Source organism: Streptomyces sp. TOM-9 (assembly GCF_056858595.1).
The window spans coordinates 2,245,036-2,299,878 of record NZ_JBXEQB010000001.1 but is presented as its reverse complement, the minus strand read 5'-3'; the positions used below and the strand labels follow the sequence as shown (position 1 = coordinate 2,299,878).

Genomic DNA, 54,843 nt, shown 5'->3' with positions numbered 1-54,843 from the left:
CCTCATCGAGGAGGGCCTGGACTCCGGGCCGGTGTACGGCGTCGTCACCGAGGACGTCCGGCCCCGCGACACCAGCGGCGACCTGCTCACTCGGCTCTCGCACAGCGGTGCGAAACTGCTCTCCGCCACCATGGACGGCATCGAGGACGGCGCGCTGGTCGCCCGGCCGCAGCCCGCCGAGGGCGTCAGCCTGGCGCCCAAGATCACCGTCGAGGACGCCCAGGTCGACTGGAACGCCCCGGCGCTGCGGGTGGACCGGCTGGTCCGGGGCTGCACGCCGGCGCCCGGTGCCTGGACCCTGTTCGGTGGCGAGCGCCTCAAGATCGGCCCCGTCACCCTGCTGCCCGAGCGCACCGACCTGGCGCCCGGCGAGCTGGAGGTCACCAAGCGCGCCGTGTACGTGGGCACCGGCAGCCACGCCGTGGAGCTCGGCGAGGTGCGTCCGCAGGGCAAGAAGCCGATGCCCGCCGCCGACTGGGCGCGCGGCGTCCGCGTCCCCTCCGGCGACCGGCTCGGCGCCTGACCGCGTCTGCCACGTACGCTCGAAGCGGGGCGCACCGCGTCCCGCCGTACCACCGACACTTCCGGAGCACCTTCCACGTGAGCGAACCGTCACGCCGCCGACCGCAGCCCGCCGCCCGTCAGGGCCGCACCCAGGGCAGGCCCCCGCAAGGCGGCCGGCCCTACCGCAAGCCCCAGCGCGACCCCGTGCGCATCCTGGCGTTCGAGGCGCTGAGGGCGGTCGACGAGCGCGACGCCTACGCCAACCTCGTCCTGCCCTCGCTGCTGCGCGAGGCCGAGGCCGAGGCGGCACGCAAGGGCCGGGAGTTCGACCGGCGCGACGCGGCCCTCGCCACCGAGCTGGTCTACGGCACCCTGCGCCGTCGGGGCACGTACGACGCCGTGATCGCGGCCTGCGTCGACCGGCCGCTGCGCGAGGTCGACCCGCCCGTGCTGGACGTGCTGTCGCTCGGCGCCCACCAGCTCCTGGGCACCCGCATCCCCAGCCACGCCGCCGTCTCCGCCACCGTCGAGCTGGCCCGCGTGGTCCTCGGCGACGGGCGCGCGAAGTTCGTCAACGCGGTGCTGCGCCGGATCGCCGCACAGGAGCTCGACGCCTGGCTGGACGAGGTGGCGCCGCCCTACGACGAGGACCCCGAGGACCACCTCGCCGTCGTCCACTCGCACCCGCGCTGGATCGTCTCGGCCCTGTGGGACGCCCTCGGTGGCGGCCGCGCGGGCATGGAGGAGCTGCTCGCGGCCGACAACGAGCGCCCCGAGGTCACCCTCGTCGCGCGCCCCGGCCGCGCCACCCCGCAGGAGCTCGCCGACGCGCTTCCCGAGGACGCCACCCTCCCCGGCCGCTGGTCCCCGTGGGCGGTCCGGCTCGCCGAGGGCGGCGACCCCGCGACCATCGAGGCGGTGCGCGAGGGCCGCGCCGGCGTCCAGGACGAGGGCAGCCAGCTCGTCGCCGCCGCCCTGGCCGCGGCCCCGCTCGGCGAGGGCCCCGACCGGCTCTGGCTGGACGGCTGCGCCGGCCCCGGCGGCAAGGCGGCCCTGCTCGGCGCGCTCGCCGCGGAGCGTGGGGCGGCCCTGGTCGCCTCCGAGAAGCAGCTGCACCGGGCCCGGCTGGTGGCCCGCGCCCTGGCCGGCAACCCCGGGCCGTTCGAGGTGATCGTCGCCGACGGCACCCGGCCCGCCTGGCGCCCGGGCGCCTTCGACCGTGTCCTGGTCGACGTGCCCTGCACCGGCCTCGGCGCCCTGCGCCGCCGCCCCGAGGCGCGCTGGCGCCGGCGCGCCGAGGACGTCCCGGGCTTCGCGCCCCTGCAGCGCGGCCTGCTGGAGTCCGCCCTGCGCGCGGTGCGCGTCGGCGGGGTCGTCGGTTACGCGACCTGCTCCCCGCATCCGGCCGAGACCCGTGCCGTCGTGGAGGACGTCCTGGGCCAGCCGGGGGCCGTCCCCGCGGAATGGGTCGACGCCCGCCCCCTCATGCCCGGGGTCCACGACCTCGGCGAGGGCCCCGACGTCCAGCTCTGGCCCCACCTGCACGGCACCGACGCGATGTACCTCGCCCTGCTGCGCCGCACAGGGGAATGACCGCGCGGGTGCGGCCCGGACATCCGGGCCGCACCCGCGCGGCGGAGGCTCAGCAGTAGAGGTTGGCACCCTGGCTGACGCCCAGGATCGCCGTGAACTGCTGGTACTTGCTCACCCGGCTCTGCACCTGCGCCGGGTTGCGGCCGTCGCATTCCAGCGATCCGTTGATGGAGCGGATCGTCTGGCCGAAGCCCGCCTGGTTCACCATGGCGTTGTGCGGGGTCATGGTGCCGGGGCCGCTCTGGGTGTTCCAGTACCAAAGGCCCGTGCGCCAGGCCACGGCCGCGTCCTGCTCCACGCGCCAGGGGTTGCCCAGCAGGTCGATGCCGAGGGCGTCGCCCGCCGCCTTGTAGTTGAAGTTCCAGCTGAGCTGGATCGGACCGCGGCCGTAGTACGCGGCCTGGCCGGCCGGGCAGCCGTAGGGCTGGCCCCAGTCGCAGTAGTGCGGGTAGTTGGCCGTGTTCTGCTCGACCACGTACACCAGCCCGCCCGTCTCGTGGCTGACGTTGGCGAGGAAGGCGGCGGCCTCCTGCCTCTTCACGGTGTCGCTGCCGGAGTTGGCGAAGCCCGGGTAGGAGCTCAGGGCCGCGACCAGGCCGCTGTAGGTGTAGAAGCCGTTGCGGCCCGGGAACATCTGGTTGAACTGGGCCTCGCTGACGACGAATCCGGACGGGTTCGTGCCGCCACCGCCGCTCGCGGGGGCGTTCCACTTCTGGTTCGCCCCGCCGGTGCAGGTCCAGATCTGCAGCCGGGTGGCGTTGGCGGAGTTGTTGTCCCGGACGTCCAGGCACTTGTTGGCGGCGGGGTTGACGATGTCGCGCGCAGCGGTGACGACCCACTGCTGGTTGGCACTGCCCGCGCAGTCCCACAACTGGACCGCGGCCCCGTCGGCGGTGCCGCGGTCGACGACGTCGAGGCACTTGCCGAGCGCGCGCAGCGTGCCGTCGCCGGGGTTGGACCAGCGCTGGGCGTTGGTCCCGTTGCAGTCGTAGAGCTGTACGGCGGTGCCGTTGGCGCTGTTGGCCGCGGCGACGTCGACGCACTTGCCCGCCAGGCCGCTGATCTGGCCGTCCGCCGCGCGGGCGGTCGGCGTCGCGACGAACAAGGTGGCCAGGAGCGCCGCGAGGACGGCGAACACCGCGGACGGACCCAGGACGGTACGCCCTGCGGGGAGCCGTCCGGCGAGGGACGTGGACATGGGGGAGTCGCTCCTTACCCGGCCGGAGGCCGCGGTCGTGGGGGAGGGAGCTTGGCGGGGGGTGCTCCGCACGGCGGGCACGGGTCTTTCCGAGGAGGTCACGCACGGGCGCGGCGCGGCGTGCGTCGTGTCCGGGGCGGCGTGGACTTCCCTGCTGCGCCGTCCCGTTGAGCCCAGCTAGGTCTAGACCATGCCAGGATGACGGGGTCACGTCAAGACTTGAAGGAACGGGCGGGCCCGGCCCCCGCGGCGCCACGACACACCCCTGTCCTGCGCCCCCGGCCCCAGCGGCGAGAATCATCCTGGAACGGCAGGCCCCGAACCACTGATCCGGCAGGCCGCGCGCCGCGCGGCCGCCGGCAGCCGGGCCGTACAGGAAGGAACGACCGCGATGCCCGCGGAGAGCAACTGGGGCGGCAACGTCGCCTTCACCGCACGAAGCCTCCACCACCCCGAGTCCGTCACCGAACTGCAGGAGATCGTGGCCCGGTCCCCACGGGTGCGCGCCCTCGGGACCCGGCACTCCTTCAGCACCGTCGCCGACACCGACGGCGAGCACGTCTCGACCTCGCGGCTGCCCGCCGTGATCGACGTCGACCGCACCGCCCGTACCGCCACGGTCGCCTCGGGGCTGCGCTTCGGCGAGATCGTCCGCACGATCGACGAAGCGGGTCTGGCGCTGCACAACCTCGGCTCCCTGCCGCACATCTCCGTCGCCGGTGCGTGCGCCACCGGCACGCACGGTTCCGGCACCGGCCGGCGCTGCCTGGCCGGCGCGGTCAGCGCGCTGACCATGGTCACCGCCGACGGCGGGCTCGCCGAGATCCGTCGCGGCGAGCCCGACTTCGACGGCTCCGTCGTCGCCCTGGGCGCACTGGGCGTCGTGACCCGGCTGACCCTCGACCTCGTCCCGTCCTTCGCCGTGCGCCAGACCGTCTACGAGGACATGCCGAAGCAGGAGTTCCTCGGGAACTTCGACACGGTGATGTCGGCGGGGTACAGCGTGTCGGTCTTCACCCGCTGGCGGGACCGCGCCGTCGACCAGGTGTGGCTCAAGGAGCGGGTCGACGCCGACGGGGCCGAGCCCGTACCGCAGACGTGGTTCGGGGCCACCGCGGCCGACGGGCCACGGCACCCGATCCCGGGGATGCCCGGCACGCACTGCACCCCGCAGCAGGGCCTGGCCGGCCCCTGGTACGAGCGGTTGCCCCACTTCCGCCTGGAGTTCACCCCGAGCAGCGGCGAGGAGATCCAGTCGGAGTTCTTCGTCGACCGGCGCGACGCGGTGGCGGCGTTCGACGCCCTGTGGCGGGTGCGGGAGCGGTTCTCGTCCGAAGTGCTGATCGGCGAGATCCGCACCGTGGCGGCCGACTCCCTCTGGCTCAGCCCCGCCCACGGACGTGACAGCGTCGCCTTCCACTTCACCTGGACCCCGGACGTCGCGGCGGTGACGCGGGCGGTCCAGGTCGTCGAGGAAGCCCTGCGCCCCTTCTCCGCCCGTCCGCACTGGGGCAAGTTCTTCACCCCGTCGCCCGCCGCACTGCGCGAGCTCTACCCGCGCTACGACGACTTCCGGCAGCTCGTCGCCCGGTTCGACCCCTCAGGGGTCTTCCGCAACGCCTTCATGCGCGAGCACTTCCCGGACTGACCGGGCCTTCGCGCGCGGAGCGTCGCTGACGTGCCGCACGCCGGGGGCGGTCATAGACTGACCGCGGTCGAAATGTCCTGTACGAGAGGGTTGGGCATCATGTCCAAGCGAGGCAACAAGCGGCGCGCCCGGAAGAAGAAGGGCGCCAACCACGGCAAGCGTCCCAACGCGTGACACCTGCCGTGCCGCACGTGACCGCCCGCGCCCGGCGCGGGCGGTCACTGCTGTCCGGCGGACGTCACGGACCGGCGTGCGGGGCGGCGGGCGCGGCCGGTTCCCCGGCCGGTGCCCCGGTGCGGGGGCGGTCCAGGCGGCTCGGCCACCACACGCGGTGCCGCAGGTCGAGGGTGAGCGCGGTCACCAGCACCGACCGCACGACCAAGGTGTCCAGCAGGACGCCGAAGGCCACCGCGAAGCCGATCTCCGCGAAGCCCACGACGGGCAGTGTCGCCAGGGCCGCGAACGTGCCGGCGAGCACCAGGCCCGCGGAGGTGATGACACCGCCGGTCGCCGCGAGGCCGGTGAGGGTCCCCTCGCGGGTCCCGGACAGCGCGCTCTCCTCGCGGATCCGCGTCATCAGGAAGATGTTGTAGTCGATGCCCAGCGCCACCAGGAACACGAAGACGAACAGCGGGAAGGCCGTGTCCTCGCCCTGGAAGCCGAAGACGTGGCGGAAGGCGAGCACGCTGACGCCGAGCGCGGCGGCGAAGGAGAGCACCACGGTCGCGATGAGCACCAGCGGGGCGGTGAGGGCCCGCAGCAGGATGCTCAGGATCACCAGCACGACGACGAGGATCATGGGGATGAGCAGCTCGTTGTCGTGCGCCGCGGCGCGGCCCGCGTCGAGCAGTGCCGCCGTACCGCCGCCGACCTTGGCGTCGGCACCCGGTACGGCGTGCAGGGTCCCGCGAGCGCGGTCCACGGTGTCCTCGGCGGCCTGGCTGTCGGCCGGGTCGGTGAGCGTGGCCTCCAGGTAGACCCGGCCGTCCTTGTGCGCGGGCGCGCCCTTCGGCACGACCGCGGAGCCCGGTGCGACGCCCTCGATGCCGTCGAGCGCGGCCTTGACCTGCTCCGCCGCACCCGCGTCGGCGATCACCACCAGCGGCTGTCCCGAGCCGGCGGGGAAGTAGCGGGACTCGACCTGCTGGCCGGTGACGGAGTCGGGGGTCCCGGTGAAGCTCTGGGCGTTGCTCAGGCCCGCCGCCTCCAGACCGATCACGCCCAGCGAGAGCGCGGCCAGTACGGCGGCGGTGCCCACCCACACCGTGCGCGGCCGGCGGTCGATGCGGCGGCCCACCCCTGACCACACCCCGTTCCGGGTGGGCTCGGCGGAACCGGCGTGCGGGACGGCGGGCCAGAACACCCAGCGGCCCACGACGACGAGCAGGGCGGGGAAGAGCGTCAGCATGGCGGCCAGGCCGATGACGACGCCGACGGCGGCGACAGGCCCGAGCCCGGAGGTCGAGTTCATCTCGGCGGCCAGCAGGCACAGCATGCTCACCGCGACCGTGGCGGCACTGGCGACGATCGCCGGCCCCGCCCGGTGCAGGGCCAGCGCCATGGCGTCGTGGCGGTCTTCGTGGCGGCGCAGTTCCTCGCGGTAGCGGGCGACCAGCAGCAGCGCGTAGTCCGTGCCGGCGCCGAACACCAGGACGGTGAGGATGCCCGCGCTCTGCGCGTTGACGACGAGGTCGGCGTGCTCGGCCAGCAGGTAGACCGCCGCCTGCGCCGTGAACAGCGCCCCGACGACCGAGACGACCGGCAGCAGGATGAGGGTGACGCTGCGGTAGGTCAGCAGCAGGATGACGACGACCACGGCGAGCGCGCTGTACAGCAGGGTGCCGTCGATGCCCTCGAAGGCCTCGGCGGAGTCGGCCGCGAAGCCACCCGGTCCGGTGATGTGCACCTCGAGGCCGCTGGTGCCGTCGCCGGTGACGGCGCGGATGTCGGCGACCGCGTCCGCGATGCCCGTCCAGCCGCCCTCGTCCACACCGATGGGGACGATGAGCTGCGCGGCGCGCGGGCCGGCGGCGCGTTCCTCGTACACCGGGCCGACGGTGCGGCCGCCGAAGACGCCGTGCCCGGTCATCCGCCGTATCTGCGCGGCGTCCTGACCGACCGTCGCACGGTCGTCGTCGGTCAGTCCGCCGGGGCGCGCGTAGACCACGACGGCGGGGGCGGTGTCGGGCAGGAACCGCTTCTGCAGTTCCAGGACCTGGGTGGACTCCGCGTTGCCCGGCAGCCAGGAGGAGGAGTCGTTCTGCTGCGCGTCCGTGAGCTTCTGGGCCAGCGGCGCCACCGCCACCAGCAGGACCAGCCAGAGCGCGAGCACGACCCATTTGCCGCGCCGGCCGCAGACCAGGACCGCCCAGCCGTGTGGAGCCTTCACACCCGCCACCTCCGCCTCGCCAAGGCGTCCCCCGAGGAGTGCTCCCGATCCGCACAGCATCCCACGCCCGGACGGGGCGTGCGGGGAGGTTTTCCACAGCCGTCCGCCCGGTGCGCGGGGAAGCGCCCGGCACCGCCATACTGGGACCATGGCCGTGCAGATCAACCCCAGTATTCTCTCCGCCGACTTCGCGCGCCTCGCCGACGAGGCGCGGGCCGTCGAAGGCGCGGACTGGCTCCACGTCGACGTGATGGACAATCACTTCGTCCCCAACCTGACGCTCGGCGTGCCGGTCGTGGAGTCCCTCCACAAGGCGACGAAGACCCCGCTCGACTGCCATCTGATGATCGCCGATCCGGACCGCTGGGCCCCGGCCTACGTCGAGGCGGGCGCGGGTTCCGTCACCTTCCACGTCGAGGCGGCCGCCGCGCCGGTGCGCCTGGCCCGGGAGATCCGCGCCAAGGGCGCGCGGGCCTCGATGGCGCTCAGGCCGGCGACGCCGGTCGAGCCGTACGAGGACCTGCTGCCTGAGCTCGACATGCTGCTGATCATGACCGTGGAGCCGGGCTTCGGCGGTCAGGCCTTCCTCGACATCATGCTGCCCAAGATCCGGCGTGCCAGGAAGCTGATCGACAAGCACGGGCTGGACCTGTGGCTGCAGGTCGACGGCGGCGTCTCGGCCGCCACCATCGAGCGCTGCGCCGAGGCCGGAGCGGACGTCTTCGTGGCCGGTTCGGCCGTCTACGGAGCCGAGGACCCGGCCGAGGCGGTACGGGGGCTGCGCAAGCAGGCGGCGGCCGCCTGCGCGCACTGACCACTGAGTGGGCGGCGTGCTCCGGTACTCCGGAGTACGTGCGAGGATGAGCGCGGAGCCGATCAGATGGGCAACTGGGGAGAGAACGTGACCACAGGCCGCACAGGGGTGCGCATGGGCCCCGGCGAGATGGTCCAGGCGGCGGCGATGGCCCGCCGCTTCTACCTGGAGGGAAAATCCAAGATCCAGATCGCCGAGGAGTTCGGCGTGAGCCGCTTCAAGGTGGCGCGGGTCCTGGAGACGGCCCTCGAACGTGACCTCGTGCGCATCGAGATCAGGGTCCCCGCCGAGCTCGACGCCGAACGCTCCGACGCCCTGCGCGCCCGCTACGGGCTGCGGCACGCCGTCGTCGTCGAGTCGCCCGCCGACGAGACCGACGGCCCCGACCCGGAGAACCTGGGCGCGGTCGCCGCGCAGCTGCTCGGCGAGCTGGTCAGCGAGGGCGACGTGCTCGGCCTCGCCTGGGGGCGCTCCATCATCACCATGGCCAACGCCCTCGACCGCCTGCCGCCGTGCACGGTCGTCCAGCTCACCGGCGTGTACGACGCCGGCACCGCCGACCGCGGCTCGGTCGAGGCGGTCCGCACCGCCGCGGCTGTCTCCGGCGGCGAGGCCCACCCCATGTACGCCCCCATGGTGCTGCCCGACCCGGCGACGGCGGCGGCGCTGCGCGCCCAGAGCGGCATCGCGGCCGCCATGAGCTACTTCGACAAGGTCACCGTGGCCGTGGTGTCGATCGGCTCCTGGGCGGCCGGCATCTCCACCGTCCACGACGCCCTGACCGACGCCGAGCGGGAGCACTACGCCTCCCTCGGCGTCGCCGCGGAGATGTCCTCGCACCTCTTCGACGCCGAGGGCCTGCTGGTCGGCCGTGACCTGGGCGAGCGCTGCATCACGATCGAGGCGGACCGGCTGCGCCGCATCCCCGAGGTGCTCGCCATCGCCGGCGGGCTGCGCAAGGCCGCCGCGGTCGACGCCGTGCTCCGGTCCGGCCTGGTCACCAGCATCGTGACGGACACCGCCGCCGCCGACTACCTGCTGGACTCCACCGCGCCCATGCCGCGGCCCGCCCTCGACCGCGCGGACCCCGAGGCGCTCCGCGAGTTCTAGTCCACAGCCGACAGCCGACAGCCGACAGCCGACAGCCGACAGCCGACCGCCGACCGTCCGCTCGCGCGCCCTGCGCGGCGGGCGTCGCGGGCTGTGGCAGCATCGCGGCATGCCGACCGGCCCCGTCCGCCGTGCCACCGTGATCGCCCTCGCCCTCGCCCTGCTGGGCTGCCTCGCGCTGCTGCTCACCGGCTGCTCCCCGCCCGCCACCGAACCCGTGGGGGCGCTGCCCACGGTGGCCGTCACGAGCCTGCCGCCCGAGGCCCGCGAGACGCTCCGGCTGATCGACGCGGGCGGCCCCTTCCCGTACGCGAAGGACGGCACCGTCTTCGGGAACATCGAGGGCCTGCTGCCCGCGCACCCGCGCGGCTACTACCACGAGTACACCGTCCCGACCCCGGGGACGAGCGACCGTGGCGCCCGGCGCTTCGTCACCGGCTCCGGCGGGGAGGTCTACTACACCGACGACCACTACCAGAGCTTCAGGACGGTCCGCAGATGACGGCAACGACGGTGCTGGACCTGCACGGGGTCACCACCAAGAGCGCGTTCATGGACCGCTGCGCCGAGCAGTTGCGGCTGCCCGGCTGGTTCGGCCGCAACTGGGACGCCCTGTACGACTGCCTCACCGACCTGCCCGACCCCGCGCGGGGCGGGCTCCGCCTGGTCGTCCGCGGCTGGCCCGACTTCGCGGCGGCCGAACCGGAGCAGTGGCGGACCGCGCGCAAGGTCCTCGCGGACGCCGCCGCCTTCCACGACCCGGCCCTGCTCCCCTTCGAGGTCGTCCTGGAGGAACCTACGAGCGACCCTTCGTGAGCGCCGGAGTTTCCTCCGTGTTCGTTCCGGCCCGGTCCGTGCAAAAATGAAGTACGTGCGTTTCCTCAATGATGCAAAGCCTCCGTACGACCTGACGTACGACGACGTGTTCATGGTCCCCAGCCGCTCGGCGGTGGGTTCCCGCCAGGCGGTCGACCTCTCGGCCCCGGACGGCACCGGTACCACCATCCCGCTCGTGGTCGCCAACATGACCGCCATCGCCGGTCGCCGCATGGCCGAGACCGTCGCCCGGCGCGGAGGTCTGGTGGTCATCCCCCAGGACATCCCGATCGAGGTGATCGCCGAGGTGATCAGCTGGGTGAAGCAGCGGCACCTCGTGCTCGACACCCCGATCGTGCTCGGCCCCCACGCCACCGTCGCCGACGCCCTGGCGCTACTGCCCAAGCGGGCCCACGGCGCCGCGGTCGTCGTCGAGGACGGCCGTCCGGTCGGCATCGTCACCGAGCACGACCTCACCGGCGTGGACCGCTTCACCCAGGTCTCCGTGGTGATGTCCAAGGACCTCCTGCTGCTGCCCGCGGACATCGACCCCCGCGAGGCCTTCAACCGCCTGGAGGAGGCCAACCGCAAGCTCGCCCCCGCGGTGGACGCCGACGGCAGGCTGGCCGGCATCCTGACCCGCAAGGCAGCGCTGCGCGCCACCCTGTACACCCCCGCCACCGACGCCGGCGGGCGGCTGCGCATCGCCGCCGCCGTCGGCATCAACGGCGACGTGGCGGGCAAGGCCAAGCAGTTGCTCGACGCGGGAGTGGACACGCTCGTCGTCGACACCGCCCACGGGCACCAGGAGAGCATGATCCAGGCCGTGAAGGCCGTCCGCGCCCTGGACCCGCAGGTGCCGGTCGTGGCCGGCAACGTCGTCTCCGCCGAGGGCGTGCGCGACCTGATCGAGGCCGGTGCCGACATCGTCAAGGTCGGCGTGGGCCCGGGCGCCATGTGCACCACCCGCATGATGACCGGCGTGGGCCGGCCCCAGTTCTCCGCCGTCATGGAGTGCGCCGCCGAGGCCGCCCGGCACGGCAAGCACGTCTGGGCCGACGGCGGCGTCCGGCACCCGCGCGACGTCGCGATGGCGCTCGCCGCCGGCGCGTCCAACGTCATGATCGGCTCCTGGTTCGCGGGCACCTACGAGTCGCCCGGCGACCTGCAGCAGACCGCCGACGGCCGGCCGTACAAGGAGAGCTTCGGCATGGCCTCCGCCCGCGCCGTGGCCAACCGCACGAGCGAGGAGTCCGCGTACGACCGCGCCCGCAAGGGGCTGTTCGAGGAGGGCATCTCCACCTCGCGGATGTTCCTCGACCCGGGCCGCCCGGGCGTCGAGGACCTCATCGACTCGATCATCGCGGGCGTCCGCAGCTCCTGCACCTACGCCGGGGCCGCCAACCTCGCCGAGTTCGCCGAGAAGGCCGTCGTCGGCATCCAGAGCGCCGCCGGCTACGCCGAGGGCAAGCCGCTGCACGCCAGCTGGCAGTAGTCGGCACCGCTGCTCGGGTGCCCCCGTCCGCTTCCGCGGACGGGGGCACCCGCGTCCCTGCCTCGGGCGCGATCACCCGGGAGTGCTCCGCCGGGTGGACGGCGGTCGGCCTCGTAGTCTGGTGTGCGTACGGCACGCGCCGTTCCCAGCTCGCTCGCGAAGAGAAGTGACCCACCCCCAGTGCGACTGAACGAACTCGACGAACGCATCGTCCACGCCCTCGCCGAGGACGCCCGCCGCTCCTTCGCCGACATCGGCTCGCTCGTCGGGCTCTCCGCCCCCGCCGTCAAGCGCCGGGTCGACCGGCTGCTGGCGGAGGGCGCCATCACGGGTTTCACCGTCCGTGTCGAGCCCTCCGCGCTGGGCTGGGAGACCGAGGCGTTCGTCGAGCTCTACTGCCGCCACAACACCTCGCCCGATGACATCCGGCGCGGCCTGTCGCGCTACCCGGAGGTGGCGTCCGCCTCGACCGTCACCGGCGAGGCGGACGCCGTCGTCCAGATCTACGCCGCCGACGTGCGCCACTTCGAGCGCGTCCTGGAGCGGATCGCCGGCGAGCCCTTCGTGGAGCGCACCAAGTCCGTCCTGGTGCTGTCGCCGCTGCTGCGCCGCTACACGGGAGTGCCGGACCAGCCGGAGCCGTGACCGCGCGCGGGCCCGGCCGGGGAGCCGGGTCCGGCCGCCCCCGCGCAACGAATCGCCGCCGCCGGGCCCCGGCGCGCAACGAATCGGCGGTCGGTGCGCAACGGACGCGTCTTGTCGCCACGAGGCCCGGAATCGTACCGTCGAGGCAGACCCGGAACACGCTCCCCACCAGGCGAAAGAGGCTCCATGGCGCCGCTGCGCACCGCGCTGTACCAAGGCCCGAGCGGCGTCCCCTCCTCCGTGGACGACAGCCTGGCCGCGCTCGACGCCGCCGCGCGCCGGGCCTCCGCCGCGGGAGCCCGCCTGCTCGTCACGCCCGAGATGTACCTGACCGGCTACGCCCTCGGCGACGCGGTCCCGGGCCTCGCCGAGGCGGCCGACGGGCCCGCCGCCGCCCGGGTCGGCCGGATCGCCGCCGAGCACGGCCTGGGCATCGTCTACGGCTACCCCGAGCGCGACGGCTGCGGCGTCTTCAACTCCGCCCAGCTGATCGGGCCGGACGGCGGACGCCTCGCCAACTACCGCAAGACCCACCTCTTCGGCGACTTCGAGCGCACCTGGTTCACCCCCGGCGACGACGCCGTCGTCCAGGCCGAGCTCGACGGCGTCCGGATCGGCCTCCTCATCTGCTACGACGTCGAGTTCCCGGAGACCGTGCGGGCCCACGCCCTCGCCGGCACCCAGCTGCTCGCCGTGCCCACCGCGCTGATGCGGCCCTACGAGTTCGTCCCGCAGACCCTGGTGCCGGCCCGCGCGTACGAGAGCCAGGTGCACGTCGCCTACGCCAACCGCTGTGGCCCCGAGGGCGACTTCGACTTCGCGGGGCAGAGCTGCCTCGCCGGACCCGACGGCGCCGTGCGCGCCCGGGCCGGAGCCACCGAGGAGCTGGTCGTCGCCGACGCCGACCCGGACCTCCTGCGCGCGGTCCGCGAGGAGACGCCCTACCTCCAGGACCGCCGCCCCGAGCTGTACCGCTCGCTGGGCTGATCGCGCCCCCCTTCCCCCGCCACCGCCCCGCCTGACCGCTTCACAGCCAGGAGAACCACGCCATGACGTCCACGGTGCCCACCGCGGTCCACGACGAGCAGCACCCCGAGGTGCGGTCGGCCCCGCCGATCACCATGTTCGGCCCGGACTTCCCGTTCGCCTACGACGACTTCCTGGCGAGCGCCGCGGGCCTCGGCTCCATACCGGCGACCGAACACGGCGCGGAGGTCGCGGTCATCGGCGGCGGCCTGTCCGGCATCGTCGCCGCGTACGAGCTGATGAAGATGGGCCTGAGGCCCGTCGTCTACGAGGCCGACCGGATCGGCGGCCGGCTGCGCACCGTCGGCTTCGAGGGCTGCGACGGGAACCTGACCGCGGAGATGGGCGCGATGCGCTTCCCGCCGTCCTCCACCGCCCTGCAGCACTACATCGACCTGGTGGGGCTGGAGACCACGCCCTTCCCCAACCCGCTCGCCCCCGAGACCCCGTCGACCGTCGTCGACCTCAAGGGCGAGTCCCACTACGCGCAGACCATCGACGACCTGCCGCAGGTCTACCGCGACGTCGCGCACGCCTGGAACGCCTGCCTGGAGGAGGGCGCGGACTTCTCCGACATGAACCGCGCCATGCGTGAGCGCGACGTCCCGCGCATCCGCGAGATCTGGGCGAAGCTGGTCGAGAAGCTCGACAACCAGACCTTCTACGGCTTCCTCTGCGACTCCGAGGCGTTCAAGTCCTTCCGCCACCGGGAGATCTTCGGCCAGGTCGGCTTCGGCACCGGCGGCTGGGACACCGACTTCCCCAACTCCATCCTGGAGATCCTGCGCGTCGTCTACACCGAGGCCGACGACCACCACCGCGGCATCGTCGGCGGCAGCCAGCAGCTGCCGCTGCGGCTGTGGGAACGCGAGCCGCAGAAGATCGTCCACTGGCCGCTCGGCACCTCGCTGAAGTCCCTGCACGGCGGCGACCCCCGCCCGGCCGTGACCCGCCTGCACCGCACCGCCGGCAACCGGATCACCGTCACCGACGCCGACGGCGACATCCGCACCTACCGCGCCGCGATCTTCACCGCGCAGAGCTGGATGCTGCTCAGCAAGATCGACTGCGACGACTCGCTCTTCCCGATCGACCACTGGACGGCGATCGAGCGCACCCACTACATGGAGTCCAGCAAGCTCTTCGTCCCGGTCGACCGGCCGTTCTGGCTGGACAAGGACGAGCAGACGGGCCGCGACGTGATGAGCATGACGCTCACCGACCGCATGACCCGCGGCACCTACCTGCTGGACAACGGCCCGGACGAGCCGGCCGTGATCTGCCTGTCGTACACGTGGTGCGACGACAGCCTCAAGTGGCTGCCGCTGAGCGCGTCCGAGCGCATGGAGGTCATGCTCAAGTCGCTCGGCGAGATCTACCCGAAGGTCGACATCCGCGGGCACATCATCGGCAACCCGGTGACCGTCTCGTGGGAGAACGAGCCCTACTTCATGGGCGCGTTCAAGGCGAACCTGCCCGGTCACTACCGCTACCAGCGGCGCCTGTTCACCCACTTCATGCAGGACACCCTCCCCGAGGACAAGCGCGGCATCTACCTCGCGGGCGACGACATCTCCTGGACCGCGGGCTGGGCCGAGGGCGCCGTGCAGACCGCGCTCAACGCCGTGTGGGGCGTGATGCACCAGTTCGGCGGAACCACGGACCCGACCAACCCGGGCCCGGGCGACCTCTACGACGAGATCGCGCCGGTCATGCTCGACGAGGACTGACGCACCACCCCTCAGCGGCCCAGCGGGGTCAGCAGGAAGCGCCCCACCAGCCCGACCCCGGAGTCGAGCTTCTCGGCGAACTCCCCGTACACCTCGGGCAGTCCGCGCAGCGACCACAGCACGCGGGACGCGGCCCACGCCGCGTCCCGCGCGCGTTCCAGGCTCCAGGAACCGGCGAGATGGGTCAGCGGGTCGGCGAGGTCCAGCAGATCGGGGCCGGGCATCAGCTCCTCCCTGACGCGTTCCTCCACGGACGTCAGCAGATCGCCCACGCGGTCGAAGTCCCGTTCCAGGGAAGGCGGCTCGCACCCCAGCGCGGAGCAGGTGTCCACCACCGCGAGCGCCAGGTCGTGACCCACGTGCGCGTTGATCCCGGCCAGCGCGAACTGCAGCGGGCGGACGCCGCGGTGCCCGCGCAACTGCAGCAGCGGCCGCCAGCAGGCAGGGACGGCACGGCGGTCGGTCGCGCCGTCAACCGCCCGCAGGTAACGGGCGGCGAAGCGGGCGGCCAGCACGGCGGCGGCGACGGGATCGCCGAAGCCGCCCGCCGCCAGCCGGCCGTCCATCTCCTCCGTGACCGACAGGTAGACACGGTTGAACACCGCCACCCCGTCCCCCGGCGGGAGCGCCGTGCCGAGCGCGCGCATGCGCGCCACCACCTGGCCCACCCCCACCGGGGCCGGCCGCCGTGCCGTCGTCATGGGCACAGCGTCCCAGCAGGCCGGGCGGCGTGTGCGGCACGGCGGCCGTGGCGTCCCCGGATCGGGTGAGTCAGAGCGCGCCCGCGTCGCGGGCCGTCCACACCGACGGATACTGCGGGCGGAAGCCCAGCTCCTCCCTGATGCGCAGGTTCGACACCACGCCGTCCCACGGATCGCCCGCCGCCCGCCCCGCCATGCCGCCCGGGACCTCGGCGCCGTTCACCCAGTGCAGTTCCACCGCCGACACCGGCGCGTCGTCGGCGATGTTGTACGCCCGGCCTCCGATGCCGGGGGCCCGCAGCAGCCGCAGCAGGCCCTGGGCCACGTCCGCGTGGTGCACCATGTGCAGCCGCTGGTGCGCCGCCCAGCCGCCCGCCCAGCGCAGGGACTGCGCCAGGTGCGGATCGCCGTCGCCGTACACGAAGGACAGCCGGCCGATGCGGACGTCCAGGCCCAGCTCGCGGTGGAGCTCCAGCAGCCCCCGCTCGGCCTCCGCCTTCGACGCGGGGTACGCGCCCCACATCGGGCCGCCCGGCACGCTCGCGTCGTCCTCCACCAGGGGGCGGCCCCGGCCCTCGCCGTACACCAGGTTCGTGCTCGCCTGCACGAAACGCCTCGCCCCGGCCTCGGCGGCCGCCCGCGCCAGGGCCAGCGTGGCATCGCGGTTCACTGCCCAGGTGCCCTCCTGCGAGCCGTCCCGGAACACCGCCGCCAGGTGCACGACCGCATCCACGCCCGCCAGGGCCTTGCGCAGGTCCTCCGGGTCCCGCAGGTCCCCGGCCGCGATCCGCGCCCCCAGCCGGGCGAGCCCCTCGCCCCGCTCCGCGTCCCGCACGAGCAGCCGCACCTCCTCGCCCGGGCGGCACCACTGCAGCAGCCTCGGCACGAAGCGGCTGCCGACCCGACCGGTCGCCCCCGTCACCAGCGTCAGCATCCTCGGTCCCCTCTCGTCGCCGTCACGCGACCAGGCTGCGGCGGCCCGCGGCGCCGCGGGAGAGACCTCCGCATCCGGGGACCGACACTCCCTGGATAAGGTCCCGGCCCGGCGGGATGCTTGAAACGTGGACATCGACCGCGCGCAGCTCGCCGACTTCCTGCGCCGCAGCCGCGCCCGCCTCGCCCCCTCCGACGTGGGCCTGTCGGTCGGCGTCCGGCGGCGCACCCCCGGGCTGCGCCGCGAGGAGGTCGCCCAGCTCGCCGGGATGTCCGCGGACTACTACACCCGGCTCGAACAGTCACGGGGCCCCCGGCCGTCCCGGCAGATCCTGGGCGCGCTCGCCCGTGCGCTGCGCCTGTCCGAGGACGAACGGGACCACCTCTTCCACCTGGCCGGCGAGGAACCGCCCCGCGACACCCGCGGCGCCGGCGACGCCGGCGCCACGGGGCACGTACGGCCCGGACTGCTGCTGGTGCTGGACCGGCTCGACGACACCCCGGCGCAGGTCGTCAGCGACGCGGGGGACGTCCTCGCCCAGAACGCGATGGCCGCGGCGCTCGTCGGCGACGCGGCCTCCCGGCCACCGGGGGAGCGCAACATCGTCCGCCGCTTCTTCCTCGACCCGGCGGCGCGCGAGCTCTTCCCTCCGGGGGACCGGGAGGAGCACGCCCGGCGTCACGTCGCCCACCTGCGTGCGGTCCTGGCCGCCCGGCCCGACGACGCGCGCGCGGGCGCGCTGGTCGCGGAACTGCGGGGGCGCAGCGCGGAGTTCTCGAGGCTGTGGGACGAGCACGTGGTCGCCGTGCGGCGCGCGGATGTGAAGCGGTTCCAGCATCCGGTGGTGGGGCTGATGGAGCTGGAGTGCGAGGTGCTGCTCAGTGCGGAGCATGATCAGCGGTTGATCGTGTACACGGCGCGGCCGGGGAGCGAGTCCTACGAGCGGTTGCGGTTGCTTCGCGTTGTGGGGCTGCAGGACCTCGCGGTGCGGTGAGTTGGTGTGTGCGGGTGCGTTGTGGCTGCTGTTGGGGGTTTCCCGCCCGCCCGCCTGATTGCCCGGCGCGGTCAGTGCGGGCCTCGCGCGTGGGTGGTGGCCCGGGGGCGGGGCCTCCGGGGCTGCGCATTCTGGACCGCATATTTATGTGCATGGCGGGCGGTACTTGTTGTGTCGTCTGTGCCGCACAACACATACACGTCAGCGTCCAGAACGCCCACCCTCCCCCAGCCTTCGGCCGGGGGTGCCCCCAACAACCCCGCCCCCTCCGTATCGCCGGGCGACCAACGGCCGGTGGGGGTTCACAGAGCGGTCCGGGGTTGCCGCAAGTGCCTACTCACCCCCCACCGGCCGTCAGTCGCCCAACACATGGGAGGGGATGTGGCGGGGTGCTCCCCCTGGCCGAAGGCTGGGGGAGACGAGCAGCGGACCCGGCGCGGAATAGTGCAGGGGTAAACAGCGAGCGCTGTGGGGGTCCCCCCGGCCGAAGGCTGGGGGAGTGCGCCGGCGCGGCCCCGACCCCACACGTACGCAGCGCAGGCCCGCACTGACCGCGCTGGGCAATCGGGCGGGCGGGCGGGGAAACCCTCACAGCAACCACAACGGCGCCGCACACGAGGCACCGGCCGCAAGGGCACCCCGATTGCGGCCTACGGGGCCCACGCCGTGCGGGTGACCGCGTACTCGACCTCGCCGTGCTCGGCGCCGGGCAACGCCTCGTCCCACTCCTCGTGGAAGACCCGGACGAACGACAGCCCCGCCTTCTCCATCACGCGCCGCGACCGGGTGTTGACGAACATCGTCTCCGCGTGGACGCGCTCCGCGCCCAGGTCGGTGAAGGCCTTGTGGACCAGCGCGCGGGACCCCTCCGTGGCGTAGCCGCGGCCCCAGGCGGCGCGGCGCAGGCGGTACCCGAGTTCGAGGTCGTCGGCGGGGCTGCCGGGCCGGGGGGTGAGGGCGAACCAGCCGACGAAGTGCCCGGTGGAGAGTTCCTCCGCCGCCCAGACCTGGGAGCGCGCGAAGCGGGGCAGGACCTCGTGCCGGATGACGTCGGAGGGCGTGGGGCGGCCGTTGCCCAGGTAACGCATGACCTCGGGGTCGCTGTCGAGCGCGACGAGCAGTTCGGCGTCCGCGTCGGTGTCGGTGAAGTGCCGCAGCCGCAGCCGCTCGGTCTCCAGGAAGATCCGCATGTGCATGAACGGCACGCTAGGCCTGCGGGGTCGTCGCCGCCACGGGTTTGCGGTCGCGCTCCACGGAGACGGTGCCCGCGCGCCGGAGCACGCCCGCCCCCACGGCGAGCCCGGCGGCGAGCAGGGTGACCAGGCCGAAGGAGACCTGCAGGGAGCTGGCCTCCGCGATGGAGCCGATGGCGGCCGGAGCCACCAGCCCGGAGGTGTAGGTGACCGTGGCGACGCCCGCGATGGCCTGGCTCGCGTTGGGCCCGCTGCGCCCGGCCGCGGCGAAGCACAGCGGCACGACGACGGCGATGCCCACGCCGATGAGGGCGAAGCCCGCGATGGTGGTGACCTGCGTGGACGCCGTGGCGACGAGGACGCCGCCCACCGTGGCGAGCAGGCCGCCGAAGCGTACGGTGCGCACCGGTCCGAAGCGGCGGACGACGAGGTCGCCGAGGAGACGGGACACGGCCATGGTGCACGCGAACGCGGTGTAGGACGCGGCGGCGACACCGGGGGAGGCGCCGGCGATGTCACGGAGGTAGACCGCGCTCCAGTCCATGCTGGCGCCCTCCGCGAAGACGGCGCAGAAGCCGATGGCGCCGATGACCAGGGCCGCGCGGGGCGGCAGGGCGAAGCGTGCGGGGGCCTCCTCCGACGCGGCGGGCCGCAGGTCGAGCACTCCGCTGCAGACCACCTGGCCCAGCACGACGAGCAGGACGGCCGCGGCGGTGAGGTGGAGGCGCGCGTCGAGTTCCGCGTGGGCGGCGAGGACGCCGAAGAGGGAGCCGAGCAGGGTGCCGGCGCTCCACATGCCGTGCAGCCCGGACATGATCGAGCGGCCGAGGCGTTCCTCGACCTCGACGCCCTGGGCGTTCATGACGACGTCGGCCATGCCGGCCGAGGCCCCGTACACGAGCATCGCCCCGCACAGCCAGCCCAGGCCGGAGGAGAGGGCGGGCAGCGCCAGGGAGGCGCACCACAGGCCCAGCAGGAGGCGCAGCGCGTTGCGCATGCCCATGTGGTGGGCGACGCGGGCGGCGAGCGGCATCGCGACGGAGGCGCCGAGGGCCGCGAAGACGAGCGCGAAGCCGAGCTGTCCGGCGCTGAGCCCCGCGTGCTCCTGGATCCAGGGCACCCGGGTGGCGAAGCTGCCGGTCACCGCGCCGTGCACGGCGAACACCGCGGCGACGGCGAGATGGGCGCGCCGCAGTCGCGGGTCGGTCTTCCCCGTCGGGGTCGTCGGCTTCGTCGGCATGTTCCCTCCAGTCTGGTCCCGCCGTGCTCGGGTCATAAATTATCAGGCAGGCTTCCTGAAAGATAGACTGCCTCCTGTCGCGGTCCCGCACCGGGGCCCCTGTCGCCCGCCCTCGCACCCGCGCGACGGCTTCTGGAAGGATCCGTCCATGACCGCCATGCGATCCCACGCCGGGCGCACCGCCTCCCCCCGCACGGCCCGGGCGATCAACGACCGGCTGGCCCTGGAACTGCTGCAGCGCGAGGGCCCGTTGACGGCGGCCCAGCTCAAGTCCCTCACCGGGCTGTCCCGTCCGAGCGTCGCCGACCTGGTTGAGCGGCTGCAGGAGTCCGGGCTGATCACGGTGGTCGGCGAGACGGGAGCCGACCGGCGCGGCCCCAACGCGCGGGTGTACGGGATCGTCGCCGACCGGGCGCAACTGGCCGCCTTCGACATCCGGACCCACAGCGTCGCCCTCGAGGTGGCCGACCTGCTGGGGAACACCATCGGCAGCGCCGTCCTGCCGGTGGACCCGTCCGGCGATCCGCAGCGCACGGTGCGGCGCTCGGTGGCGCTGCTGGAGCGGACCGCGCGCACCGCCGGCGCCGGCGCGCTGCACACCGTCGCGGTCGGAGCGCCCGGCCTGGTCGACCCGGCCACCGGCGAGCTGCGGGCCACCGGGCAGCTGCCGGCCTGGCACTCGGCGCTCGTCGCCGAACTGCGCAGGCGGCTCTCCCTCCCGGTGCTGCTGGAGAACGAGGTCAACCTCGCGGCCGTCGCCGAGCGGCGCCTGGGCGCGGTGCGCGACCGCGAGGACTTCGTCCTGCTGTGGCTGGGTCACGGGGTGGGCGCCGCGGTGGTGCTGGGCGGGGTCCTGCGGCGCGGTGCCTCGGGCGGTACGGGGGAGATCGGCTTCCTGCCCGTGCCGGGGACCTTCCAACTGCCGACGGCCAGCGGGTGCGAGGGCGGTTTCCACTCGCTGGCGGGCAGCGCGGCGGTGTGCGCTCTGGCGCGCTCGCACGGGATGCCGGTGTCCGGCGACGACGACGCCCTGGCGGCCGAGGCGGTGGTGACCGCGGCCCGGGCGGACGGCAAGCAGGGCGAGCTCTTCCTCGACGCACTGGCGGACCGGGTGGTGATCGGGGTGGCCGCCGTCACCGCGGTGCTCGACCCCGGCTGCGTGGTGCTGGGCGGCGAGGTGGGCCGGGCCGGGGGCGAGGACCTGGCCGCCCGGGTCGAGGAACGGCTCGCGCGGATGTCCCCGCTGCCGACCCAGGTGCGGGCGGGGACCGTCGCGGGCAGCGCGGTGCTGCGCGGCGCGGTGCTCTCGGCGATGGACGCGGCGCAGGACGCGGTGTTCACACCCGGGGTGTGACGTCCGGCGCTCCGGGGCAACCGCCCCTCGGCCGCCGGACGTTCGCGGGCGCCGGCGCACGACCGGAGTCCCCCGGGTGAACCCGCGCCGCCCATGCGGTTCGCGCCTGCCTCAACGGGCGCTCCCGTGGGCCGTGTTGGCCGGAAGCCACGGCGACGGGCCGCGGGGTCCGAACGGTCGGACCGATCCCGTGTGAGCCAATCCACAGCGATCCCTTGCGTCCGCAAGGAACCTTCGTGGCAGACTGGTGGAGCAGTACCAGTGACGTTCAGCGCACTCCGGGGTCGGTGAAACTCCGAACCGGCGGTTACAGTCCGCGACCCGTCCGCATCCAGCGGCCGGTTGACCAGGTGAAATTCCTGGACCGACGGTTAAAGTCCGGATGGGAGGCAGTGCGCGGCGGGCGGGCATCGGTACACCGCCGTCGGCGGCAGCGTGGGTGCGTGTCCCCCGGAAACGGGTGACACGGGCGGACGCCGCCCCGTACCGGCCGCGGTGTCCCCGAGGCCCACGTCCGCTCTGTGTTCCGCACAGCCCCGGAGTCCGTGCCCGATGAGGCAGGAGGACCCGGTGGCAACACCCGGTGAAGCCGACGCGATGCGCCGGGCCATGGAGCTCGCCGCCCGCGGCGTGGGCTCCACGAGCCCCAACCCCGTCGTCGGCGCCGTGATCCTCGACGCAGGCGGCGAGATCGCCGGCGAGGGCTGGCACCAGCAGGCGGGCGGCCCCCACGCCGAGGTCCACGCGCTGCGCGCGGCCGGCGACGCGGCCCGCGGCGGCACCGCCGTCGTCACCCTCGAACCCTGCAACCACACCGGTCGCACCGGCCCGTGCGCCCAGGCCCTCATCGCGGCCGGCGTCTCCCGCGTCGTGTACGCCGTCGCGGACCCCACCCCCGCGGCGACCGGAGGCGGCGCCACGCTGGCCGCCGCCGGGATCGCGGTGGAGAGCGGGCTCATGGAGGCCGAGGCCGCCCGCGGCAACGAGGTGTGGCTCACCGCCTCCCGCGAGCAGCGGCCCTTCGTGCTGTGGAAGTACGCGAGCACCCTCGACGGCCGCATCGCCGCCGCCGACGGCACCAGCCGCTGGATCAGCTCCGCCGCCTCCCGCGCCGACGTGCACCGGCTGCGCGCCGAGTCCGATGCCGTCGTCGTCGGCTCCGGCACCCTGCGTGCCGACGACCCCCACCTGGCCGTGCGCGGCGTGGAGGGCACCTTCACCCAGCCCCTGCGGGTGGTCGTCGACACCAACGCCAAGATCACCCCCGGCGCCCGGGTGCTGGACGGCACGGCCCCGACCCTGGTCGCCGTCGCCGAGGACACCGACACCGCCCACCTGCCGGGCGTCGACGTGGCCCGCCTGCCCCGCACCGGCAGCGGCGTCGCCGTCACCGCGCTGCTCGCCGAGCTGTACGGCCGCGGCGTCCGTTCCGTGCTGCTGGAGGGCGGCCCGACCCTCGCCGGCGCCTTCGTCGCCGCGGGCGCCGTCGACAAGGTCGTCGGCTACCTCGCGCCCGCCCTCCTGGGGGCCGGACCCGCGGCCCTGGGGGACGCGGGAATCACCACCGTCGCGCACGCGTTGCGGCTCGACGTCGCCGAGATCGAACGCATCGGCCCCGACCTGCGTATTACTGCCTACCCGAGCCGCACCGAGGAGAACTGACGTGTTCACCGGAATCGTCGAAGAGCTGGGCGACGTCGTCGCCGTCGAGGACCTGGGCGACGCCTCCCGCTTCCGTCTGCGCGGTCCGGTCGTCACCGAGGGCGCCAAGCACGGCGACTCGATCGCGGTCAACGGGGTGTGCCTCACCGTCGTCGACACCGCGGACGGCGAGTTCACCGCCGACGTGATGGCCGAGACCCTCAAGCGCTCCAGCCTCGGCGCGCTGAACCCCGGCAGCCGGGTCAACCTGGAGCGCCCGATGGAGCTGGGCGGCCGCCTCGGCGGTCACCTCGTCCAGGGCCACGTGGACGGCACCGGCGCGGTGATCTCGCGGACCCCCGCCGAGCACTGGGAGATCGTGAGGATCTCGCTGCCGGCGGAGCTGTCCCGCTACGTGGTCGAGAAGGGCTCGATCACCGTCGACGGCATCAGCCTCACCGTCGTCGAGGCCGGTCCCGACTTCTTCTCCGTCAGCCTGATCCCCACCACCCTCGACCTCACCACGCTCGGCTTCAAGCAGCCCGGCGACCCGGTGAACCTCGAGGTCGACGTGATCGCCAAGTACGTCGAGCGGCTGTACGGGGAGCGGGCCGGGGCACCGAAGGGGGCTCCGGCGGAATGAGCGCCCTCGACACCCTGAACAGTGTCGCCTTCTCCGCCTTCGGTGAGCACTTCAAGTGGACCGACGTGGTCGGCAACGGCCTCGGCCTGGCCGGTCTCGCCCTGGGGTGGCGCCGCTCGGTGTGGGCCTGGCCGGTCCAGCTGCTGTCCGGTGCGGTGCTCGTCGCCGCGTACTGGTCGGCACAGCTCACCGGCGGCGTCGGCAAGCAGCTGCTCGTCATCGGCGTCGCCGTGTGGGGCTGGTTCCAGTGGCGCCGCGGCGTCCGGGACGGCGGCGGGATCCGGGTCCGCTTCGCCACCTGGCGGGAGCGGGGCGCGCTGGTCGCCGGCACGGCGGCCGGACTGTTCGCGGTCGTCGGCATCTTCACGCTCCACCCGTCGCTGTCCTGGAACCCGTGGCCGGACGCCTACATCTTCGTCGGCACCGTCGCCGCGATGGTGGCCATGGCCAGGGGCTGGGTCGAGTTCTGGTTCGCCTGGCTCGCCGTCGACGCGGTCGGCGTCCCCCTCGCCTGGAACAGCGACCTGAAGTTCTCCGCGCTCGTGTACGTCATCTACTTCGTTCTCGTGATCGCCGGCATGTACGCCTGGTGGCAGCAGACCCGGGTCCCGCGGCACGGCGGGCCCGTCCTGGAAGGAGCGGCCGCATGACCACCGCACTGCACACCCTCTACGTGGCGGAGGACGCCCCGATCGTCCTCGACCCCGTCGAGCGTGCGATCGCCGACATAGCGGCCGGCCGGCCCGTCGTCGTCGTGGACGACGAGAACCGCGAGAACGAGGGCGACCTCATCATCGCGGCGGAGAAGGCCACCCCGGAGATCGTCGCGTTCATGATGACCGAGTGCCGTGGTCTGATCTGCGTGCCCATGGAGGAGCACGACCTGGACCGGGTCGACCTGCCGCAGATGGTGGACTCCAACACCGAGTCCATGCAGACCGCGTTCACCGTCTCCGTCGACGCGAGCGCCGTCCACGGGGTCACCACCGGCATCTCCGCCGCCGACCGGGCGACCACCATCCGGCTGCTGGCCTCCGGCGACTCCGTCCCCGGCGACTTCGTCCGGCCCGGTCACGTCTTCCCGCTGCGCGCCAAGTCCGGCGGCGTCCTCACCCGCAACGGCCACACCGAGGCGGGCGTCGACCTGGCCCGGCTCGCCGGACTGCGCCCGGCCGCCGCCATCGTGGAGATCGCCAACGAGGACGGCACGATGGCCCGCCTCCCCGAGCTGGTCCACTTCGCCCGCAAGCACGGCCTGGCCATCATCTCCATCGAGGACCTGGTCACCTACCGCCGCAGCTCGGAGCCGACCGTGCGCCGGGAGGCCGAGACCCGGCTGCCCACCGCCTTCGGCGACTTCCGCGCGTACGGCTACCGCAGCACCGTCGACGGCGTCGAGCACATCGCGCTCGCGGCCGGCGAGATCGGCGACGGCGAGGACGTCCTCGTCCGCGTCCACTCCGAGTGCCTCACCGGCGACGTCTTCCACTCGCTGCGCTGCGACTGCGGACCGCAGCTCCAGGCCTCACTCGAACGGGTGGCAGCCGAGGGCCGGGGCGTCGTGGTCTACCTCCGCGGCCACGAGGGCCGGGGCATCGGCCTGATGTCCAAGCTGCGCGCGTACGAGCTCCAGGAGCGCGGCCGGGACACGCTCGACGCCAACCTGGAACTCGGACTGCCCGCCGACGCCCGCGATTACGGCGCCGCCGCCCAGATGCTGTCCGACCTCGGCGTGCACTCGCTGCGCCTGATGACCAACAACCCCGACAAGACCGAGGCCCTCGAGCGGCACGGCCTGAAGGTCGCCGAGCGCGTCGCCATGCCGATCGCGGCCGGCGAGCACAACCTGCGGTACCTGCGCACCAAGCGGGACCGCATGGGCCATGACCTGCCCTGGCTGGACCCGGCCCCCACCGGTTCCTGCCGCAACCAGTAGGCCCGCCCCCCCCAAGCAGCACCACGACACCTGTACGACCAGAACGACCCGAACGACCAGAGCAAGAACGAGCAAGGAGAAGACGGACGTGAGCGGTAAGGGCGCCCCCGAGCTGACCGTGAAGAACTGCGGTGACCTGCGCGTGGCCGTGATCGCGGCGCAGTGGCACGAGCAGGTGATGGACGGGCTGGTCGACGGCGCCCTGCGCGCCCTGAGCGACCTGGGCATCGACGAGCCCACCCTGCTGCGCGTTCCCGGCAGCTTCGAACTGCCGGTCGCCGCCAAGGTGCTGGCGAGCCGGGGCTACGACGCGGTCGTCGCCCTCGGCGTCGTCATCCGCGGCGGTACGCCGCACTTCGAGTACGTCTGCCAGGGCGTCGCCCAGGGCCTGACCCAGGTCTCGGTCGACACCGGCGTGCCGATCGGCTTCGGCGTGCTCACCTGCGACACCGAGGAGCAGGCCCTGGACCGGGCCGGACTGCCCGGCTCCAACGAGGACAAGGGTCACGAGGCCGTCACCGCCGCGATCGCCACCGCGACCGTCCTGCGTTCAGTATCCGAGCCGTGGCGGTGAGGTAAGGGGACTTCCGCGTAGGGTGGGGACCACCATGGCCAAGAAGACATTCGAGGAGCTCTTCGCCGAGCTCCAACACAAGGCCGCCACCGGCGACCCCAGCAGCTCCCGCACCGCCGAACTGGTCGGCAAGGGAGTGCATGCGATCGGCAAGAAGGTGGTCGAGGAGGCCGCCGAGGTGTGGATGGCAGCCGAGTACGAAGGCGCCGACCGCACCGCGGAGGAGATCTCCCAGCTGCTGTACCACCTGCAGGTGATGATGGTCGCCCGGGGCATCGGCCTCGACGACGTCTACGCTCATCTCTGAGCGGACCACCCCGGGCCGGACCCGCCCCACGCGCCCTTTCCCACCCACATCCGAGCTGCAAAGGAACGCTGTCATGCTGCGCATCGCCGTCCCCAACAAGGGTTCACTGTCCGGACCTGCGTCGGCGATGCTGCATGAGGCCGGCTACCGCCAGCGCAAGGACTCCAAGGAACTCGTCCTCGTCGACGGCGAGAACGACGTCGAGTTCTTCTACCTGCGCCCGCGCGACATCGCCATCTACGTCGGCTCGGGCCGCCTCGACATCGGCATCACCGGCCGCGACCTGCTGCTGGACTCGGGTGCCAACGCCGAGGAGATCCTGCAGCTCGGCTTCGCCCGCTCCACCTTCCGCTACGCCACCACACCCGGCGGCGTGAGCGACGTGAAGGAGTTCGGCGGGAAGACGGTCGCCACCTCCTACCCGGAGATCGTCAGGAAGCACCTCGCCGACCACTCGGTGGAGGCCTCGGTGGTCCGCCTCGACGGCGCCGTCGAGACCTCCATCCACCTCGGTGTGGCGGACGTCATCGCCGACGTCGTCGAGACGGGCACCTCGCTGCGCAACGCCGGCCTGGAGGTCATCGGGGAGCCGATCCTCGACTCCGAGGCGGTCGTCATCCGCCGGGCCGGCGCCGGCGGCGAGGACGCGGCGGCCGAGCCGAAGGTGCAGCAGTTCCTGCGTCGCCTCCAGGGCGTCCTGGTGGCCCGCCGCTACGTGATGATGGACTACGACATCCGCGTCGAGCACGTCGAGCGGGCCATCGCGCTCACGCCCGGCCTGGAGTCGCCGACCGTCTCCCCGCTGCACCACGAGGGCTGGGTCGCCGTGCGCGCCATGGTCCCCAGCCGCGAGGCCCAGCGGATCATGGACGAGCTGTACGACCTCGGCGCACGGGCCATCCTCACCACCGGGATCCACGCGTGCCGTCTGTGACCTCGCCCACCCCGCACACCATGCCCGTGGAACTCCCCGAGCTGCCCGTCACCTTCCGGCCCGCCCGCACCCGCGCGGTGCTGCTGGGCCTGGCTGCCGGGCTGCTCGCGGCCTTCGTCGCCATCTCCGTGCTCCTTCCCGCGGACGGCGCACGGCCCTGGCACACCTCGGACCGGATCTGGATCGTGCTCACCGGGCTGCTGATCGCCGGGGTGCTCGTGCTGCTCAGCCGGCCCAAGGTGGCCGCCGACCGCGACGGTGTGACCGTCGTCAACCTGACGACCCGGCGCCGGCTGGAATGGGCGCAGGTCCTCCGGGTGAACCTGCGCCCCGGCGATCCGTGGGTGTACCTCGACCTGGCCGACGGCACCAGCCTGGCCGCCATGGGCATCCAGCCCGGGATCGGACGCGCCCGCGCGTTGCGCGACGCGCGCGCCCTGCGGGCCCTCGCGGAGGCGTACGGTACCGGCAAGCCGACGGCGCACTAGACCTGCCGCCCCGGCCCGCTTCTTCATTACTCTGGAACCTTCGCAACGACCCGAGGAGTGACACCCAATCCACGATGGACGGATCGTCCGGTAGTACCCGCGCCGCCTCTCCCCCCCGACATACGGGAGCGGCGGCATGAGCGCCCCGTTGCTGCTGCTCGCGGCAGCCTTCGTCCTGATCCTCGCAAACGGCTTCTTCGTCGCCGCCGAGTTCGGCCTGGTGACCGTCGAACGCCCGGCCGCCGAACGCGCCGCCGCCGAGGGCGACCGCAGGGCCCGCAGCGTCGTGGAGGCGCTGCGCAAGCTGTCCTTCCAGCTCTCGGGCACCCAGCTCGGCATCACGATCACCTCACTGGTGGTCGGCATGCTGGCCGAGCCCGCCCTCGCCGACCTGTTCGCCGGACCGCTCACCTCGGTGGGCGTACCCGAGGGCGCGGCGCCCGCCGTCGCCGTCGTGATCGGCATGATCCTCGCCTCGGCCGTCCAGATGGTCATCGGCGAGCTCGTCCCGAAGAACTGGGCGGTGTCCCGTCCGCTGGAGGTGGCCCGTTTCGTGGCCGGGCCGCAGCGGGCCTTCTCCGCCCTGTTCCGCCCGGTCATCGAGGCCCTCAACGCCGCCGCGAACCGCCTGGTGCGGGCGCTGGGCGTGGAGCCCGCCGAGGAGCTGGCCTCCGCGCGCACCCCCACCGAGCTGGTCTCGCTGGCCCGCCACTCCGCCCGTGCCGGGGCCCTCGAGCAGGACACCGCGGACCTGTTCGTCCGCACCCTCTCCCTCGGCGACCTCACGGCGGAGAACGTGATGACCCCGCGCGTACGGGTCAGCGCCCTGCAGGACACCGCCACCGCCGCCGACGTCCTGAACCTGACCCGGGCCACCGGGCTGTCGCGCTTCCCGGTCTACCGGGAGCGGCTGGACGACATCGTCGGCATGGCGAGCCTGAAGGACGCCCTCGCCGTCCCGGCCCACCTGCGCGACCGCACGCCGGTCGGCCGGGTCACGGTCGCCCCGCTGCTCGTCCCGGAAACGCTGCCGGTGCAGCCGCTCCTGGAGCAGCTGCGCCGCGAGCAGCCGATCGCCGTGGTCGTCGACGAGTACGGCGGCACCGCCGGCGTCGTCACCCTGGAGGACATCGTCGAGGAACTCGTCGGCGAGGTGCGCGACGAGCACGACGGCGCCGACCTGCCCGAGCTGGCGGCCGCCCCCGCGGAGAACGGCAGCCCCGCCTGGGACGCCGACGGCGGCTGCCGGGTCGACCTGCTGGAGCGCATAGGGCTCGAGGCCCCCGAGGGGCCGTACGAGACGGTGGCCGGCCTCGTCGCCGACCTCCTCGAACGCATTCCCGAGCCGGGGGACACCGCACTGCTGCCCGGCTGGGAGTTGCGGGTGCGCGAGGTCGCGCACCACCGTGCCGAGAGGGTCCGCCTGGTACGCGTCGGGTTCGAGGAGCCCGAGGACGGGCAGGAGGGCGGGCGATGAGCTTCCTGCAGCTGTTCTTCGCCGGCCTGCTGGTGCTGGGCAACGGCTTCTTCGTCGGCGCCGAGTTCGCCCTGGTCTCCGTACGGCGCAGCCAGATCGAGCCGCTCGCCGGCACGCAGCGGCGGGCCCGCACGGTCCTGCACGGGCTGGAGAACCTGCCGCAGATGATGGCGGCGGCCCAGTTCGGCATCACGGTCTGCTCCCTGACGCTGGGTGCGGTCGCCGAGCCGACCGTCGCCCACATGCTGGAGCCGCTCTTCGAGGCGGTCCACCTGCCCGAGGGGCTGATCCACCCGCTCGGCTACGTCATCGCGCTCGCCGTCGTGGTCTTCCTCCACCTCGTCATCGGCGAGATGGTCCCCAAGAACCTGGCGATGGCCGCGCCCGAGAAGACCGCGCTGTGGCTGAGCCCCGGACTCGTCGGCTTCGCCCGGCTGTTCCGGCCGGTCATCGCGGTGCTCGGCTGGTGCGCCAAGCTCGTGCTGCGGCTGTTCCGGGTCGAGCCCAAGGACGAGATCGACGCGGTCTTCACCAGCGAGGAGCTGACCGTGCTCGTCGAGGACGCCCGGCAGGCCGGACTCCTCGACGACGACGCCCAGGAACGCCTGGAGGACGCGCTGGAGCTGGGCACCCGCCCGGTCACGGACGTCCTGCTGTCCCCGGAGGAGCTGGTGACGGTCGACGCGTCCGTCACCCCCGCCGAGGTCGAGGAGCTGACCGTCCGCACCGGCTACTCGCGCTTCCCCGTGGCCGGACCGGAGGGCGCCTACCTTGGCTACCTCCACGTGAAGGACGTCCTCGACCTGGAGGACACCGGCCGGCCCGTCCCGGCGCGGCTGTGGCGGCCGATGGCCACCCTCCGCGCGGAGCTGCCGCTGGACGACGCGCTCACCCAGATGCGGCGGGCCGCGTCCCACCTGGCGTCGGTCGCGGACTCCGGCGGGCGCGTGCTGGGTCTGGTCGCCCTGGAGGACGTGCTGGAGATGCTGGTCGGCGAGGTCCGCGACCCGGCACACCGGGAGGTCCCGGAGCCTGCGCCGACCGGCGATACCGCGGCCTCCGCGAAGCCCGGCGAGGTCGCCCGGCCGTCGCGTGTGATGGCGAGCTGACACGAGGACCCATGCGGGAGGGGCCCGGGCGCATGCGCCCGGGCCCCTCCCGTGTCGTTCACTCCAGCGGTTCGGGCGGTGTCAGCCCGGGGCCGCGGCCCGACAGTACCTCGCCGTAGGCCTGCATGAGGTCGGGCAGCCGGAGTGTGGACAGGTCGTCCCGGGACGGCTGTCCCACGTAGCCGGACAGCCGCAGGTCGCGGTAGGCGCAGCTCTTCTCGTACAGGGTGCGCAGGAAGCGGCCGTTGCCCAGTTCGTCGATCCAGCCCTGCTCGACGACGTGGCCGCTGATGGCGAGCAGCTCCTCCAGGGCCTCGCCGTCCCAGCGGTCCCCGTTGTCGGCGGCGAGGACCTCGCCGATGCTGGTCAGCTCGTGCGGCCGGTAGCTGGGGAAGTCGACCCGGGTGGTGAAGCGCGAGCCGAGGCCGGGGTTGGCCGCGAGCAGGCGGTCCATGCCCTCGGGGTAGCCGGCGAGGATCACAACCAGGCGGTCGCGGTTGTCCTCCGCGCGCTTGAGCAGGACCTGCAGCGCCTCGTCGCCGTAGGCGTCGCCCTTGCTGTAGCCGGAGTTGGACAGCGCGTACGCCTCGTCGACGAACAGCACCCCGCCGAGCGCGGAGTCGATCAGCTCGTTGGCCTTGACGGCCGTCTGACCCAGGAACTCGCCCACGAGGTCCGCGCGTTGCGCCTCGACCAGATGGTCGCCGCCCAGCAGACCGAGGGCGTAGAACACCCGGCCGAGGATGCGCGCCACCGTCGTCTTGCCGGTGCCGGACGGGCCCGAGAAGACGAAGTGCCGCTTGGGCGGCTGCACCGGCAGGCCCTGTCCCGCCCGCAGCCGCGCCATCCGCAACTGTGCCGACAGCGCCCGCACTTGGCGCTTGACCGGCTCCAGGCCCACCATGCGGTCGAGTTCGGCCAGGGCCTGGGAGAGCAGCACCGGGTCCGGGGCCGTGACCGGGACCTGCGGCGGGACGGGGGAGACCGGCAGGATCGCCTTCTCCCGGATGTCGTCGTCGATCGGGCCGACCGCGCCCAGCGGGTCGTCCAGCACCGAGCCCGCCCCGAGGCCGCCGGGCATGGCGGCCGCCCCCGCCCGGGCGTCGAGCGGATCGGGGTCGGGCGGCAGCGTGTCGGGCCCGGTCTGACCGTAGCCCTGCAGGGTGACCGGGGCCAGGTCGGCCGTCCCGTCGGTGAGGCCGTCGGACTCGTCGATCGCGGCGAGCCGGGCCGCGGTGTCCATGAACGCCGGGTCGACCCGGTGCACCGCCCGGTACAGGGGGAGCGCGGCCGCGGTGCGGCCCGTGCCCTCGTACGCGCGGGCCAGCCAGTAGCGGAGTTCCTTGCGCTGCGGCTGTTCGCTGCGGCAGCGCATCAGGGCCGTCGCCAGCAGCGGTTCGGCCTGCCCGTACAGCTCCAGCCGGACCCGGGCCATGCCGCCGAACAGGCCGGCCTCGATGCCCAGGACCTGGTCGCCGAGGAGCGGTTCGGTGTGGCGCACCAACTGGTCCCAGTCCTTGACCAGATAGGCCCGGCAGGCGTGCAGGAAACGGACGTGCGGATCGGTGTCGATCGGCGGGCACTCGGCCAGGGCCCGGTCCAGCTCCGCGATGTGGCGGCCGTCGAGCCAGTGGGAGGCGTGCGCGAGCAGCAGGTCGCGGCGGGTCTCCAGCACCGGCTGCACCCACCAGCCCAGCCAGTACCAGGAGTTCATGGAGCGGCGGTGCGCGCTGCGCTGCTCGCCGAAACGGTCGCGGTGCCGGTACATCTGCAGCAGCGCGGTGGAGGTGTCCGCCCGCAGGGCGTGCAGCCCGAGCCAGGCGTCCGCCATGCCGGGGTCGAGGCGGACCGCGACGCGGAACTCCTCCTCGGCCTGGGTGTAGGCGCCCATGGTGTAGGCGTCGACGGCCCGCACCCAGGCGAGGTCGGAGGGGGCGCCGGAATGCTCTGTGCCGAAGTCCATCAGGTCCCCACCAGCCCGTTCCCCCCGGTGCCGCCCGCTGTACGCCGCTCCAACCAGGTTACGCGAAGCGGGAGTTGGTGCCAGGTGAGCACCGCCTTCGCGGGGTGGCGCACCCGTTGGCATGGTACCCGTGCGAGCCTGGTGGGCCGTAGAGCGACGCGGATGGTGACGGTGGGTGAGCGATCCGCCGCCGTACGGGACCTGGTCACCGGCTGTAGGCAGAACGAAGCCCCCGGTCACGGGGGAACAACCGGGGGCTTCGCGTACGAGGTGCGGTCGACGATGACCGCGCATTGAGAACGTAAGTCCTGTACGGCCCCCGGGTCAAGCCACCTTGGGGCGTCGCTCCGGCGGTCGCGGGGCGGGTGCAGCACACCGGCTGCACGCGGTCACGGTCAGTGACGGAGGGTGTCGGAGAGCGGTGTGGCCGCGTGCTGTTCCCGTACCTCGTAGCCGTCCGGACGCTGGTGGACCAGCAGGTCGGCGAACGGCCGGGAGGGGTCGGCGGCGAAGTGCGCGTCCTGCGCCCGCATCCAGCCGGCCCAGAACCCGGCCAGGGCGGGGCCGTCGCGGAGCTCGCCGCGCTCCCGTGCCGTGTCCCGGGAGACCTCAAGCCAGAGCAGGCTCGCCAGCCGGGGACGCAGCGCGCGGCGGCCCACGCCCACACCCTCCAGCAGGACCACGGGGGCCGGCGGCACCTCCAGGGTCGTCGCGAACCGGCGGGCCACCCAGTCGTACTTCGCGGGCCGGGCGGTGTCACCGCGGCGCAGCGGCTCCAGCACCTGATCGCGCAGCCGCCCGGTCCACTCGAACAACTCCTCGTGCGTGGCCAGATCGTCGAGGTGGACGACGGGGGCACCGTCCAGTGCGGACGCCAGCGCGGCGGCGAAGGTCGTCTTGCCGGATCCGGCGTGCCCGTCGACGGCGACGAGCCGCACCGGCCCGCAGGACGGCGGAAGGGCGCGCAGCCGGGCGGCGAGCGCGCGGAGCGCCCCGGGGGTGGTCTGGTGGTCCATCCGCCCCAGCCTACGACCTGCTCCGACGCAAGGGACTGCGGTGGGTGCCAGGGGCGTCTACGGTAAGAGTCGTGACCGACTCTGCCGCATCCCTGTACCCCCCGGAGCGACTCGAACTCGCCCGCAAGGCCGCCGCCGACGCGGGACTCGACGCGCTGCTCGTCTCACCGGGCCCCGATCTGCGCTACCTCACCGGCTACCACGCCCACCTCACCGAGCGCCTGGTGTGCCTGGCGCTGCCGGTGCTCGGCGACCCCTTCCTCGTCGTGCCCCACCTGGAGAAGCCCGGTGCCGAGGCCTCCCCGCTGGGCGCGCTCGGCGTCGACGTCGTCGGCTGGGGCGAGACCGAGGACCCGTACGCCCTGGTCGCCGGCCGGCTGCCGCGGGGGACCGTGCGGGTGGCCGTCGACAACCACATGTGGGCCGAGAAGGTGCTCGCCTTCCGCGCGGCCCTCCCCGGCGCCGAGCAGAGCCTGGCCGGCGACGTGCTGCGCGAACTGCGGATGCGCAAGTCGCCGGCGGAGACCGAGGCGCTGCGCCGGGCCGCGGGCGCCATCGACCGGGTGCACCGCCGCATCGGGGAGTGGCTCAGGGCCGGGCGCACCGAGCGCGAGGTCGCCCGGGACGTCGCCGACGCCGTCATCGAGGCGGGGCACACCACCGTCGACTTCGTCATCATCGCCTCGGGCCCGAACGGCGCCAGCCCCCACCACGAGGTCTCCGACCGGGTGATCCGGGCGGGCGACCCGGTCGTCGTCGACATCGGCGGCACCACGCAGGAGGGCTACTGCTCCGACTCCACGCGCACCTACGCGGTCGGTGAACCGCCCGCGGAGTTCCGCGAGATGTACGAGGTGCTGCGGCGCGCGCAGCACGCCCAGACCGATGCCGTCCGCCCCGGCGTCACCGCGGAGGAACTCGACGCGATCGGGCGGGACATCATCGCGGCGGCCGGCTACGGCGAGCACTTCATCCACCGCACCGGGCACGGCATCGGTCTGGAGACGCACGAGGAGCCGTACATCGTCGCGGGCAGCTCCCGTCCGCTGGAGCCGGGCATGGCCTTCTCCGTCGAACCCGGGATCTACCTCCCGGACCGTTTCGGCGCCCGCATCGAGGACATCGCCGTCTGCACGCCCGAGGGCGGGGAACGGCTCAACCAGACCTCCCGGGACCTGGTCGTCCTGTCTGTTTAGTCCGATGTGTTGACTCCCGGTACGGCAGGGGGGTATTCCGTACACGCGACCGTGTGCGCGGTGCGTTCGCCGCGCGCGGCGCACACGTCGTGTCAAGGGCCCAGCAGGAAGCGGCAGTCGGGGGGCCGGGCATGTTCGACGACGAGCATGACTTCGGGGTGCGGCAGTGGACGGTCGGCGGCACGACCGTAGTGGAACTGACGGGGGAGCTCGACCTGTGCGCCGGCGTGCACGCGGCCGCGCGTCTGGACGCGGTCACCGGCGGGCCGCGGCCCGACGTCGTGGTGGACCTGCGCGGGGTGAGCTTCATCGACTGCAGTGGTCTGTCGGTGCTCATCCGGGCGCGGAAGCGGACCCTCGACCGCGGTGGCCGGTTCGGCGTCGTCGGCGACAGCCCCTGCGTGCTGCGGCTGTTGCGGCTCACCCGGACGATCCGGGTCTTCACCGTCCACGACGACCTGGCCTCCGCGCTGGCCGCGCCGGGCGCCCCCGATCCCCCGGCGGCGGACGGCGCCATAGCGTGAGCTCACCCGGGCAGCGGCGCCAGCACGATCCAGACCTGGCCGCGGGCGAAGTTCACCGGCTGCCCGTCGGGCGTGGTGAAGTGCGTGCCCCCGGCCGCGTCGGGCCGTGACCACCGGGCGTCGTACGCCTTGCCGTCGCGCAGCACCATCGCGCGCCCGGTGCCCACGGTCTCGCTGTACGGGGAGGTGTTCCCCCACCGGTCCTGGAAGCCGGAGGAACGGACCGTGACGTACTGCACGACCACCGTCGGCGCGCCCAGCCTGCCGCCGTCGGTGGTGGTGGCCGGGTCGCCGTCGAACGAGATCAGCCAGCGGTCGCCGTCGGCCGACCAGTGCAGGCCCACCGAGCCGTTCGGGTAGCGCACGGTGCGGTCGCGCTCGGGGGTGCCGCCGGGCGGTGCGGCACCGAAGCGGAAGCCTATGTCCCGGGCGGCCGAGGCGTCCGGGGCCGCGGCGAGCAGTCGCTCCGGGGTGGCGTACAGGTTGTGCGGGGCGGGGCGCGAGCCGTCGCGTACGTAGGAGCCAGGGGCGTGGGCGGGGGAGACGTCGTGCACCGGCGCCGCCGCCACCACCGGCAGCAGCCTGGACTGCGCCCCGGAGAAGGCGAGGGCGGGGCGGCCGAACTGACGGAGCAGTTCCAGGTCCGACTCGCGGGCGCTGCGCACCGGCCCGACCCGTTCCGGCAGTTGGGAGGAGAAGACGGCGAGCAGACGGGTGAGACCGGACTCCACCTGCTCCACGTAGACGAGGTCGGCCCGGTCCAGCCCGGTGTGCGGGCGGGCGGGCCCGACGTTGTCGATCTTCACCGCGAGGACCGGGCCGCGGGTGCGCCCGGGTAGTCCGGTGAAGGGCGACCGCGCGACCGCGGTGGTGCCGGGCACCGAACCCGTCGAGGAGGGGGAGGGCCCGCCGGGCATCCGCTCGGGGCCGCCGCAGCCCCGGCTGACCAGGAACACGGTGAAAACCGCCAGCACGACCAGGACCGCCGCTCTTGCGGGACGTCTGGGTGCTCGGGCCACGACGGCCACCCCCGTGCTGCATAGGTATGCTGCCTACGGAAAAGCCATTTGCCGAATCGCTGCGCGTATTCCTAGTATCCGCCACATGGAGCCGGTACCCCAGACGGCGGACGCGACCGCCTACCTCGCAGCGGACGAGGTGATCGACCACGACCACCCGCTGGTCCGGGCGACCGCCGCCCGGCTACGGGCGGAAGCCCCTGATCCGTATGACTATGCCGAAGCGGCCTACACCTTCGTCCGTGACGCCATCCCGCACTCCGCCGACTCCGGGGACCCGCGCGTCACCTGGCGCGCCTCCGACGTCCTGGAGCAGCGCACCGGGATCTGCCACGCAAAGGCCCACGCCCTGGTCGCGCTGCTGCGCGCCGAGGGCATCCCCGCGGGGCTGTGCTACCAGCGGCTCGCCGACGACGACGGCACCGGCGCCCTCGTCCACGGGCTCGTCGCCCTCAAGCTGCCCGGACACGACCGCTGGGCCCGGCAGGACCCGCGTGGCAACAAGCCCGGTGTCGACGCCCGGTTCTCCCTCCGGGAGGAACGGCTGGCCTGGGTGCCCCGCCCCGGACTCGGCGAGCGCGACTACCCCGGTCTCCACGCCACCCCGCCGCCCGCCGTACTCACCGCCCTGCGGCAGGCTGTCGACCGGCCGCATCTGTGGCGGCTGCTGCCCACCGACCTACCGGACCAAGAAGACCGATGACCTCACACACCCCCCTGACCCTGACCGTCGACCCCGCCGTGCGCGCCCTGGCCCCCGGGTTCGCCCACCTCGCCGTCGAGGCCCGCGGCCTGGCCAACGGGCCGAGCGACGACACGAGCGCGGCCCTCCTCGACGACGCGGCCCGCCGCCTCGCCGAGCGCCTCGGCGGCCGCGCCCCGCACGAGGACCCCCACATGGCCGCCTGGCGCGCGGCGTACACCGCCTTCGGCGCCAAGCCCTCGCGCACCCGCAACTCCGCGGAGGCGCTGGCCAAACGCGCCCTCGCCGAAGGCGGGCTGCCCCGCATCAACCGGCTGGTGGACCTCTACAACGCGATCAGCGTCGCCCACCTCGTGCCCGTCGGCGGTGAGGACACCGACCACATCCACGGCGGTATGACCCTCGTACGGGCGACCGGCGACGAGAAGTTCGAGACCGTGGCCGGCGGTGAGCCCGCCGTCGAGCACCCCGAGCCCGGCGAGGTCGTCTGGCGCGACGGGACCGGCGTCACCTGCCGCCGCTGGAACTGGCGGCAGGGGATCCGTACCCGGCTGACCGAGGAGTCGGTCAACGCGCTCTTCCTCCTGGAGCGGATGGATCCGATGCCGCCCGCCGACCTGCGGGCCGCCGGTGAGGAACTCGCCGCTCACCTGCGGAGGTTCAACCCCGGCGCGGAGGTCACCGTGCACGAGCCGGTCTGACCCCCGCGCCCGCTCACTCCGCCGTCGCGGCGCGCTCCCGGGCGGCGACGTCCTCCGCCGTGGGGGCGCTGCCGCCCAGGTGCGCGGGCAGCCACCAGTGGTCGTTCGGGCCCGACGGGCGCCCGGTGTACACGCGCTGCGCGTCCTCCAGCAGCTCCTGGACGCGCAGCCGCAGCCGCCGGGTCAGCGCGCCCGGCTTCTCGTCCGCGTGGGGCGTCATCTGCTCGCCCACCCGGATGGCGATGGGGAAGCCGTTGCGGCCCAGTTGGCGCGGCTGGTCCTTGGTCCACAGCCGCTGCGTGCCCCACAGGGCGACCGGCAGCAGGGGCACGCCCGCCTCCATCGCCAGGCGCGCGGCACCGGACTTGAAGGACTTGAGGGTGAAGGACTGGGAGATGGTCGCCTCGGGGAAGACCCCGATGATCTCGCCCGAGCGCAGTGCCGTCAGCGCGTGCTTGTACGCGTGCATGCCCTCGGAGCGGTCCACCGGGATGTGCTTCATGGCCCGCATCAGCGGACCCGACACCTTGTGCCGGAAAACCGACTCCTTCGCCATGAAACGCACCAGCCGCTTCGCCGGGAGCGCCGTCAGACCCGCGAAGACGAAGTCGAGGTAGCCGATGTGGTTGCTCACGAGCAAGGCGCCGCCCTTGCGCGGCACATGTTCGGTGCCGGCGATGTCGAAGCGCAGTCCCTGCACCTTGAACATGGTGCGGGCGACGCCGATGACGGGCGGGTAGACGAGCTCGGCCATGTGTGGGGCCCCTTCTTCGTAGGGGGTGGCCCCCGGCGGAAGTTACGCGGCCGTAGGTTTGGGCCGCCGGCTGATCGTGCCCCGTAAACGGGTGCCGTGTCATCCCGCGTGCCCGCCGTGTGGCGAGATTCTCGTCACGTCACCCGGTCGTACGACGCACCAGCAGGTACATTTCGCATCCGAGGCAGTAGCCGAACACCGCGTTGAGGAAGGCCGCCGCGAGCGCGCAGGCCGTCGCCGACAGGCCCAGCCAGGCGAGCCCCGTGGCGTAGCCGGCGAGCCCGACGACCGCGAACGCCAGCCCGACCGCCTGCGCGAAGCGCGGCGGCGCCGGGTCCTCGGTCCCGGTCGGCGGCCCCAGCCGGGGCCGTACCGCCACCCGGTACAGCAGGCCGTACGGTGAGTTCTGGACACCCGCGGCGGCGCCCACCGCGAACACCAGCGCCTGGACGGCCAGCAGCCAGGCACTTCCGGTGACGAGGACGGCGGCCAGGACGACACTGGTCACGCTTGCGCCGAAGCGCGGTCCACGGGCATCAATGGCGTGAGGGCTCATACCGGCCATGATTCCGGAACGGACGCCGTCCGGACCCCCGGGAATCATGGCGGTCGTGTGAACGCTGCAACGGCAGGGAGGGGCGAAATGACGGGACTGGTGGTGTGCGTCGCCGTGCTCGTGGCGGCGGGGATCTTCGGCATCCTCCACAAGCGCAGGGACGGAAGGGTACGGGTGCGGGACAAGGACGCGGCACAACAGCTGACGGCGGGTGAGATCGGCGCGGAACTCGGAGAGCGGGCCACGCTCCTCCAGTTCTCCACCGCCTTCTGCGCACCCTGCCGGGCCACCCGCCGCACCCTCGGCGAGGTGGCCGGCATGGTCGACGGCGTGCGGCACGTGGAGATCGACGCCGAGGCCCACCTCGACCTGGTGCGTCGGCTGGGCGTCGTCAGGACGCCGACCGTCCTGGTCCTCGACGCCCGCGGCACCGTGGTGCGGCGCGCGTCGGGCGCGCCGCGCAAGGCCGACGTCATCGCGGCGCTCGGCGCGGCGGTGTGATCCGCGCGCGGTGCCATGACCCCGGTCCCACCCGCCGGGGCGCCCTTGACGTGGCGCTGGTCTGATCGTCAGTCTGACGTTATGTCGCGAGACCTCCTTCTGTACTCCCGCTTCGACGTCGACCTCGGTCGGCACGCGAGCGCCCGCTGTCACGGCCGTTGAGTGCCCAGGACTCCACACCCCTCCGGCTCGACAGCACGACGAAGGACAGCTCCATGACCGCCTCTCCCGACCTCGGCACGCCGGCCGCGACCTCCCTGGGCGCGGTGCCCACCTCGATCCCCGCGTCCGCCGCGGTCCCCCTGCCCCCGCCGCCCGCCGTGACCGGCGCCTTCGACCCGACCGCCTTCGACCCGACCGCTTTCCGTGCCGTCTTCCGCCGTCACGCCGCCGGGGTCGCGGTCATCACCGCGGCGGGCACCCGCCCCGCGGGCTTCACGGCCACCTCCCTCACCTCCGTGTCCGCCGAGCCGCCCCTGCTGTCCTTCGGGATCAGCACCGCCGGCTCCGCGTGGCGCACCGTCGCGGAAGCCACCCACGTGGGCGTCCACATCCTCGGCGAGCACCAGGAGGAGGTGGCCGCCACCTTCGCCCGCAGCGGCACCGACCGCTTCGCGCCGCCCACCGCGTGGGGACCCGGCCCGTATGGAGTACCGCTCCTGGAGGATGTCCAGGCCTGGCTGGTCGCCCGTGTGGTGGCCCGCATACCCGCCGGTGACCACCGCATCGTCGTCGCCCAGGCCGTGGCGGGCGCCCCCGAGGGCGAAGCGGCCCGTCCGCTGCTCTACCACCACGGGCGCTACAACGCGCTGCGCCACTGAGTCCCTCCATCAGGCCCGGGTCGGCAAGGTCACAGTCCACCGCCCTTGCCTGCCGGCGGACCGACGGCTGTACTGGCGAGTAATATTTCTGCCGGAGCGCCGTGCGTCCCAACGGGGAGCCGCCGTCGAAGGCGCCTATGCTGCCTTCACAAGGGCAGTTGACGTACCCATGCAGCAGTAGGAGTGCAGGCGTGAGCTTGAGGATCGTTGTCGCAGTGAAGTACGTGCCTGATGCCACGGGTGATCGTCACTTTGCGGGGGATCTGACCACGGATCGGGATGCGGTGGATGGTCTGCTGTCGGAGCTGGACGAGTATGCGGTGGAGCAGGCGCTGCAGATCGCGGAGGCGGCGGATGACGCCGAGGTGACGGTGGTGACGGTGGGTCCGGAGGATGCGAAGGACGCGTTGCGCAAGGCGTTGTCGATGGGTGCGGACAAGGCGGTCCATGTCGAGGACGACGGTTTGCATGGCAGTGATGTGATGGGGACGTCGCTGGTGTTGGCGAAGGCGGTCGAGCACGTGGGGTTCGATCTGGTGGTGACGGGGATGGCGTCCACCGATGGGACGGCGGGTGTGGTGCCGGCGTTGCTGGCGGAGCGGTTGGGTGTGCCGCAGGTGACGTTGCTGTCGGAGGTGAAGGTCGGGGGCGGGGTGGTGTCCGGTCGCCGGGACGGTGACTCCGCCAGTGAGCGGTTGGAGGCGTCGTTGCCGGCGTTGGTGTCGGTGACGGACCAGTCGGGTGAGGCGCGGTATCCGTCGTTCAAGGGGATCATGGCGGCGAAGAAGAAGCCGGTGGAGTCCTTGGATCTGTCCGACCTGGGTGTCGAGGAGGGGCAGGTGGGTCTGGCGGGTGCGTGGAGCGTGGTGGATGAGGCGGTGGCGCGTCCGCCGCGGACGGCCGGTGTGATCGTGAAGGACGAGGGCGAGGGCGGCAAGCAGCTCGCGGAGTTCCTCGCGGGCCAGAAGTTCATCTGAAGCGTCTTCCATCGAGTTCGCAGGAGTAGGTAGTCCCATGGGTGAAGTCCTCGTTTACGTCGATCATGTGGATGGTGCGGTCCGCAAGCCGACGCTGGAGTTGCTGACGATCGCGCGTCGGCTGGGTGAGCCGGTGGCGGTGGCGCTGGGTGCGGGTGCCGGTGCGACGGCGGGTGTGCTGGCCGGGCATGGTGCGGTGCGGGTGCTGGTCAATGAGGCTGCGGAGTTCGCGCAGTATCTGGTGGTGCCGAAGGTGGATGCGCTTCAGGCGGCCGCCCGTGTGGTGGGTCCGGTGGCGGTGCTGGTGCCGTCTTCGGGTGAGGGCAAGGAGGTCGCGGCGCGGCTGGCGTTGCGGCTGGGGTCGGGCATCATCACCGATGCGGTGGATGTGGTGGCCGGTGAGCAGGGTCCGGTGGCGACGCAGTCGGCGTTCGCGGCGTCGTTCACGACGAAGTCGCGGGTGACGACGGGTGTGCCGGTGATCACGGTGAAGCCGAACTCGGCGCCGGTGGAGGCTGTTTCGGCGGCGGGTGCGGTGGAGGAGCTGGCCGTGGAGTTCGGTGCGCTGGCCACGGGTACGAAGGTGGTGGCGCGTACGCCGCGGGAGGCGACGGGGCGTCCGGATCTGACGGAGGCTGCGATCGTGGTGTCCGGTGGCCGGGGTGTGGGTGGTGCGGAGAGCTTCGCGGTGATCGAGGCGCTGGCCGATTCGCTGGGTGCGGCGGTGGGTGCGTCGCGTGCGGCGGTGGATGCGGGCTGGTATCCGCACACCAATCAGGTGGGGCAGACGGGTAAGTCGGTGTCGCCGCAGTTGTACGTCGCGGCGGGGATCTCGGGTGCGATCCAGCACCGGGCGGGTATGCAGACCTCGAAGACGATCGTGGCGGTGAACAAGGACCCGGAGGCGCCGATCTTCGAGTTGGTCGACTACGGCGTGGTGGGTGACCTGTTCGCCGTGGTGCCGCAGCTGACCGAGGAGGTCACCGCCCGCAAGGGCTGACCCCGGCACACCACCGGCAGCACACACGCACCGGAGCCCCGTGACGCCCCCTGACGGCACCACGGGGCTCCGGCGCTCCTGGCTCTCCCCGCGGGTCGTTGACGGTGTGACGGAGGGGGCGTTAGCTTCACTTCAACGATTTGTTGAAGACCGGGAGGGTGCCCGATGGCGCAGAACGAGACGGTCCGCACATCGCTCGGCGACGCGGTCCGGCAGGACATCGGCGCCTCGCTCGCCGCCGTCGACGCCGAACTCGCCCGCCGCTACCCCGGGGACCCGGGCACCCGGCAGCCCGTGCACACCGTCTACGTCCCCGCCGACGCCTTCGCCGCCGACACCGTGCGCACCTGGGGCGACCGCGCCCTCGCCGCCCTGGACGAGCACGCCCCCGACGCGGTGCGGCTCGCCGGCGTGCTGGGCCTGCCGCCCGCCCTCGCCGCGCCCGTCCACGACCGCGTACGGGCCAAGCTGCGGCGCGAACCGGTCGAGGACCTGCGGATCGACTTCGAGGACGGCTACGGGCCGCGGCCCGACGCCGAGGAGGACGCGGCGGCCGCCCGCGCCGCCCGGCTCGTGGCCGCCGCCATCGCGGACGGGACCGCGCCCCCGTACGTCGGCATCCGCATGAAGTGCATGGAGGCCGCCGTGCGCGACCGCGGCATCCGCACCCTGGACATCTTCCTCACCGGCCTGATGGATTCCGGCGGGCTGCCCGGCGGCCTGGTGCTGACCCTGCCCAAGGTCACCTTCCCCCAGCAGGTGACGGCCATGGTGCGGCTCGCCGAGGAGTTCGAGACGGCACGCGGACTCCCGGCCGGACGCCTCGGGTTCGAGATCCAGATCGAGACCACGCAGTCCATCCTCGGGCCCGACGGCACGGCCACGGTCGCCCGGCTGATCGACGCCGCCGAAGGCCGCGTCACGGGGCTGCACTACGGGACCTTCGACTACAGCGCCGCGTGCGGGGTCAGCGCGGCGTACCAGTCCATGGACCACCCGGTCGCGGACCACGCCAAGGCCGTCATGCAGGTGGCGGCCGCCGGCACGGGAGTGCGGCTCTCCGACGGCTCCACCAATGTGCTGCCCGTCGGCCCGGGCCCCCAGGTCCACGAGGCCTGGCGGCTCCACTACGGCCTGGTCCGCCGTTCGCTGGCCCGCGCGTACTACCAGGGCTGGGACATGCACCCCGCGCACCTGCCGACACGGTACGCCGCGGTCTACGCCTTCTACCGCGAAGGCCTGGACGCGGCGGCGGCCCGGCTCGCGGCGTACGTCGCCAAGGCCGGCGGGGACGTCATGGACGAACCCGCCACCGCCCGCGCCCTGAGCGGCTACCTGCTGCGCGGACTCGACTGCGGCGCCGTGGACTTCGCGGAGGTCGCCGGCGCCACCGGGCTGACCCGCGCCGACCTCGACGCCCTCGCGGGCCGTGGCGGCCCCGCCGTCTGAGGAGCAGCCTCCACGAAGACGTCCGGGCCGGCCCCCGCTGGGGCCGGCCCGGACGTCCTGCAGAGGTGGACGATCAGACGAGGTCGAACCGGTCGAGGTCCATGACCTTCGCCCACGCCGCGACGAAGTCCTCGGTGAACTTCGCCTTCGCGTCGTCGCTCGCGTAGACCTCCGCGAGCGCGCGCAGCTCGGAGTTGGAGCCGAAGACGAGGTCGGCACGGGTGCCGGTCCACTTGACCTCGCCCGTGGCGTTGTCACGGCCCTCGAAGGTGGACTGGTCCTCGGAGGTCGCCTTCCACGACGTGCCCAGGTCGAGCAGGTTGACGAAGAAGTCGTTGGTCAGCGACCCGGGGGTCGTGGTGAAGGCGCCGTGCGACGACTGCCCGTGGTTCGCGCCCAGGACGCGCAGACCGCCGACGAGGACCGTCAGCTCGGGGGCGCTGAGGGTCAGCAGGTTCGCCCGGTCGAGCAGCAGGTACTCGGCCGGCAGGCGGTTGCCCTTGCCGAGGTAGTTGCGGAACCCGTCGGCGGCCGGCTCGAGCGCCGCGAAGGACTCCACGTCCGTCTGGTCCTGCGCGGCGTCCACACGACCCGGCGTGAAGGGCACCTCGACGCGGTGACCGCCGTCCGCGGCGGCCTTCTCGACGGCGGCGGAACCGGCCAGCACGATCAGGTCGGCCAGCGAGATCCGCTTGTCGCCGGACTGCGCCGCGTTGAAGGACTCCTGGACGCCCTCCAGGGTGCGCAGCACCACGGCGAGCTCGTCGGGCTCGTTGACCTCCCAGCCGCGCTGCGGCTCCAGGCGCAGACGGGCGCCGTTGGCGCCACCGCGCTTGTCGCTGCCGCGGAAGGACGAGGCCGACGCCCACGCCGTGGACACCAGCTGCGACACGGTGAGGCCCGAGGCGAGGACCTGCTCCTTGAGGGCGGCGACGTCGGCGGCGTCGACGAGCCCGTGCGTCCGCGCGGGCAGCGGGTCCTGCCACAGCAGGGTCTCGGACGGGACCTCGGGACCGAGGTAGCGCACGACCGGGCCCATGTCGCGGTGGGTCAGCTTGAACCACGCGCGGGCGAAGGCGTCCGCGAACTCGTCCGGGTTCTCCAGGAAGCGACGCGAGATCTGCTCGTAGACCGGGTCGAACCGGAGCGAGAGGTCCGTGGTCAGCATCGTCGGGGCGTGGCTCTTGGAGGAGTCGTGCGCGTCGGGGATGGTGCCCGCGCCGGCACCGTCCTTGGCCACCCACTGGTTGGCGCCGGCGGGGCTGGTCGTCAGCTCCCACTCGTAGCGGAAGAGGTTCTCGAAGAAGCCCATGCCCCACTGGGTCGGGGTGCTGGTCCAGGTGACCTCGAGACCGCTGGTGATCGCGTCCGCGCCCTTGCCGGTGCCGTAGCTGTTCCGCCAGCCGAGGCCCTGCTCCTCCATCGAGGCGGCCTCGGGGTCGGGACCGACGTTGTCCGCGGGGCCCGCGCCGTGGGTCTTGCCGAAGGTGTGCCCGCCGGCGATGAGGGCGACGGTCTCCTCGTCGTTCATCGCCATCCGGCGGAAGGTCTCACGGATGTCGCGGGCCGCGGCGATCGGGTCCGGGTTGCCGTTGGGGCCCTCGGGGTTGACGTAGATCAGGCCCATCTGGACGGCGCCGAGCGGGCTCTCCAGCTGGCGGTCGCCGGTGTAGCGCTGGTCGCCGAGCCAGGTGGACTCGGGGCCCCAGTAGACGTCCTCCTCCGGCTCCCAGACGTCCTCGCGGCCGCCGGCGAAGCCGAAGGTCGCGAAGCCCATCGACTCCAGCGCGACGTTGCCGGTGAGGATCATGAGGTCGGCCCACGAGATGCTCTGGCCGTACTTCTTCTTCACCGGCCACAGCAGGCGGCGGGCCTTGTCGAGGTTGCCGTTGTCCGGCCAGCTGTTGAGCGGGGCGAAGCGCTGCTGGCCGGCGCCGGCGCCGCCGCGGCCGTCGCTGATGCGGTAGGTGCCCGCGCTGTGCCAGGCCATGCGGATCATGAACGGGCCGTAGTGGCCGAAGTCCGCCGGCCACCAGTCCTGAGAGGTCGTCAGGACCTCGAGGACGTCCTGCTTCACGGCGGCGAGGTCGAGGGCCTTGAACGCCTCGGCGTAGTCGAAGTCCTCACCGAGCGGGTTGGCCACCGCGGGGTTCTTGGCGAGGATCTTCAGGTTCAGCCGTTCCGGCCACCACTGCCGGTTTCCGCCGCCCTGGGTCGGGTGCGGGGCGCGCCCGTGCGCGACGGGGCAGCCGTTCACACCCTCCGTCTTGGCGTCTGTGACGATTGCTTCGTGGTTCTCAGACATGGGAATCCTTCCGGACCTGGCGGATCACGGTGCTCAGGACTGCGGGCCGTCGGACGCGTTCGGGCGGGGGCCGTCGCGGTGAGCGCACGGGGGCCTCACCGGCGGCATGACAGGGGGAGCGGGTCCCGGACCGGCTGCGGCAGTACGACGCGGGCGCCCGTAACTCCCAGGCGGCACCGCGCGGCTGCTCGGCGGTGGTCCCGTCACGTCTCTCTCTTCTGCCGTACTGGAGTCTTCCTGTCCCTTGGCTGGCGCCGGAACCGATCCTACGATGGACGCAGTCCAAGTCAAGAAGAGCGTCAATTCCATAGGCAATCAGAACCCGGACGCGTCCACGGGGTGAATTCCGGACGTCCACCGAGCGGAACGGGTGAGCACACATGAGCGACCTGCTGGAGCGGCTGCGCGGGCGCGGCTGGCGCATGACGTCCCAGCGGCGTGTCGTCGCGGAGGTCCTCGACGGCGACCACGTGCACCTCACGGCCGACGAGGTGCACGCCCGCGCGGCGCGGCTGCTGCCCGAGATCTCCCGGGCGACCGTCTACAACACCCTGGGCGAGCTGGTATCCCTCGGTGAGGTCATAGAGGTCGCCACCGACGGCCGCGCCAAGCGCTACGACCCCAACGCGCACCGTCCGCACCAGCACCTGGTGTGCTCCAGGTGCGGCACCGTCCGCGACGTCCACCCCACCGGCGACCCGCTGGCCGACCTCCCGGCCGACGAGCGCTTCGGTTTCACGGTCTCCGAGGCCGAGGTCACCTACCGCGGCCTGTGCCCGTCGTGCGCCTGAGCGTGCCACCCGGGGGAGCGGCGGTTACCGGTCCGCCGCAGGGGCGAGTCCGAGGCCGCGCAGCCACAGCATCTGCTCGTACGGCTGGGAGCCGCGTCCGCCGCCGTGGTCGCCGAACCGCCACACCGTGATGTCCTTGGGCCCCGCGTAGCGGTTGTAGGCGGCGAACACCGTCGACGGCGGGCAGACGGGGTCCATCAGGCCCACGCTGAACAACGCCGGCGCGGTGGCGCGCGGCGCGAAGTGGACACCGTCGAAGTAGTCGAGGGTGTCGAAGAGCCGTTCGGGGTCGATGCGCCGGTGGACGCCGAGGTACTGGGCGAGCTCCGGGTACGGTCCCTCGGTGGCGGTCTCCGCGCTCCGCCGGAAGTGGCAGAGGAACGGCACGTCGACCAGGGCCGCCGCGACCGCGTCCGGGGCCAGTCCGGCCACCGCGAGGGCGAGCCCGCCGCCCTGGCTGCCGCCGGAGACGACGACCCGGCCCGCGTCGACGGCCGGGTGCGCGCGCAGGGCGTCCACGGCGCGTACGCAGTCCGTCATCAGGCGGCGGTAGTAGTAGTGCTCCGGGTCCTCCACGCCGCGGGTCATGAACCCGCCGACGTACTGCGGACCCGGGGCGGGGTCGGGGTCCGGCGTGTCGTGGCCCTGGCCTCGGGAGTCGACGACCAGGTGGGCGTAGCCCGCGGCGCTCCACAGCAGGTTCTCGTGGTGCAGCCCGCGCCCGCCGCCGTAGCCGATGTACGTGACGACCCCGGGCAGCGGCCCGGCCGCCCCGCGGGGCAGCAGCAGCCAGGCGGCGACCGGCTGGCCTCCCCAGCCCGGGAAGCGCACGTCGAACACCTCGACCGTGGCCAGCGGCGAATCGACCGCGCGATACTCGGCCGGGTACGTGCCCGCCTCGCGGGCGGCGGTCAGGGTCTTGGCCCAGAAGGCGTCGAAGTCCCCGGGCTCGGCGATCTCCGGGGCGTAGCGGCGCAGTTCGTCCAGCGGCAGGTCGGTGAGCGGCATGGCCGGTATCGAATCGTTTCACGGGGTGGGGTGTCAACGGCCGGCCGACGCGTGCCGGTTGTCCGTCCGTCGTGGGATGGTGTCGCGGTGGAGGAGATCGAGTGGGAACCGGCGCCCCGCTCGCCGGTGACGCGAGCGCTGCTCAGGGTGGGCGCCGTCACCGTGCTCGCCGCGTTCGCGGCGGGGCCGGGAAGTGCCGTGCCCGTGACGGCGGTTCCGCTGGGCCGCGCCGCGGTGGAGGCGGAACTCTACGCGGCGGCGGACCGGTCCGGCGTACACAGGTCGCAGAACACCGTGATGGGCTTGACCGTGACCACCGACAAGGAGTCCGACCGGCCCAGCGAGCAGTGCATGCTCGCCTGGGCGGCCGCGGACGGGGCGGGCGAGCGGGAGTACGCCGCCGTGACGGCGGTCCTGCGCGAGCACGGGTGGACGGAACTGCGCCGGGAGACAGCCCCGGCGGCGGTACGTACGTCAACCTCGGAAAGGGCGGCTGGACGGTGACGGTCGCGTACGACGGCGGGCCGGGGTCCTTCACCTCGCTGACCTTCACCGCCATGGCACATGCCTGCTGACGGTCCGGGCACGGCGCGCCCGCGCCACGCGCTCGGCCACGGTGCCCCGGCGACGGACACCGACCCGTTTGTTCCGGTACTCGCCGGAATCGTCGTGGACGTCGTCCACTCCCTCGACACCTGCGCCGACGACGAGGTCGCCCCCGAGGTCGGCGTGAGGACGGCGGAGCACGCCGGGTGGGTGCTCCACAACCTGCCGCCCCGTCGGCGCGCCCGGTTCCTGCGGGTGCTCGACGGCGGCGGCCGAGCCGGACCCGGCGCGGCGCGGCGCCGCGCCCTGGAGTCCTTCGGCTTCACCTGCGGGCTGGTCGAGGAGGAGCCGTCCTGACCGCCCGCCGCGCCGTCACGGCACCGGCGGCAGCTCGCCCGAGCCGCGCGGGATCAGGCGGCAGGCGAGCTCGACCCGCTTGGGGGGGCCCGCCGCGCCGTCGAGCCGCTGGAAGAGCAGGCCGGCCGCGGTCCGGCCGAGCTGTCCGGGCTCCTGGGCGACGACGGTGACCGCCGGGCGCAGCAGGTCGGCGAGCTCGAAGTCGTCGAAGCCCACGAGGGCGACCACGCTGGGCCGGTCGGCGAGGACCCGGACCGCGGTCACGGTGATCCGGTTGTTGCCGGCGAACAGGGCGGTGACCGGCTCCGGGCCGCTCAGCATGGACTCCACGGCGGCGCGGACGCGGTCGGGGGCGGTGGGCCCGCAGGAGACCCAGCCCTCGTGCACGGGGAGCCCGGCGGCGGCCATCGCCTCCCGGTAGCCCCGCAGACGCTCGGCCGCGGTGTGGATGCGGGGGAGGTCGCCGATGAAGCCGATGCGCCGGTGCCCGTGGGCGATGAGGTGGGCGACGCCCTCGCGGGTGCCTCCGGCGTTGTCGCTGAGGACCACGTCCGCGTCGATGCCGCCCGCGGGGCGGTCCACGAAGACGGTGGCCACGCCGGCCGCGATCTCCGGCTCGAGGTAGCGGTGGTCCTCGCTGGCGGGCACGATGACCAGCCCGTCGACACGCCGGGCGCAGAAGGCGAGCACCAGTTCCTGCTCGCGGTCCGCGTCCTCGGCACTCGATCCGGTGAACAGCAGCGTCGAGTGCGCCCGTGCCAGGTCCTCGACGGCCCGGCTGAGCGGGGAGTAGAAGGGGTCGGCGAGGTCCTCGAGGACCAGCCCGATGCTGGCCGTACGGCCCTTGCGGAGCAGCCGCGCGCTGTCGTTGCGGCGGAATCCGAGGGCGTCGATGGCCGCCTGGACACGCGAGATCGTGTCCTCGGTGACGCCTGGTTCCTCGTTGACGACACGCGATACCGTCTTCAGGCCGACACCGGCCCGGGCCGCGACATCCTTCATGGTGGGACGGGCGGTACGCGGAATATCGGTCACGGCGTGATCCTATGGGCTGGACAACGTTGTCAACAAAGGGCGACACTACGCCCATGCCGTTCGAGAGCTCTGCCGAGTCCATCGTCCCGCCGTCGGGTGCCGCCGGTGCGGGCCCGCTGATCGCCGCTGTGGACATCGGCGGCACCAAGATCGCGGGTGCCCTGGTGGACGCGCGCGGCGAGTTGCTCGTACGCGTGCAGCGCCCGACGCCCGCGGACCGGGACGCGGCGACGGTGATGGGATCGCTCGCGGAGGTGCTGGCCGGACTGCGGGAGTCCGCGGGCTGGCCGCGGGTCGTCGCGGTGGGCATCGGCAGCGCCGGGCCGATCGACGCCTCCCGCGGCACGGTGAGCCCGGTCAACATCGCCGGCTGGCGGGACTTCCCCGTCGTCGCCCAGGTGGGCGAACGCGTCGGCGGGCTGCCCGTCGTCCTCACCGGCGACGGCATCGCGATCACCGCGGCGGAGCACTGGCAGGGCGCCGCCCGCGGGCACGACAACGCACTGTGCATGGTGGTGTCGACCGGCGTCGGAGGCGGTCTCGTCCTCGGCGGCAAGCTCCACCCCGGCCCGACGGGCAACGCCGGGCACATCGGCCACATCAGCGTCGACCTCGACGGGGACGTGTGCCCCTGCGGCAGCCGAGGCTGTGTCGAGCGCCTGGCCAGCGGGCCCAACATCGTGCGGCGCGCCCTGGAGTCCGGCTGGCGTCCGGCCCACGGCGAGGAGTCCGACGCCGCCGCTGTCGCCCGGGCCGCCCGTGAGGGCGACGCCCTCGCCCTCGCCTCGTACGACCGCGCGGCGCAGGCGCTGGCCGCGGGCATCGCCGCGACGGCCACCCTGGTGGAGATCGACGTAGCGGTGATCGGCGGCGGTGTCGCGGGCGCCGGCCCGCTGCTCTTCGAGCCCCTCCGCGCGCACATGCGCCGGTACGCCACGTTGTCGTTCGTCTCGGGGGTGAAGGTCGTTCCCGCCGTGCTCGGCACGGACGCGGGCCTGGTCGGCGCGGCCGCCGCCGCGGCGCAGGCGCTGCGGCTGGAGGCCTTCGCGACCGGCGCCTAGTCCGGGTCGTCGCAGTCCCTCCCCTGGCCTACGGCCGGGGGGCGAGGTCCGGTGTGCCTCGCGGAGGAGGAGATTCACCCGTTCGCGCGGGAGCGCGCCGTCGTGCCCTCCCGCGTCGTGGCGTGCCGCCCTCGTGGACGTCGCGACGCCCCCGTCACGGCCCGGTGGGCGCGGTCGGCCGCGCCCGTTTCCCGGGCCGGGAACACGTAGATCTCCGAGATCGGCCGAGGCGTGTGGTGGGGCGTGCCCCAGAGGGAGGCGCGCTCGTGGGTGACGGTTCCGGACGGGCCGTACGCGCTTGACGCGGACCGTGTCGATTCCGTCGGCCACCTGCTTCCGTGCGAGGGGGATGCGGGCGGCGCCCACCAGGTGGTGGGGCGGCCCCCGCTCTGTGCCTCGGCCGGCACCGCGTGGTCGTGGTGGTCGTGGTGGTCGCGGGAGGCGACGACGAGGCCGTCGCGGACCGGGGACCACCATGCTGCTGCGGTGGCAGTTCATCGCCGGACCGACCCTGGGGCCCAACGAGGGCTGACCACCGGGTTCGCGGGTGCCGAAGCCGCCGGTATGCGCCGATGGCCGGGTCTGCGCGTTTGCCGACGCCGATGATCCGGGCAATTCGTAGGGGGCTACCGGGCTACGGAAGAGGGGGCACCGTGATCGTCTGGCTCAACGGCACGTTCGGCGCGGGGAAGACCACTGCGGCACGCGAACTGCTCGAACTGCTGCCGGGCAGCGTGCTCTACGATCCGGAACTCATCGGCAGCGGACTGCGGCTGATGCTCCCGGAGAAGCGGCTGGGCGAGGTCTCCGACTACCAGGAGCTGCCCGCGTGGCGGCGGCTGGTCGTGGACACCGCGGCCGCGCTGCTCGCCGAGGTGGGCGGGGGACCGCTGGTGGTGCCGATGACCCTGCTGAGGCAGGAGTACCGGGACGAGATCTTCGGCGGCCTCGCGGCCCGCCGGATCACTGTGCGGCATGTGCTGCTGCACGCTGAGGAAACGGTTCTGCGGGAGCGGATCGACCAGCGCGCCGACATCCCGGGCGACGCCGAGGCCAGCGCGGGAGTCCGCGCCTGGTGTCTGGACCACCTGCCCGCCTACCAGGAGGCACTGCCCTGGCTCACGGCGGACGCCCACGTCGTCGACACCGCGGGGCTCACCTCCCGCGCGACGGCCGAGCGGATCGCCGAGGCGATACGGGAAGGCGCGGGCTCCTGCGACATCGTGCAGACCCCGGAGCCCACCGCCGAGACCCTCGCGGCGGGCGTGCTGCTCTTCGACGAGGACGACCGGGTGCTGCTGGTCGACCCGACCTACAAGCCCGGCTGGGAGTTCCCCGGCGGGGTCGTCGAGCCCGGTGAGCCGCCCGCCCGGGCCGGAATGCGGGAGGTCGCCGAGGAACTCGGCCTACGGCTCCCGGCGGTGCCCCGGCTGCTGGTCGTCGACTGGGAACCGCCGCTGCCGCCCGGATACGGCGGTCTGCGGCTGCTCTTCGACGGTGGGCGGCTGCCCGCCGCCGACGCCGAGCGCCTCCTGCTGCCCGGCGCCGAGCTGCGGGGCTGGCGCTTCGCCACGGAGGACGAGGCCGCATCCATGCTGCCGCCCGTCCGGCACACCCGGCTGCGCTGGGCGCTGCGGGCGCGGGAGCGGGCCACCGTGCTCAACCTGGAGGCGGGCGTGCCGGTGGGCGGCTGAGAGGCGACGGGCGCGTCCCGGCCGCCCACCCGGGCTCAGACGGCCTTGGCGGCGTACTTCTGGAGGAAGAGCGCCTCGGTGAGCGAGAGCTTCTCCAGTTCCTCGGGGGAGACGCTCTCGTTCACCGCGTGGATCTGCGCCTCCGGCTCGCTCAGGCCGATCAGCAGGATCTCCGACTCGGGGTAGAGCGTGGCCAGGGTGTTGCAGAGCGGGATCGAGCCGCCCATGCCGGCGATCTCCATCTGCGTGCCGTACGCGGTGTGCATCGCCTCCGCCATGGAGGCGTACGCCGGGCTGGAGGTGTCCGCGCGGAACGGCTGACCGCTGCCGACCTGGGTGACCTCCACGCGGGCCCCCCAGGGGGCGGCCGCCTCCAGGTGGGCGATCAGCAGCTTGGCCGCCTGCTGGGCGTCCGCGCCCGGCGGGACCCGGAGGCTGACCTTGGCACCCGCGGTGGCCTGCACGGACGGCGTGGCGCCGACCACGGGAGGGGCGTCGATGCCGATGACGGTGACCGACGGGCGGGCCCAGAGGCGGTCGGCGACCGTGCCGGTGCCCATCAGCTCGACGCCGTCGAGCACCTTGGCGTCGGCGCGGAAGTCGCCCTCGTCGTACTGCAGCCCGTCCCAGGCGGCGTCGGCGGTGAGGCCCGCCACGGTGGAGGCACCCGAGTCGTCGTGGAGCGTGTGCAGGATGCGGACCAGGGCGGCCAGCGCGTCCGGTGCGGCACCGCCGAACTGGCCGGAGTGCAGATTGCCCTCCAGGGTGGTCACCTTGACGTCGACCAGCGCCATGCCGCGCAGGGTGGCCGTGACGGTCGGCAGGCCGACGCGGAAGTTGCCGGAGTCGCCGATGACGATCGCGTCCGCGGTGAGGAGTTCGGGGTGCTCCTCCGCGTAGCGCTCCAGACCGCCGGTGCCCTGCTCCTCCGAGCCCTCGGCGATGATCTTCACGCCGACCGGGACCCCGCCGTTCTCGCGCAGCGCGCGCAGGGCGGTGAGGTGCATGATCAGGCCGCCCTTGCAGTCGGCCGCGCCGCGCCCGTACCAGCGGCCGTCGCGCTCGGTGAGCTCGAACGGCGGCGACAGCCAGCCGGCCTCGTCCAGCGGCGGCTGCACGTCGTAGTGCGCGTACAGCAGCACCGTGGGCGCCCCCTCCGGCCCGGGCAGGTAGCCGTACACCGACTGCGTGCCGTCCGGGGTGTCCAGCAGGGCGACGTCCTCGAAGCCCTCGGCGCGCAGCGCGTCGGCGATCCAGGAGGCGGCCCGCTCGCACTCGCTCTTGGGGAACTGCCGCGGATCCGCCACCGAGCGGTACGACACCAGCTCGGCCAGCTCGGTCCTGGCCCGCGGCATCAGTGCGGCGACGGTTGCGGCGAGTGGTGCGGCGGACATGGGCGCTCCTGATGGGTGGGACAGGGTCGAACGCGATGTTCGTGGACCGGTGGTCGTGATCGATGGTGCCACAGGCGGCCTCGCTCACCCCGCGGATTAGTATGCGGCTGAGCAGGGGCGACGGCAGTCGGCAGGTCGAACGGGAGCGGAAGCACACGTGAGCAGCGAGTACCAGGCGCAGGACGGCGGTTCGGCGGAGGACGTCGACGGCACGCAGGTGTGGGACGTCGTCGTGGTGGGTGCCGGGCCGGCCGGGGCCTCGGCGGCCTACGCCGCGGCAAGTGCGGGACGCCGTGTGCTCCTGCTGGAGAAGGCCGAACTGCCGCGTTACAAGACCTGCGGCGGTGGCATCATCGGGCCCTCCCGCGACGCGCTGCCGCCGGGCTTCGAGCTCCCGCTGCGCGACCGGGTGCACGCGGTGACCTTCAGCCTCAACGGCCGGCTCAGCCGCACCCGCCGGTCGCGGCAGATGCTCTTCGGGCTGATCAACCGGCCCGAGTTCGACGCCCAGCTGGTGGACGCGGCCGTCGACGCGGGCGCGCGGCTGCGGACCGGGGCCCAGGTCTCCCGGGTCGAACAGCACGGCACCTCCGTCCCGGACCGGCGGACCGTCGCGGTGGTGCTCAACGACGGCGAGACGATCCTGGCCCGCGCGGTGGTCGGCGCCGACGGCTCGGCGAGCCGGATAGGCGCCCACGTCGGCGTCAAGATGGCCCAGGTCGACCTGGGGCTCGAGGCCGAGATCCCGGTGCCCGCGGAGGTCGCCGAGGACTGGGCGGGCCGGGTGCTCATCGACTGGGGCCCGCTGCCCGGCAGTTACGGGTGGGTCTTCCCCAAGGGCGACACCCTGACCGTCGGCGTCATCTCGGCGCGCGGCGAGGGCGCGGCCACCAAGCGCTACCTGGAGGACTTCATCGGCCGGCTGGGTCTGGCCGGTTTCGAGCCGAGCATCTCCTCCGGCCACCTCACCCGCTGCCGT

The 54,843-nt window shown here is 73.3% G+C and carries 54 protein-coding genes and 1 riboswitch (2 of these 55 cut by a window edge); of the genes, 39 read left to right on the top strand and 15 right to left on the bottom strand.

Annotated features, from left to right (window positions below; genetic code table 11):
• A protein-coding gene (gene fmt / locus AC1VWI_RS10800; RefSeq protein WP_499510757.1) for a methionyl-tRNA formyltransferase crosses the window boundary here: on the top strand, nt 1-523 show its 3' portion. Its footprint begins 410 nt before the window's first position; only the last 523 of its 933 coding nucleotides appear in the window; its start codon lies off the left edge, out of view; the stop codon is at nt 521-523.
• 77 nt (nt 524-600) lie between these two features.
• Nucleotides 601-2,097, top strand: coding sequence for an RsmB/NOP family class I SAM-dependent RNA methyltransferase (locus AC1VWI_RS10795; RefSeq protein WP_499510756.1), 1,497 nt, complete (start codon nt 601-603; stop codon nt 2,095-2,097).
• Nucleotides 2,098-2,146: 49 nt separating this feature from the next.
• Here the strand turns inward: AC1VWI_RS10795 and AC1VWI_RS10790 are convergent, their stop codons facing one another.
• On the bottom strand, nt 2,147-3,295 hold the full coding sequence (locus tag AC1VWI_RS10790; RefSeq protein WP_499510755.1) for a glycoside hydrolase family 19 protein: 1,149 nt from the start codon (nt 3,293-3,295) through the stop codon (nt 2,147-2,149).
• 391 nt (nt 3,296-3,686) lie between these two features.
• Between AC1VWI_RS10790 and AC1VWI_RS10785 the strand changes: the two genes are divergently transcribed.
• Together AC1VWI_RS10785 and AC1VWI_RS10780 are read left to right on the top strand one after the other, a co-directional pair.
• A complete protein-coding gene (locus AC1VWI_RS10785) occupies nt 3,687-4,943 on the top strand; it encodes a D-arabinono-1,4-lactone oxidase (RefSeq protein ID WP_499510754.1) in 1,257 nt (418 codons plus the stop codon).
• A gap of 99 nt (nt 4,944-5,042) precedes the next feature.
• Nucleotides 5,043-5,117: a 50S ribosomal protein bL37 gene (locus AC1VWI_RS10780; protein ID WP_373297613.1), complete on the top strand. Its 75-nt coding sequence runs from the start codon at nt 5,043-5,045 to the stop codon at nt 5,115-5,117.
• A 64-nt stretch (nt 5,118-5,181) separates the two neighbouring features.
• Here the strand turns inward: AC1VWI_RS10780 and AC1VWI_RS10775 are convergent, their stop codons facing one another.
• Entirely contained in the window at nt 5,182-7,332 is a 2,151-nt protein-coding gene (locus AC1VWI_RS10775) for an MMPL family transporter (protein ID WP_499510753.1), read from the bottom strand.
• Nucleotides 7,333-7,480: 148 nt separating this feature from the next.
• Between AC1VWI_RS10775 and rpe the strand changes: the two genes are divergently transcribed.
• The 8 genes from rpe to AC1VWI_RS10735 all read left to right on the top strand — a co-directional run bounded on the left by rpe (nt 7,481) and on the right by AC1VWI_RS10735 (nt 14,968).
• Nucleotides 7,481-8,146 (top strand): ribulose-phosphate 3-epimerase, encoded by a 666-nt coding sequence (rpe, locus tag AC1VWI_RS10770; RefSeq protein WP_499510752.1) that lies wholly within the window; start codon nt 7,481-7,483, stop codon nt 8,144-8,146.
• Between the two features lie 66 nt (nt 8,147-8,212).
• Nucleotides 8,213-9,256: a sugar-binding transcriptional regulator gene (locus AC1VWI_RS10765; protein WP_499510751.1), complete on the top strand. Its 1,044-nt coding sequence runs from the start codon at nt 8,213-8,215 to the stop codon at nt 9,254-9,256.
• A 109-nt stretch (nt 9,257-9,365) separates the two neighbouring features.
• Nucleotides 9,366-9,758 (top strand): guanyl-specific ribonuclease, encoded by a 393-nt coding sequence (locus tag AC1VWI_RS10760; RefSeq protein WP_499510750.1) that lies wholly within the window; start codon nt 9,366-9,368, stop codon nt 9,756-9,758.
• A complete protein-coding gene (locus tag AC1VWI_RS10755) occupies nt 9,755-10,072 on the top strand; it encodes a barstar family protein (protein WP_499510749.1) in 318 nt (105 codons plus the stop codon). Before AC1VWI_RS10760 ends, AC1VWI_RS10755 begins: the two co-directional genes overlap by 4 nt.
• A gap of 46 nt (nt 10,073-10,118) precedes the next feature.
• Nucleotides 10,119-11,567: a GuaB1 family IMP dehydrogenase-related protein gene (locus tag AC1VWI_RS10750; RefSeq protein WP_499510748.1), complete on the top strand. Its 1,449-nt coding sequence runs from the start codon at nt 10,119-10,121 to the stop codon at nt 11,565-11,567.
• Between the two features lie 180 nt (nt 11,568-11,747).
• Nucleotides 11,748-12,212: an Lrp/AsnC family transcriptional regulator gene (locus tag AC1VWI_RS10745; protein ID WP_499510747.1), complete on the top strand. Its 465-nt coding sequence runs from the start codon at nt 11,748-11,750 to the stop codon at nt 12,210-12,212.
• 186 nt (nt 12,213-12,398) lie between these two features.
• The gene (locus AC1VWI_RS10740; RefSeq protein ID WP_499510746.1) at nt 12,399-13,199 is read left to right on the top strand and encodes a carbon-nitrogen hydrolase family protein; all 801 of its coding nucleotides are present in this window, start codon (nt 12,399-12,401) and stop codon (nt 13,197-13,199) included.
• 62 nt (nt 13,200-13,261) lie between these two features.
• The gene (locus AC1VWI_RS10735) at nt 13,262-14,968 is read left to right on the top strand and encodes a flavin monoamine oxidase family protein (RefSeq protein ID WP_499510745.1); all 1,707 of its coding nucleotides are present in this window, start codon (nt 13,262-13,264) and stop codon (nt 14,966-14,968) included.
• An 11-nt stretch (nt 14,969-14,979) separates the two neighbouring features.
• Here the strand turns inward: AC1VWI_RS10735 and AC1VWI_RS10730 are convergent, their stop codons facing one another.
• Nucleotides 14,980-15,669 (bottom strand): DUF5995 family protein, encoded by a 690-nt coding sequence (locus tag AC1VWI_RS10730; RefSeq protein ID WP_499510744.1) that lies wholly within the window; start codon nt 15,667-15,669, stop codon nt 14,980-14,982.
• Between the two features lie 70 nt (nt 15,670-15,739).
• Complete coding sequence (locus AC1VWI_RS10725; protein ID WP_499510743.1) at nt 15,740-16,603, bottom strand: NAD-dependent epimerase/dehydratase family protein; 864 nt, start codon at nt 16,601-16,603, stop codon at nt 15,740-15,742.
• 133 nt (nt 16,604-16,736) lie between these two features.
• Between AC1VWI_RS10725 and AC1VWI_RS10720 the strand changes: the two genes are divergently transcribed.
• Nucleotides 16,737-17,597: a helix-turn-helix transcriptional regulator gene (locus AC1VWI_RS10720; protein ID WP_499516768.1), complete on the top strand. Its 861-nt coding sequence runs from the start codon at nt 16,737-16,739 to the stop codon at nt 17,595-17,597.
• A 650-nt stretch (nt 17,598-18,247) separates the two neighbouring features.
• Here AC1VWI_RS10720 and AC1VWI_RS10715 read toward each other — a convergent pair.
• Together AC1VWI_RS10715 and AC1VWI_RS10710 are read right to left on the bottom strand one after the other, a co-directional pair.
• Nucleotides 18,248-18,787, bottom strand: a complete 540-nt coding sequence (locus AC1VWI_RS10715) for a GNAT family N-acetyltransferase (protein WP_499516767.1) — start codon at nt 18,785-18,787, stop codon at nt 18,248-18,250.
• A gap of 16 nt (nt 18,788-18,803) precedes the next feature.
• On the bottom strand, nt 18,804-20,030 hold the full coding sequence (locus AC1VWI_RS10710) for an MFS transporter (RefSeq protein ID WP_499510742.1): 1,227 nt from the start codon (nt 20,028-20,030) through the stop codon (nt 18,804-18,806).
• Between the two features lie 148 nt (nt 20,031-20,178).
• On the opposite strand from AC1VWI_RS10710, the gene AC1VWI_RS10705 reads away from it, so the two are divergent.
• The 11 genes from AC1VWI_RS10705 to AC1VWI_RS10655 all read left to right on the top strand — a co-directional run bounded on the left by AC1VWI_RS10705 (nt 20,179) and on the right by AC1VWI_RS10655 (nt 30,493).
• Nucleotides 20,179-21,384, top strand: a complete 1,206-nt coding sequence (locus tag AC1VWI_RS10705) for an ROK family transcriptional regulator (RefSeq protein ID WP_499510741.1) — start codon at nt 20,179-20,181, stop codon at nt 21,382-21,384.
• A 269-nt stretch (nt 21,385-21,653) separates the two neighbouring features.
• Nucleotides 21,654-21,784: riboswitch (FMN riboswitch) on the top strand.
• A 170-nt stretch (nt 21,785-21,954) separates the two neighbouring features.
• A complete protein-coding gene (gene ribD, locus AC1VWI_RS10700; protein ID WP_499510740.1) occupies nt 21,955-23,046 on the top strand; it encodes a bifunctional diaminohydroxyphosphoribosylaminopyrimidine deaminase/5-amino-6-(5-phosphoribosylamino)uracil reductase RibD in 1,092 nt (363 codons plus the stop codon).
• Between the two features lies 1 nt (nt 23,047).
• Complete coding sequence (locus AC1VWI_RS10695; protein ID WP_499510739.1) at nt 23,048-23,668, top strand: riboflavin synthase; 621 nt, start codon at nt 23,048-23,050, stop codon at nt 23,666-23,668.
• Nucleotides 23,665-24,318 carry a nicotinamide mononucleotide transporter family protein gene (locus AC1VWI_RS10690; RefSeq protein WP_499510738.1) on the top strand — a complete coding sequence of 218 codons (654 nt, stop codon included), beginning with the start codon at nt 23,665-23,667 and terminating at the stop codon, nt 24,316-24,318. The genes AC1VWI_RS10695 and AC1VWI_RS10690 overlap by 4 nt, the downstream gene beginning before the upstream one ends.
• Complete coding sequence (locus AC1VWI_RS10685) at nt 24,315-25,604, top strand: bifunctional 3,4-dihydroxy-2-butanone-4-phosphate synthase/GTP cyclohydrolase II (RefSeq protein ID WP_499510737.1); 1,290 nt, start codon at nt 24,315-24,317, stop codon at nt 25,602-25,604. The genes AC1VWI_RS10690 and AC1VWI_RS10685 overlap by 4 nt, the downstream gene beginning before the upstream one ends.
• Before the next feature lie 88 nt (nt 25,605-25,692).
• The gene (gene ribH, locus AC1VWI_RS10680) at nt 25,693-26,178 is read left to right on the top strand and encodes a 6,7-dimethyl-8-ribityllumazine synthase (protein ID WP_499510736.1); all 486 of its coding nucleotides are present in this window, start codon (nt 25,693-25,695) and stop codon (nt 26,176-26,178) included.
• A gap of 34 nt (nt 26,179-26,212) precedes the next feature.
• Complete coding sequence (locus tag AC1VWI_RS10675) at nt 26,213-26,485, top strand: phosphoribosyl-ATP diphosphatase (RefSeq protein WP_499510735.1); 273 nt, start codon at nt 26,213-26,215, stop codon at nt 26,483-26,485.
• Nucleotides 26,486-26,558: 73 nt separating this feature from the next.
• On the top strand, nt 26,559-27,419 hold the full coding sequence (gene hisG, locus AC1VWI_RS10670) for an ATP phosphoribosyltransferase (RefSeq protein ID WP_499510734.1): 861 nt from the start codon (nt 26,559-26,561) through the stop codon (nt 27,417-27,419).
• A gap of 20 nt (nt 27,420-27,439) precedes the next feature.
• On the top strand, nt 27,440-27,907 hold the full coding sequence (locus AC1VWI_RS10665; protein WP_499516766.1) for a PH domain-containing protein: 468 nt from the start codon (nt 27,440-27,442) through the stop codon (nt 27,905-27,907).
• A gap of 136 nt (nt 27,908-28,043) precedes the next feature.
• Entirely contained in the window at nt 28,044-29,384 is a 1,341-nt protein-coding gene (locus AC1VWI_RS10660) for a hemolysin family protein (RefSeq protein ID WP_499510733.1), read from the top strand.
• The gene (locus AC1VWI_RS10655) at nt 29,381-30,493 is read left to right on the top strand and encodes a hemolysin family protein (RefSeq protein ID WP_499510732.1); all 1,113 of its coding nucleotides are present in this window, start codon (nt 29,381-29,383) and stop codon (nt 30,491-30,493) included. The genes AC1VWI_RS10660 and AC1VWI_RS10655 overlap by 4 nt, the downstream gene beginning before the upstream one ends.
• Nucleotides 30,494-30,551: 58 nt before the next feature.
• Here the strand turns inward: AC1VWI_RS10655 and AC1VWI_RS10650 are convergent, their stop codons facing one another.
• Both AC1VWI_RS10650 and AC1VWI_RS10645 read right to left on the bottom strand, forming a co-directional pair.
• The gene (locus AC1VWI_RS10650) at nt 30,552-32,456 is read right to left on the bottom strand and encodes an AAA family ATPase (protein WP_499510731.1); all 1,905 of its coding nucleotides are present in this window, start codon (nt 32,454-32,456) and stop codon (nt 30,552-30,554) included.
• A gap of 395 nt (nt 32,457-32,851) precedes the next feature.
• Nucleotides 32,852-33,472, bottom strand: coding sequence for a uridine kinase family protein (locus tag AC1VWI_RS10645; RefSeq protein WP_499510730.1), 621 nt, complete (start codon nt 33,470-33,472; stop codon nt 32,852-32,854).
• 71 nt (nt 33,473-33,543) lie between these two features.
• Here AC1VWI_RS10645 and AC1VWI_RS10640 point away from each other — a divergent pair, with 71 nt between their 5' ends.
• Together AC1VWI_RS10640 and AC1VWI_RS10635 are read left to right on the top strand one after the other, a co-directional pair.
• Complete coding sequence (locus tag AC1VWI_RS10640) at nt 33,544-34,668, top strand: M24 family metallopeptidase (RefSeq protein ID WP_499510729.1); 1,125 nt, start codon at nt 33,544-33,546, stop codon at nt 34,666-34,668.
• A 131-nt stretch (nt 34,669-34,799) separates the two neighbouring features.
• Complete coding sequence (locus AC1VWI_RS10635; protein ID WP_499510728.1) at nt 34,800-35,192, top strand: STAS domain-containing protein; 393 nt, start codon at nt 34,800-34,802, stop codon at nt 35,190-35,192.
• A 2-nt stretch (nt 35,193-35,194) separates the two neighbouring features.
• Here the strand turns inward: AC1VWI_RS10635 and AC1VWI_RS10630 are convergent, their stop codons facing one another.
• Entirely contained in the window at nt 35,195-36,211 is a 1,017-nt protein-coding gene (locus tag AC1VWI_RS10630) for a DUF3048 domain-containing protein (protein ID WP_499510727.1), read from the bottom strand.
• Nucleotides 36,212-36,296: 85 nt separating this feature from the next.
• Between AC1VWI_RS10630 and AC1VWI_RS10625 the strand changes: the two genes are divergently transcribed.
• Complete coding sequence (locus AC1VWI_RS10625) at nt 36,297-36,914, top strand: transglutaminase-like domain-containing protein (protein ID WP_499510726.1); 618 nt, start codon at nt 36,297-36,299, stop codon at nt 36,912-36,914.
• The gene (locus AC1VWI_RS10620; RefSeq protein ID WP_499510725.1) at nt 36,911-37,615 is read left to right on the top strand and encodes a B3/B4 domain-containing protein; all 705 of its coding nucleotides are present in this window, start codon (nt 36,911-36,913) and stop codon (nt 37,613-37,615) included. The genes AC1VWI_RS10625 and AC1VWI_RS10620 overlap by 4 nt, the downstream gene beginning before the upstream one ends.
• A 13-nt stretch (nt 37,616-37,628) precedes the next feature.
• Here the strand turns inward: AC1VWI_RS10620 and AC1VWI_RS10615 are convergent, their stop codons facing one another.
• Both AC1VWI_RS10615 and AC1VWI_RS10610 read right to left on the bottom strand, forming a co-directional pair.
• Nucleotides 37,629-38,369: a lysophospholipid acyltransferase family protein gene (locus tag AC1VWI_RS10615; RefSeq protein WP_499510724.1), complete on the bottom strand. Its 741-nt coding sequence runs from the start codon at nt 38,367-38,369 to the stop codon at nt 37,629-37,631.
• Between the two features lie 139 nt (nt 38,370-38,508).
• Nucleotides 38,509-38,925, bottom strand: coding sequence for a DUF4395 domain-containing protein (locus tag AC1VWI_RS10610; RefSeq protein WP_499510723.1), 417 nt, complete (start codon nt 38,923-38,925; stop codon nt 38,509-38,511).
• Nucleotides 38,926-39,012: 87 nt separating this feature from the next.
• Here AC1VWI_RS10610 and AC1VWI_RS10605 point away from each other — a divergent pair, with 87 nt between their 5' ends.
• The 5 genes from AC1VWI_RS10605 to AC1VWI_RS10585 all read left to right on the top strand — a co-directional run bounded on the left by AC1VWI_RS10605 (nt 39,013) and on the right by AC1VWI_RS10585 (nt 43,673).
• Complete coding sequence (locus tag AC1VWI_RS10605; protein ID WP_499510722.1) at nt 39,013-39,426, top strand: TlpA family protein disulfide reductase; 414 nt, start codon at nt 39,013-39,015, stop codon at nt 39,424-39,426.
• 215 nt (nt 39,427-39,641) lie between these two features.
• Nucleotides 39,642-40,247, top strand: coding sequence for a flavin reductase family protein (locus tag AC1VWI_RS10600; RefSeq protein ID WP_499510721.1), 606 nt, complete (start codon nt 39,642-39,644; stop codon nt 40,245-40,247).
• Between the two features lie 191 nt (nt 40,248-40,438).
• Nucleotides 40,439-41,224, top strand: a complete 786-nt coding sequence (locus AC1VWI_RS10595) for an electron transfer flavoprotein subunit beta/FixA family protein (protein ID WP_499510720.1) — start codon at nt 40,439-40,441, stop codon at nt 41,222-41,224.
• A 37-nt stretch (nt 41,225-41,261) separates the two neighbouring features.
• A complete protein-coding gene (locus AC1VWI_RS10590) occupies nt 41,262-42,224 on the top strand; it encodes an electron transfer flavoprotein subunit alpha/FixB family protein (RefSeq protein ID WP_499510719.1) in 963 nt (320 codons plus the stop codon).
• A 165-nt stretch (nt 42,225-42,389) separates the two neighbouring features.
• Nucleotides 42,390-43,673 carry a DUF6986 family protein gene (locus tag AC1VWI_RS10585; protein ID WP_499510718.1) on the top strand — a complete coding sequence of 428 codons (1,284 nt, stop codon included), beginning with the start codon at nt 42,390-42,392 and terminating at the stop codon, nt 43,671-43,673.
• Nucleotides 43,674-43,746: 73 nt separating this feature from the next.
• On the opposite strand, the gene katG is transcribed toward AC1VWI_RS10585, so the two are convergent.
• Nucleotides 43,747-45,978 (bottom strand): catalase/peroxidase HPI, encoded by a 2,232-nt coding sequence (gene katG, locus AC1VWI_RS10580; protein WP_499510717.1) that lies wholly within the window; start codon nt 45,976-45,978, stop codon nt 43,747-43,749.
• Nucleotides 45,979-46,358: 380 nt separating this feature from the next.
• On the opposite strand from katG, the gene AC1VWI_RS10575 reads away from it, so the two are divergent.
• Nucleotides 46,359-46,769: a Fur family transcriptional regulator gene (locus AC1VWI_RS10575; protein WP_499510716.1), complete on the top strand. Its 411-nt coding sequence runs from the start codon at nt 46,359-46,361 to the stop codon at nt 46,767-46,769.
• A 24-nt stretch (nt 46,770-46,793) separates the two neighbouring features.
• Here AC1VWI_RS10575 and AC1VWI_RS10570 read toward each other — a convergent pair whose 3' ends face one another.
• Entirely contained in the window at nt 46,794-47,777 is a 984-nt protein-coding gene (locus AC1VWI_RS10570) for an acetylxylan esterase (RefSeq protein WP_499510715.1), read from the bottom strand.
• Between the two features lie 87 nt (nt 47,778-47,864).
• On the opposite strand from AC1VWI_RS10570, the gene AC1VWI_RS10565 reads away from it, so the two are divergent.
• Together AC1VWI_RS10565 and AC1VWI_RS10560 are read left to right on the top strand one after the other, a co-directional pair.
• Nucleotides 47,865-48,281: a hypothetical protein gene (locus AC1VWI_RS10565; RefSeq protein WP_499510714.1), complete on the top strand. Its 417-nt coding sequence runs from the start codon at nt 47,865-47,867 to the stop codon at nt 48,279-48,281.
• A 60-nt stretch (nt 48,282-48,341) separates the two neighbouring features.
• A complete protein-coding gene (locus tag AC1VWI_RS10560) occupies nt 48,342-48,680 on the top strand; it encodes a hypothetical protein (RefSeq protein ID WP_499510713.1) in 339 nt (112 codons plus the stop codon).
• Between the two features lie 15 nt (nt 48,681-48,695).
• Here AC1VWI_RS10560 and AC1VWI_RS10555 read toward each other — a convergent pair whose 3' ends face one another.
• The gene (locus AC1VWI_RS10555; protein ID WP_499516765.1) at nt 48,696-49,682 is read right to left on the bottom strand and encodes a LacI family DNA-binding transcriptional regulator; all 987 of its coding nucleotides are present in this window, start codon (nt 49,680-49,682) and stop codon (nt 48,696-48,698) included.
• Between the two features lie 86 nt (nt 49,683-49,768).
• Between AC1VWI_RS10555 and AC1VWI_RS10550 the strand changes: the two genes are divergently transcribed.
• Together AC1VWI_RS10550 and AC1VWI_RS10545 are read left to right on the top strand one after the other, a co-directional pair.
• Nucleotides 49,769-50,776 (top strand): ROK family protein, encoded by a 1,008-nt coding sequence (locus AC1VWI_RS10550; RefSeq protein ID WP_499510712.1) that lies wholly within the window; start codon nt 49,769-49,771, stop codon nt 50,774-50,776.
• A 653-nt stretch (nt 50,777-51,429) separates the two neighbouring features.
• Nucleotides 51,430-52,470, top strand: coding sequence for an NUDIX hydrolase (locus tag AC1VWI_RS10545; protein ID WP_499510711.1), 1,041 nt, complete (start codon nt 51,430-51,432; stop codon nt 52,468-52,470).
• Between the two features lie 35 nt (nt 52,471-52,505).
• Here the strand turns inward: AC1VWI_RS10545 and AC1VWI_RS10540 are convergent, their stop codons facing one another.
• Nucleotides 52,506-53,864: a dipeptidase gene (locus AC1VWI_RS10540; RefSeq protein ID WP_499510710.1), complete on the bottom strand. Its 1,359-nt coding sequence runs from the start codon at nt 53,862-53,864 to the stop codon at nt 52,506-52,508.
• A 157-nt stretch (nt 53,865-54,021) separates the two neighbouring features.
• Here AC1VWI_RS10540 and AC1VWI_RS10535 point away from each other — a divergent pair, with 157 nt between their 5' ends.
• Nucleotides 54,022-54,843: the 5' portion of a geranylgeranyl reductase family protein gene (locus AC1VWI_RS10535; RefSeq protein ID WP_499510709.1), read on the top strand. It continues 408 nt past the right edge of the window; the window shows 822 of its 1,230 coding nt (coding positions 1-822); the start codon lies at nt 54,022-54,024; the stop codon falls past the right edge of the window.

Bases quoted from the DNA above. Each gene is read 5' to 3' on its own strand.
- AC1VWI_RS10790 (WP_499510755.1), bottom strand. From the start codon at position 3,295: ATGTCCACGTCCCTCGCCGGACGGCTCCCCGCAGGGCGTACCGTCCTG.
- AC1VWI_RS10785 (WP_499510754.1), top strand. From the start codon at position 3,687: ATGCCCGCGGAGAGCAACTGGGGCGGCAACGTCGCCTTCACCGCACGA.
- rpe (WP_499510752.1), top strand. From the start codon at position 7,481: ATGGCCGTGCAGATCAACCCCAGTATTCTCTCCGCCGACTTCGCGCGC.
- AC1VWI_RS10765 (WP_499510751.1), top strand. From the start codon at position 8,213: ATGGGCAACTGGGGAGAGAACGTGACCACAGGCCGCACAGGGGTGCGC.
- AC1VWI_RS10760 (WP_499510750.1), top strand. From the start codon at position 9,366: ATGCCGACCGGCCCCGTCCGCCGTGCCACCGTGATCGCCCTCGCCCTC.
- AC1VWI_RS10755 (WP_499510749.1), top strand. From the start codon at position 9,755: ATGACGGCAACGACGGTGCTGGACCTGCACGGGGTCACCACCAAGAGC.
- AC1VWI_RS10750 (WP_499510748.1), top strand. From the start codon at position 10,119: ATGAAGTACGTGCGTTTCCTCAATGATGCAAAGCCTCCGTACGACCTG.
- AC1VWI_RS10740 (WP_499510746.1), top strand. From the start codon at position 12,399: ATGGCGCCGCTGCGCACCGCGCTGTACCAAGGCCCGAGCGGCGTCCCC.
- AC1VWI_RS10735 (WP_499510745.1), top strand. From the start codon at position 13,262: ATGACGTCCACGGTGCCCACCGCGGTCCACGACGAGCAGCACCCCGAG.
- AC1VWI_RS10730 (WP_499510744.1), bottom strand. From the start codon at position 15,669: ATGACGACGGCACGGCGGCCGGCCCCGGTGGGGGTGGGCCAGGTGGTG.
- AC1VWI_RS10725 (WP_499510743.1), bottom strand. From the start codon at position 16,603: ATGCTGACGCTGGTGACGGGGGCGACCGGTCGGGTCGGCAGCCGCTTC.
- AC1VWI_RS10715 (WP_499516767.1), bottom strand. From the start codon at position 18,787: ATGCGGATCTTCCTGGAGACCGAGCGGCTGCGGCTGCGGCACTTCACC.
- AC1VWI_RS10710 (WP_499510742.1), bottom strand. From the start codon at position 20,030: ATGCCGACGAAGCCGACGACCCCGACGGGGAAGACCGACCCGCGACTG.
- AC1VWI_RS10705 (WP_499510741.1), top strand. From the start codon at position 20,179: ATGACCGCCATGCGATCCCACGCCGGGCGCACCGCCTCCCCCCGCACG.
- AC1VWI_RS10690 (WP_499510738.1), top strand. From the start codon at position 23,665: ATGAGCGCCCTCGACACCCTGAACAGTGTCGCCTTCTCCGCCTTCGGT.
- AC1VWI_RS10685 (WP_499510737.1), top strand. From the start codon at position 24,315: ATGACCACCGCACTGCACACCCTCTACGTGGCGGAGGACGCCCCGATC.
- AC1VWI_RS10675 (WP_499510735.1), top strand. From the start codon at position 26,213: ATGGCCAAGAAGACATTCGAGGAGCTCTTCGCCGAGCTCCAACACAAG.
- hisG (WP_499510734.1), top strand. From the start codon at position 26,559: ATGCTGCGCATCGCCGTCCCCAACAAGGGTTCACTGTCCGGACCTGCG.
- AC1VWI_RS10665 (WP_499516766.1), top strand. From the start codon at position 27,440: ATGCCCGTGGAACTCCCCGAGCTGCCCGTCACCTTCCGGCCCGCCCGC.
- AC1VWI_RS10660 (WP_499510733.1), top strand. From the start codon at position 28,044: ATGAGCGCCCCGTTGCTGCTGCTCGCGGCAGCCTTCGTCCTGATCCTC.
- AC1VWI_RS10655 (WP_499510732.1), top strand. From the start codon at position 29,381: ATGAGCTTCCTGCAGCTGTTCTTCGCCGGCCTGCTGGTGCTGGGCAAC.
- AC1VWI_RS10650 (WP_499510731.1), bottom strand. From the start codon at position 32,456: ATGGACTTCGGCACAGAGCATTCCGGCGCCCCCTCCGACCTCGCCTGG.
- AC1VWI_RS10645 (WP_499510730.1), bottom strand. From the start codon at position 33,472: ATGGACCACCAGACCACCCCCGGGGCGCTCCGCGCGCTCGCCGCCCGG.
- AC1VWI_RS10635 (WP_499510728.1), top strand. From the start codon at position 34,800: ATGTTCGACGACGAGCATGACTTCGGGGTGCGGCAGTGGACGGTCGGC.
- AC1VWI_RS10625 (WP_499510726.1), top strand. From the start codon at position 36,297: ATGGAGCCGGTACCCCAGACGGCGGACGCGACCGCCTACCTCGCAGCG.
- AC1VWI_RS10620 (WP_499510725.1), top strand. From the start codon at position 36,911: ATGACCTCACACACCCCCCTGACCCTGACCGTCGACCCCGCCGTGCGC.
- AC1VWI_RS10615 (WP_499510724.1), bottom strand. From the start codon at position 38,369: ATGGCCGAGCTCGTCTACCCGCCCGTCATCGGCGTCGCCCGCACCATG.
- AC1VWI_RS10610 (WP_499510723.1), bottom strand. From the start codon at position 38,925: ATGAGCCCTCACGCCATTGATGCCCGTGGACCGCGCTTCGGCGCAAGC.
- AC1VWI_RS10605 (WP_499510722.1), top strand. From the start codon at position 39,013: ATGACGGGACTGGTGGTGTGCGTCGCCGTGCTCGTGGCGGCGGGGATC.
- AC1VWI_RS10600 (WP_499510721.1), top strand. From the start codon at position 39,642: ATGACCGCCTCTCCCGACCTCGGCACGCCGGCCGCGACCTCCCTGGGC.
- AC1VWI_RS10590 (WP_499510719.1), top strand. From the start codon at position 41,262: ATGGGTGAAGTCCTCGTTTACGTCGATCATGTGGATGGTGCGGTCCGC.
- AC1VWI_RS10585 (WP_499510718.1), top strand. From the start codon at position 42,390: ATGGCGCAGAACGAGACGGTCCGCACATCGCTCGGCGACGCGGTCCGG.
- katG (WP_499510717.1), bottom strand. From the start codon at position 45,978: ATGTCTGAGAACCACGAAGCAATCGTCACAGACGCCAAGACGGAGGGT.
- AC1VWI_RS10575 (WP_499510716.1), top strand. From the start codon at position 46,359: ATGAGCGACCTGCTGGAGCGGCTGCGCGGGCGCGGCTGGCGCATGACG.
- AC1VWI_RS10570 (WP_499510715.1), bottom strand. From the start codon at position 47,777: ATGCCGCTCACCGACCTGCCGCTGGACGAACTGCGCCGCTACGCCCCG.
- AC1VWI_RS10560 (WP_499510713.1), top strand. From the start codon at position 48,342: ATGCCTGCTGACGGTCCGGGCACGGCGCGCCCGCGCCACGCGCTCGGC.
- AC1VWI_RS10555 (WP_499516765.1), bottom strand. From the start codon at position 49,682: ATGAAGGATGTCGCGGCCCGGGCCGGTGTCGGCCTGAAGACGGTATCG.
- AC1VWI_RS10550 (WP_499510712.1), top strand. From the start codon at position 49,769: ATGCCGTTCGAGAGCTCTGCCGAGTCCATCGTCCCGCCGTCGGGTGCC.
- AC1VWI_RS10540 (WP_499510710.1), bottom strand. From the start codon at position 53,864: ATGTCCGCCGCACCACTCGCCGCAACCGTCGCCGCACTGATGCCGCGG.